The organism is Pseudoalteromonas sp. XMcav1-K, from assembly GCF_044005875.1.
GTDB classification, from domain to species: Bacteria; Pseudomonadota; Gammaproteobacteria; order Enterobacterales; family Alteromonadaceae; genus Pseudoalteromonas; species Pseudoalteromonas spongiae.
Genome location: NZ_JBIPJE010000045.1, coordinates 403,700 through 459,717, shown reverse-complemented (window position 1 = coordinate 459,717; position 56,018 = coordinate 403,700). Strand labels below are relative to the sequence as shown.

The following is a 56,018-nucleotide window of genomic DNA, read 5'->3' as shown; positions in this document are numbered from 1 at the left end:
TCTTTTGAGCGCACTTTTCTCATTGTTGCTCGATATTCGCTTAGATTACTAGGCCACACATCGAGCGCCGCGATAAAAGCACGCTCAAACAGAACAAAAATAGAACAGCAAAGATCAACAGACCCTAGTTAAACAACGCGCCTATAGACCGTTTATTGTATCAACGCTCAAAGGAATTAATATGAGCCAACGAGATAACTTTCTTTATCTAACTATCGCCTTAACTTTGCTACTGTTTGGTACAGCACTGTGTCACCAATTTTTCAGCAGTAAAATGCAACATATGATGCAATCATGCACCATGTTTACTTTGGTAATTTCGGTGTGGGGCGTTGATTCAAGTAATCAGTTGTTTAAATATAAGATGTTGTTTCCGTTTGTGATTATCGCATTTTCTTGGCTAACTTTGTTTATTGATAGTGTGATGGGCGATAATGTCACATTGGGCTTAATGCTTGTTTTCTTTACATTTACTGCAATAAAAACGGCAAAACAGGTGCTGTTTTCAGGTGTTGTAGACGGCAACAAAATTCTTGGCGCAATTTGCCTCTATTTTATGATGGGTATTATTTGGGCGATTATTTATAGCCTTATCCATATTAACTTTATGCCAGCGTTTAATAACGTACCCTCGACCATCAAGTGGTTCGCGTTATTTCCAGAGTTTATTTATTTCTCTTTTGTTACGTTAACCACGCTGGGTTTTGGTGATATTGCCCCTAATATTCCAATTTCTAGGGTGTTTGTGTATTTTGAAGCAGTGGTAGGGCAGTTATACCTTACAATATTAGTTGCCAGTTTAGTTGGTTCACGACTAAATATAATGCACCAAAATCACCTTTCGATGACAAAAAAACACGATAATGATGCTTAGTGTGCGTCGCTTACGCCCTGACATTGTATTACTTTGAGTGAACCTGCTTTTTCAGCGGCTAATTCGGGGTGTAACTCTATTAGCTTTTGGTAAATTTCCGGTAAGGTCAGCTTAATGCGGTACATTTCGTCTAGGTGGCGCGCTTTTAGTTTTGCACCGTTGTTAATAAGTGCATCGACAACACTAATCCATTGATCTGATGCACGGTTTTCTTTTAAAAAATGTAACATTTTCAGTAGCGGATCCGGATGGCGCTCGCTGTGTTGCTGCACATAACCACGATTTATTAATTCGACGGTTAGGCTTGGATTGATAAACATCAGGTTATACACCACACTTTCACCGCGTTGATTTGGCTTATCGATATTGCCCATGCGATCAAGCATACGCAGTGCATCTTCGCTGTTAAGGCGCTGAATTACGGCAACGGCATTGGCATCTTTCGGATAAAGCCCTTGCGTGACTAGCGCATCAATGATTGCGACACGTTGACTATGCATCGGCCTTGAATAAATTAATAAATACGCAAGTTCACGTTCGAACTCAGGCTTTTTAGCAAGGTATTCATGGATCAAAGTAAGATCCGCTCGTTTTACCTGCTCTGCATTATTTAGATTACTAAGGTCGATACCCGCCGCTAAAAACTGAGCTGATAATTCAGAAAATAACGCCAGCATGCCAATCTCTTTAGCTTGTTCTGACAGCAAGCGGTCGCAACTCGGGTGGTCGTAATCAAGGGTCGATGCATCCACATACGTAACATTTATTTGGCTGTCGATTTCGGCCACATCGTAAAGCTGACAAACATTTTGTTCACTGAGACTCAGTTTTTCTTTTTCGATAATATTTGCGATACGGGTTTTTAATTCATCACTTTCAACAACTGGTTTTGCGCTAACTGTCGCACCTTTGATTATCTCGGCGAATTGCTTATTGATACCGCCAATGCGCGCTAGCACAATAGACTTTGTTTCTTCGCTGTCTAATTGTTCAATCAGTAATAAACGAGATAGCACTTTATTGGCAACATCGGGCGGTAATCCGCTTAGCAAATAAGATAGTTGGTGTGACGTAATCAATTTGTTTGGAACAGGGTTAAGTGAGTAGTAACTATCGTAAAGTAACAGCAATTGATCAAAATCGGGCTTTGGGTTATCAATATTGATTGCTTGTAAAAATGCTTGTTGCAGTATATCGGCTGCGATATCAGGGTAACGCTCTGCTTGTTCGCGATAGCTTTCTATAAAGTCGTTTTTAATCGCGTGCTGACGCCATTTTAAAAAGTGTAAACGGTGTTTATTTTTCGCGTAATCATTAAAAGTTAATTCATTGAGGTATTGTTGGCTTTTACTCAGATTACTTTCGTTAAACGATGACACCAGCTTTAAGTCGCGCTTAAAACGCTGTGCGGCGTTTTTTGATACTGTCGTTTCAAGTGCATGAATTATGGTTTGTGGGTTTTGCCCTTGTAGTTTCCAAGCTACAGCAAGCGTACTTAAATAACCTTTTTTGTCACGCTCAAATTTGGCAATGTAGCGTGTTTGGTCCTTGCAATAACTATTTTTAGCTGAATCTTCCGCTATTACGGTTTTTGTGTGTGTCTGTGCTTTTTCGGGGGCGGCTTTTACCTGTTCCAGTATTATTTCATCGGTAATCTGTGTGTTAGGTAAAGCGTGATCAATTTCTGGTGTAGGCAGTGAATAAAAGTTGGCAAACCATATAAGTACGCCAAGTAGCACAATAATTAAGGTTATTACGCTGTACTTTTTTACCACATTCTCTTCCATAAATCGTTAATTTGCAGTCTGACGGGTGCTGTCTTTCTAAATACAACTGTTAGTAGTACCTAGATGACTGCAACTTTACCGACAGTATAAGGAATATTTTTATTATTTAAACTGTTATACCAATTCACTTAAGTAGCTAATCATCCTAGCGGGCTAAATATCATGCTAACTACGTTAGAATTTATCAATGTAGAACAACTACATAAGAAAAATTCCGCCTTGTTACCATTTCATTTATCCAGCGCTATCCCTGATCACATACTTAACAGAATTGGTATTATGAGCTGTTGAATGATCAAAATACGTTTAACAAAATTAGTATTTAGTAAATAAAAAGCCCACAACAGGTGTGGGCTTTGGTTGGTTAGACAAGTAATCAGATTTTTACAGTAGCGTCGTCATCAATGTCTGATTGAGAAATTTCCTTTTTCTCTTTGTCTCGTCTAAAAAGACCTTTTATATCTTCAAGTGCAACGTATTGGCATGGGATCAGCACTAGGGTGATAACCGTTGCGAATAACACACCAAATGCGAGTGATACTGCCATTGGCACCACAAGTTGTGCCTGTAAGCTGGTTTCACTCAAAATTGGAATAAGACCAATAAATGTCGTTGCTGAAGTCAGTAAGATAGCGCGGAAGCGTTTACAACCAGCGTCAACCACAGCATCTTTAATGGCAACACCTTGCTTACGAGCATTGTTAACAAAGTCCACCATAACCAGCGAGTCATTTACTACCACACCTGCTGCGGCAATAATACCGAACATCGACAGGGCACTCATGGTCATGCCAAGGACCATATGGCCGAACATTGCGCCAATAATGCCAAATGGAATAACCGACATAATTAACAGCGGCTGCGAGTAAGAGCGCAGTGGAATTGCCAGTAAGCTGTAAATTACCATTAATGAAATAATGAAGTTCTTAATTTGCTCCATCATTGAGTCCATTTCTTCTTGCACGCGACCCGTTAAGTTGGTGCTAATACCTGGGAACTTCTCAAGTAATGTTGGAATGTACTCTTCACGAATATCTTCTGCGACTTTAAATGGTTCAACCTGCTCTGCATCAATGCTGGCCCATACATTAATTGTACGGCGCGCATTTTCACGGCGAATACGGCTAACACCTTCAACCAATTTTACTTCAGCGACTTCTGATAGCAGTACCTCAGCACCTTGTGGCGTGATAATGCGTACATCGTGAATACGGCTGATTGCGTTGCGTTCTTGCTCCGGGTAGCGGATCATTACGCGTACCTCTTCGCCGTCACGTAAAATACGTTGTGCTTCTAAGCCGTAAAAACTAAAGCTTACTTGAGACGCAACATCCGCTAAGGTTAAGCCTAAGCTGTAGGCAACTGGTTTCAGTTCAAACTGCACTTCATCGGTCGCTGTTTGCATTGAATCATTTACATCGCCCACGCCTTTAATGGTATTTAGATGTGTTTTTAACTCTGCAGCAGCTAAGCGCAGCTCTTCCATATCTTTGCCTTCAAGGCGGAAACTAATATCGCCGTCGTCACGTTGGTTGCCACCAATGCTGTCGCGAATATTTAAGTTTTTAACCGCGGCAAAATCGGGCATTTTACTACGCCAGCGATCGGCAAGTTCAAAGGTATCCATCGGACGTAGTTCAGGATCAACTAGTTTTGCCATAATCTCAGCATTGGTACGGCCTTCTAAGCGTACTGAGATTGCTTCAATCATTTTTTGACCGTGCTCTTGTTCAATCAGCTTGTCTTCGTTCAAAATCAATTGCTCAATCTTCAGCGCCGTATCAAGTGTTGTGCGCTCGGCAGTTGCTTGTTCCATCTCAATGTTGATATTAGCGAAATCGTGCGGCACTTTAGGATTGGCAACAAATTTAACAAAGCCACCTGCAAATAGACCTCCACTAATAATCATTAAGCCAACGAAAGCGAAGATAACCGGGTAGCGGAACTCAATAAATTTAACAATCATTGGACGGTAGCTGTTATCAATAAAGCGTTTTAAACCACCATCTAACCCTTCACGCATACGGTGTAGTGGGTTTTTAGGGTTATGCGGCTTTAATCTCATTTTTGCTAAGTGAGCAGGCAAAATCAGCTTTGATTCAATCAGTGAAAAGATTAAGCATAAAATGATTACGCCACCAATGGATTTTGATACCGCAGCTTCAGGGCCGCTATCTAGCATCATTGGTAAGAATGCTGCAATGGTGGTGAGTACACCAAAGGTAGCAGGCACTGCCACGCGTTTTACGCCACGAATAACGTTATCGGTTGAGTGGCCGTGTTTTTCAATTTCACTGTGCGCTGATTCCCCGATGACAATGGCGTCATCCACCACGATGCCGAGTACCAGAATAAAGGCAAAAAGCGACATAATATTAATGGTGATATCAAGGCCGCCAAGTGGCATAACTAACAATGCACCTAAGAACGACACGGGTAATCCCATCATTACCCAAAACGCCAGTTTAATGCGAAGGAATAATGCTAAGCTCAGGATAACCAACAAGCCACCCCATGCCATATTTTCAATCATCATGTTTAAACGACCTTCAAGGTAATAGGTCATATCAACAAATGATTCTAACGTTACGCCTTCAGGCAGCTCTTTTGCTTTCTTTTCTAAGTAGGTGTTAATAGTTGCAGCAACTTTTGTGATGTCTTGATCTTCTGACGCACCAATAAAGAAAGTACGCGAGTTGTCGCCATTAAATTTAGAAAATTGAATGCCTTCTTGAAAGCCATCGTTAACTGTTGCAACGTCACCAAGTAAAATCTGGCTGCCATCGGCTAAGCTAACCAGCGGGAGTTTTTCAAACTCTTTGCCGCGATAGGCTTGGTTTTCAACACGCATTGAAATGTAGCCGTTTTCAGCACGAATTTGACCTGCCGACATATTAGCTGACGATGCACGCACAGCATTGGCAACATCTCTAAACGTTAGGCCGTATTCACGTAGTTTATCAGGGCTAATTTCTATGCCAATTTCATAGTTTAAGCCACTGTAGTACTCGGCAATATTAATGCCAGGTAATGCTAATAGTTCATCATGAATTTTGTAGCCTAAATCTTTTAGTTCGCGTTGCGAAAGCGGGCCATGTAGTGATAAAAACATCACTTCTTGACGGTACTTTTCTTTTGCAACAATAGGGCGTTCCATACCATCTGGGAAGGTTGAGATGGAGTCGATTTGCATCTTAACTTCATCGAGTACTTCTTTGGCATCGTAACTTTCGTCAATTCGGATCCACGATTGCGAGAAGCCGCGATTAGAGTAGGTGATAAGGCGCTCTATGCCTTGCATACCCTCTAATGCTTCTTCAATTTTCATGGTTATGCCTTCTTCTACCTCTTGGGCGGCAGCGCCAGGGTAGGCAACTTGAACTGACATCCAGTTAATTTCAAATTGCGGGAACATTTGTTTGCGAATGGTCATAGCGGTAAATAAACCACCGACCAAAATAATGATCATTAGCAGGTTTGCAGCAACAGGGTTGCGAGTAAACCATGCAATGATACCTTTATTTGTATCAATCATGGTTTAGTCCTCGTTTTTCATTGCTAGTTCTGCAACAGGCTTTGCAGGCTTGATATCGCTTGCGAGTGCTGCGTTGGCAAGTTTCATCCCTACTTTAGGGCGCTTAATATTAGACGCGATAATTTGCTCATTATCGCCCAAGTCGCCTTTAACAATTAGATCACGGCCTTCTTCACGTAGTACTTCAACGCTGCGATATGCCAGCACGCCGTCTTCTAACACCGCAACTTTACCATCTTTAACAAGGTGTGACTTAACGCGGCTTACGCCTTCAATTGATAAGCCTGAAATTGCTGCATTTACATAAGAACCATAACGCAGTGGTGTATTGTTAGATTCTAAACCATATGGGTCTTTAATTTCTGCGACTAAATAAGACATTCGGCTTTTGTTATCCACTTGGCCTTCGCTACGTACAATTTTTGCTTGCCAATGGTGCAGTTTGCCTTGGTAATTTGTAACAAGATCAACCTCAGCGTTTAAACCGCCTTGCATTAAGAATTGTAGTTCTTTATCCGCTACGGGCAGGCGCACTTCGGCAAAATCGGTGCTACTTAATTCTCCGATTGGGCTTCCTGAATTTACTACTGAGCCAAGGGCTACTGAGCGCGCGGTAATAATTGCGTCGTAAGGTGCTTTGATGTAAGTACGCTCAAGGTTGCGTTTTGCACGTTTAACACCGGCTTCTGCTGCACGGTAGCGCGCTACTTTTTCCGCAAGTTGTGGTTTACGCAAATAAAGTTCGGTTGGCACAAATTCGTTTTTGGCACTTTCTTTAATACGTTCCCATTCGGATTCGGCAACGCGCTTTTGTGCTCGTTCTAATTCAAGTGCTGCGCGCGCTTGCGCGAGACTTGCTTCAGCTTCTGTCAGCGCTGCTTCGTAATCGTTTGGATCGATACGGGCAATCACTTCGCCTTGCTTAACAAAGCCACCTTTAACAAAGGCATCTGAAATTTCAGTTACTTGGCCGGTTACTTGCGCAGTAAGTGAGGTTTGATACTTAGGGTTAACTAACCCGTAAGAATTAACGTTTAGTGTGATGGTTTCAACACTGTTATCTTCAACGACAACAACAGGAATTGAATCTTTTTCTTCTTTTTTTTCCGGTGGTTTTTTCATTGCACCTAAACCTGCTGCAACGCCAACTGACCCTAGCAAAACAGCTAGGGTGATCCCGGTGAGTTTTAATTTGCTCGCCATTGTAAATCCCTACATTTTTCTATTGATGACGACGTTACTATAGAGAAGAGAATGTTTACGAAGATGAGCTAGATGTAACAAACTATGTGTAATTTTTGATAATGATTTTTAATACGCTTATAAGTATATGAAATACCTAGTTTCTAAATGTTATCTAAAGATAGCCTAAAAACATGTTTTGTTACACTTTATCAGGCCGTTGGCACTTGAAGTGACGCTATCGCAAGCCTAGGCAGAATGTTTTATAATGCGAGCCGAGAAACAAAAGGGGTTTTAAACGTGGAGTGTCGATTAGGGTGTGGTGCGTGCTGCATTGCGCCAAGTATTTCATCATCAATACCGGGTATGCCAATGGGTAAACCTGCGGGTGTGCGTTGTGTGCAACTGGACGAAAATAACTTATGTCGATTATTTGGAGATAAAACCCGCCCTAAAGTCTGTTTAGACTTTAAGCCGACACATGATGTGTGTGGTGACACCAATGACGATGCAATGAAAATTATTAGCTATCTTGAAGGTGCAACCTAATTCGCTTTCACCAATTGGACATGCCCTTAATAACAAAAAAGCCATCATTGATGGCTTTTTTGTGTCCGCTTACCCTACATTAATTCAGGTGGGAAGTTTGATAGAATTTCAGCGATCAGCTCGTTGGCTGCTTTTGTACGTTGTTCTGGCGATTGATTTTTAGTTAACTTACCGCCTTTTGCACCACGCCAAACAAGGGCTTTTTCGTTGCGGTCAATAACATCTAACACCAGCGTACCCACTTCATATTCGCGAGTTGATGTATGGGTTTCCATTCCTACACCCCAGTAACCCCAGCGCGCGCTGTACGGGTAACCCATACCGGTATTGTATGAAATGGTGTCGGTACTAATTTTCTTTTCAACTGATGCGTGGTAGTTAATCAGTACGTCAGCTGAGTCGGTTGATGTTTGGGTAAAGCCTTTTGCTTTTAATTCTCGTGCAACTGCTGCACGCACACGTTGTTCCATTAGCGGGCTAATTTGGTAATTAGTGGTGTTTTTAGCAAGATCGGCGTTATCAACAAAGGCAAATGTTTTATAGTTTGCAAAATTTGCTGTGCGGTCATAGTCCCAATCAGGGGTTTTTGCACAGGCAGCTAACAGTAACACGCCACATGCGATTAGTAGGTTTTTCATAATCAAGCTCCTTGGCCAGCTAACGAAGTTGTGTTTTGTTTAAGAAAGATAACATAGATTTTAGGAACTGTAATCTCTATGCTAATGGTAAGACTACAGTTTTTATCTTAATAGACAATGAATAGGGATAAAATGAATAACAATTGGACAAAACAGGCATTTGCTAAAATTGCCGCCGATTATACCCGCTCTGCGGATACCCATTTAATTCCATTTAATTTAACGGCATTTCCTAATATTGAGTTTTATTTAAAAGATGAAAGCACGCACCCAACAGGATCACTAAAGCATCGTTTAGCACGTTCATTGTTTTTGTATGCGCTTAGCAATGGTTGGATCAATGAAAATACACCGATTATTGAATCTTCAAGCGGTTCAACGGCGGTTTCTGAGGCTTATTTTGCAAAATTACTCGGTTTACCTTTTATTGCAGTTATGGCAAAAACCACTGCGAAAGAGAAAATAAAACAAATCGAGTTTTATGGTGGAAAATGCCATTTAGTTGAAAATACCACACAGATTTATGCCGAATCACAACGTTTAGCTGATGAGCTTGGTGGCCATTATATGGATCAATTTACTTATGCGGAGCGGGCAACCGATTGGCGTGGTAACAACAATATTGCTGAGAGTATTTTTTCGCAAATGGCTAAAGAGCCAAACCCTATTCCACGCTGGATAGTGATGAGTCCAGGTACCGGCGGTACATCGGCAACAATTGGTCGTTACGTGCGCTATCAAGGTGTTGATACACAATTGTTGGTAGTAGACCCAGATAACTCGGTATTTTATGACTTTTATAAACATGGTGATAACACGCTGACAAATCAAACGGGTAGTCGTATTGAAGGCATTGGTCGCCCGCGAGTAGAGCCCTCATTTGTTCCCGGTGTGATTGACGATATGTTAAAAGTGCCTGATGGACAAAGTATTGCGGCGATGATGTGGCTAACCAAGTTACTCGGTCGAAAAGTTGGCCCTTCAACAGGCACTAATCTTGTTGGCATGTTACACCTAGCAAAACAAATGCATCAAGCAGGGCAGTCGGGCTCTATCGTAAGTTTGATTTGTGATAGTGGCGAGCGTTATTTAAACACCTATTACGATAACGATTGGCAACAAGGGCATATTCCGATAGATGCTAACTATCAAAATTGGCTCAGTACCTTGGTTTAGTGCATTTTTTTGCAATTATGTTTTTAACTGTTCAAAATAAGCCGCTTATTGCGTGCTGAGAATAATAATGAACGATTCAATTTATACCATTATCCCGCCAATTGTGGCGATATTAGTTGCCATTTGGCGCAAAAGTGCAATTCAAGCCCTAGTGGTCGGGTTAGTACTTACATACTTTATGTCATCAAATTTTGCGCCATTAACAAGTGTCAGCGCGATGACTACAGGCGTGATTGATGTCGCAACATCCACCTATAACCAACGCATTATTATATTTAGTTTATTGATTGGTGCGGTGCTTGCGCTGGTAAATGCCAGTGGTGGTGTGGCTGGCTTTATTAATGCGCTGAATAAAAAGCATTGGGTTGATAACGATAGAAAAGCCGCGATGGTTCCGACTTTGATCGGGTCGTCCATCTTTACCGATACTAATTTAAGTATGTTTACCGCGGGTCTTGCGTCACAAAGTATTTTTGATAAATACAAATTATCGCGTGCGCGTCTTGCTTTTATTCTCGATTCCACCTGTTCGCCAATTAGTATTTTATTGTTGATTAATGGCTGGGGCGCATACATTTTAGGCTTGCTTGATGGATATAATTTATCGGATGAAGTGGGCGTTTTGATCAGCACCATAGGTTATAACTTTTATCCGATTATCGTTATTTGTGTGGTGTATTACACGGCGTTAAGCGGACGCGTGTTTGGCCCTTTAAAAGCGGCCAGCAGCAAGGTCGAATCAAAATTTGAACAAAATGATACGATTGGCAAAGCGCGATACCTTGTTATTCCGATGCTTGGCATTATTTTTATTACCTTGGGTTTACTCTATTACACAGGTGACGGAGACTTACGCCGCGGCAGTGGTTCGTTCTCGGTGCTTTGGGCTGTGGTGACGAGTTACCTTTTACTTGTGTTTATGTTGTTACTTGATAAGGTGTTTTCAATTAAACATCTGTTATCGCACAGCCTGAAAGGTATTAAAAACTTAGTGCCAGCGGTTGCGGTGTTAGTGTTGTCGTTTGCCTTTGGCGATGCGGTAAAAGCCTTTGGCACAGGCACTTATGTTAGCGGCCTTATGAGCTCTGAAGTATCAATGCTTTGGATTGCACCGTTACTGTTTATTACTGCAGGTATTATGGCATTTGCTACGGGCACATCGTGGGGAACCTTTGCCATTTTATTTCCAATTGCCTTACCTATTGCATTACAAACAGGCATTGAACCGGCGTTTTTATTAGCAGCCGTTTTGGGCGGCGGGGTATTTGGCGATCACGCTTCACCTATTTCAGATTCGACTATAGTGGCGTCTATCGCCAGTGGGTGCGATCATATTGAGCACGTTAAAACCCAGTTACCGTATTGTTTGGTGATTGCTGCAATCAGTTTATTACTGTACGTTGTGGTAGGCAGTTTTATAATTTGATCTGGACTTGGTACAACAAATTATCAAGCGAGAAGGTTTAAACCAAAAAATCTATCTATGGCAAATTGGTAGTTAACGTATTAAGCCAAGTTCAGGTTATTTAGTATTTTTAGCGAAGACACGGAGGCCGTATGCAACACGAAAAAATAAATTATCTTGAGTTTCCAGCCAGCGACTTATCACAGGTAAAAGCGTTTTTTAATGCTGTTTTTGCCTTTGAATTTACCGACTACGGGCCAGAATATACCGCGTTTAATAATGCCGGTATTGATGGTGGCTTTTATTTAAGTGACAACGCTATGACGGTAGCTAAAGGCTCAGCATTAGTGGTGTTTTACAGTGCAAATTTGGCTGAAACCCAAGACAAAATTACCGCAGCTGGCGGCAAAATTGTAGTGGAAACATTTGAGTTTCCAGGCGGAAAACGTTTTCACTTTAGCGATCCTTGTGGCAACGAATTTGCTGTGTGGAGCGACAAATAGCACACTAACTCCATAAATAACGAGGCATACTTAAATCAAATAAAGTGTGCCTCGTTTTTGTATCTTATTTATGGATGCGCCGCAGCGCCACCAAACTCGTTCGCTAGATGGTTGATAATAGCTACTGGATCGGTGATGGTACGCTTGTTTTCTAGAATAAGCACTGGCAACCACTGATTTTCTTCGCCAAGTAATTCAACCACTTGCTGTCTTGGTTTAGCAAAATCAATGCGGCGAATATCTAGGCGTTCTTGCCAATGCGGATTAAACTGTAGTGCACCCTCTATCATCGCACAATGAGAGCATACCCACATTTTTCCAGGTCCATCTTCAAATGGCATAGTTAAAATAAATAAAATTGGTTTCAATGTTTACTCCATTAAATCTAAACGTTTATAACCATTCAAGGTTATCGTAAGGGCGTAGTTTGAGTGCTTGCAGGCGCGTTTTCAACGAGCCAACATGCACTTCTAATTGGTGACCATCGGGGTCTAAAAAGTAAAGCGAGTCGCCTTCACTTTTATTATTCTTCCAAAGGGGAATATTGTGCTCTGCTATTCGCGTTTTAAACTTATCAAAGTCCGCTTTAGCAATATCAAATGCAATGTGCGAATAGTCAGTTCGGGTTGAGGGTGTATCAACACTTAAGCAAAACCATAAATCGCCTACAGATAAGTATGCGCCGTGTTGCCATTTCACATGCCCTTTGAAACCGAGTACATCGATGTAAAATTCAAGGGAGCGAGCTAAATCGCTCACCGCAATAGTGATATGATTTAAGCCTAAAATCATTGTTGGCCAACCTATAATTGGTTATGTTATCAGCGATTTACTATATCAAAATGATTATTGGCTGGCGCTATTTTTTTCATCAACAAAGCTTGCATTAGATATTAAATCTTCATCTAAGTAGCCAGCTAACAAATTCATCATGGTTTTTGGGTTATCCCCTTTGGCAATATGCATCACACCATCACGCACTAAGCACATATGGTGCTTTATCTCTTCTGCGCGCTCGCCCAGTTTATTAGCGAAAGGGCCTGTGATGCCATTGGCAATCAGTGCGCCATAAAGGGTCGTTAATAACGCGACTGACATTTGCGGCCCGATGGTTTTTGGGTCGTCCATTGCAATTAGCATCGCAACTAAGCCAATTAATGTCCCTATCATGCCCATAGCAGGGGCAAGTTCGGTAAAACTGTTCATTACTTTAATGGCATCGTTGTTATTTTGGCGAGTATGCAAAATATCGCGATTCATTGTAAACTCAATGGCTTCAGGGTTATGACCATCGACAAGTAAGTTAATTGCTTTAGCCATAAACGGATCGTTTATCGGTTTCTCTTCTAACCCTAGAAAGCCACTTTTACGGGCAACTTCAGCTAATTCAACGAGTTCATCCATGGTGTTAAAGAGATCGGGTGTGGTTTTAGAAAACACCCATTTAATGTGTTTTATAGCAGCGATAAATTTAGATAAGCGATAACTTAGCATTACCGCACCTAAAGTTCCGCCAAGTACAATGCAAATGGATGATAGATTTGCGTATGCCTCTGGTGCTGCGCCGCTGGCAAAAATGCCAAAAATCAGTGCTAAAATGATGATTGAAAGGCCAAAGCCACTTGCTGAATCCATGGGTTTTCCTAAAAAGATTGAGAAGATTGAGAAGGTTGAAGTTCGACCGCGTTGCCTTGTGAAATTGCAATTTCAACGCGACGATTTTTAGCTCTATTTTGTTGCGATGTGTTGGGCAGCAAAGGCTTAGTATCGGCATAAGCCGCTATATGCAAGCGGTTACTGTTAAGATAACTTGAGCCGAGTAAGGTTTGCAGCACGGCATTTGCACGCTTTGATGATAATTCCCAATTATTGGCATGCAGTTCATTACTTACGTGTAAGTCATCACTGTGGCCCGAAACGGAAATTTGCCCCGGAATACGCGCAAGTTGCTCGGCTATCGTCGTTAAAACGGGTTTGAATCGCGGTTGCAAAAAGCTTGACCCAGACGGAAAACTACCGCGCTCGTTTAATCGAATAATCAGTTGCTGCCCGAGCATTTCAAGTTCAATTAGTTCGTTGTCAATTTCGCTTTTAAGTAAGTGCTCTAAGGTTTCTTTTAACTTTAGATTGATTTTAGCTACATCACTTTCAGCTTTTTGCGTTTGTAAGTCACGTTGTTCATTTTCAGTTGTAAGCTGTTGCACAGACTGTATTGGTGTGGGTTCTGGTTTTCCAGGCGAAAACTCGGTAGCGATAACCGACGTGCCTTTAGGTATATCCTGTAACATCACTTCTGATTGCACACCAAAGGCTTTTTTCATTGAGCCCGCAATGTGTTTAAACTTTTCGACATCCATCACTGAATAAGACAACAGCAATACAAAAAAGCACATCAGAAGCGACATTAAATCAGCAAACGTCGTCATCCAATTAGGCGCACCTTTGGCTTTTTCATCTACAAATTCGTGGTTTTCCATGACGATACTTCTTGCGTTATTTAACTGTTGGATTGCCAGACTTTGTTGTGTTCGACGTGTAAGCGTTTCGCAATAAAATAACAGCTTGGCAGCACTAAATAGAACACATTGAGCAACATACAAGCCAGTACAGGGCCGGTTTGCGTTGCCGCGTAATCGTGATTGCTAAGTAAATACATACCGTACAAGTAGGGCACACACACCATTAATAATGACGCGATGCAAAGTAGTTGCATTGATGCGGTTTTACTTAAATAACGAATAGCAAAGAGGGATGCTGTCGCCATCATCACAGCCGGAAAATCAATAAACAGTTTTATAAACGACCAAATGCCATCATCGACACTTTTCATCACATATTCAGGTGTGCCTGACCAAAATGCCCCTTCGAGCAAGGCGAGGTGGATATTGCCATTTAACAGTGAGTGCCAAAAACCGTCACTAAAGCCGTCAACGTTATCCATGCTACTTAACCACATTACCAAGAGGGCAATAATTGTAAAAATGCTAAGTCCGATACTAAAAATAATGCCTTTAATAACATTCGCGTTAGTAACTAGGCGATGAAACGCCGTTTGACCTGAAAGATAGGTTTGATGCCAAAACCAGCAATTTGCAACCGATGGGTTTTGCGTTTGCAGTAGAAAATACTCTTCGTACAAGTCGCCTAATAGGGTATTTTGATGGTGTTTTGGTGTAAAGCGCGCAATTAGCCAAGCAGCGAGCTTAGGTGGATTTACATTGTTTTTAGCCATGGTGTTCACCGTTTATACTTCAAAGGGCTGATTTGGCACGTGCTGCCAAAGGGTATCCATAGCATCTTTTGCCCGCTGTAACGCTTTTAATCCATCATTCGTTACTTTAAAAAAGCGCTTCGGGCGACCGCCGCGCTCAGGTGTTGCTTCTCCTAGTTTTGATGACACTAGGCCCTTTTTCTCTAGCCGTTCAAGGGTGGCGTAAAGTGCACCCAGAGCAACAGTGCGTTTAATTTGTTGGTCTAAAAGTTGACGAATAGCCGCGCCATAAGCGTTTTCTTTTAGTTGTAATAAGGCGAGTAAAACCATTTGCTCAAACTCACCTAAAAATTTATCACTTTTACCCACAAACCACCTATGGACACTATCAAGGCTTAATTTACTACAAAATAGTTTTTTAAACTGAAAGATGCAAATGGTTTTTACTATTTTGTAGTAAAAAATGGCAGGCAAGCTAAAAGCGTGGTTTTAAAAGTAACGTGAGTTTGGGTTAGAAGTTGAAAAATTACTTCAGAGTATCAAACGCTCAGCATAAAAAAACAGGTGCAATGCACCTGTTGAAGGGGAGGGTGTTTTAACCTCACAATAAAACGTAAGTGTTACGTTTTTAATTAACCAAGCTGCGCCATAATGGTAGATAATTTGTCAGCGAATTCACTGTTGGTAATTTGACCTTTCTCTACATCAAAGTTATCGAAAAAGCTTGGTAGTGAAAAACTGCCTTTAACGTCCATCGCAAAGAAACCTGCAGAGCCTGTTGCTGCGCCTAACACACTTTGTGCGCCGCCAGGGCCTGGCGATGATGCCATTAATACAACTGGCTTATCTTGGTACACTTTCATATTAATGCGTGATGTCCAATCGAATAGGTTTTTATACGCTGCTGTGTAAGAGCCGTTATGCTCAGCAAATGAAATTACAACGGCATCTGCTTCACCAATTTTTTTGTAAAAGGTTTGTGCTTGCTCTGGAATGCCACCTTGTTGTTCACGATCTTGGCTGTAAATTGGCATTTCAAAGTCGTTTAAATCTAAAATCTCAACGTCTGCATCTACTAATGATGATGCGTATTGTACTAGTTGCTTGTTAATTGATTGGCTATTGTTTGTTGCTGCGAATGCTAATAATTTCATAATGCTCTCCGACACGAATTCTAATTAAGTAGTTACCTTGACTTGTTGAATATAAGGTTATATTAATTCCTTTACGATATTAATACATATAAAATTAAAATACTGTTTCCATATGGCTAATAATATATTTGATGGTATTCCCATCTTTGTGCAAGTGGTAAAACTGGGTGGTTTTGGTGCAGCTGCTGAGGCGATGAATCATTCAAACTCTCATGTTAGTAAAGTAATCAGTAAGTTAGAAGAGCGTGTAGGCGTGCGCTTATTAAATCGAACCACACGCTCTATTTCACTTACGCCTGAGGGGCAAGTGTTTTTTAATCACTGCGAGCAGCTGGTGAATGATACTGAGCAGGCATTGCAATCGATCTCCCCAAGTGATGAAAAACCAAAAGGCAGTTTAAAAGTGAGCTGTCCGCTTGGCTTGAGTAAAGGGTTGTTACAGCCTGCATTGTCGGAATATTTGTCGCTTTATCCCAATGTCAGTTTAGAGTGGAATATCAGTGACGAAAAAGTCGATTTGATTAACGAAGGCTACGACCTAGCTATTCGCGCAACGCCCGCACTAGACGATTCCACGTTAATTTGTAAACGTTTAACCAGTTACCCAACTTATACGGTGATAAGTAAAAAATACATTGAGCGTTATGGTAAACCTCATCATCCGCGTGAGCTGTCTAATCATCACTGCATTTGTTATAGCAATTTAAAAAAGGCCGACAAATGGGACTTTATCGATAAAAATGGCAGTGAGTTTACGGTACCTGTTAAAGAACGTATTCGCAGTAATAACGGCCATATGGAATTGGCAATGGCGTTAGACGGCCATGGCATTGTGCGCTTGCCCGAATTTTTTTTAGCAGAGGCGTTGCAGAATGACGATATTGAAGTACTGTTTACCGATTTTCCAACGACGGAAGTTCATGTGTATGCGGTATATCCGAGTCGTAAGCATTTATCGCCGAAAGTTAGAAAGTTTGTTGAGCTACTACAAGAAAAGCTAACTTGAGAGACCGACAGCCGCTAATTTTTGTTCTTAAATAACAACCGCTTAAATAATTTGTTCCCTTTTTGAATGAGATGCGGTTTACTGGTTTTAGTGAGTGCGAATTGATAAAACAAGTTCACAAGCTTAAGTAAAGGAGAGTACGTTATGAAATGGCATTGGATGATAGCAGGCGCTGTTGGGCTTACACTTACAGGCTGTTTTTCAGAAAAACCAACACAAAGTGAGGCAGTTTCAAAACCGCTTGCAGTAACAGCAGCCGATAGAATTTACTTTGGTGGTGACATATTAACTATGGAAGGTGATACGCCTCAATACGCAGAAGCAATCGCAACCCTTGGCGAAAAAATCATTTTTGTCGGTGATAAAAAAAGTGCTATGGCGCATAAGTTTGGTATAACTGCACTGATCGATTTAAAAGGTAAGGCACTGTTACCGGGGTTTATTGACCCGCATAGCCATGTTTATGGTGTAGGGCTTCAAGCCGTGGTGGCCAATGTTTTACCGCCGCCTGATGGAAAAGCAAATACAGTAGACAGCATTATTGAGATATTAAAAGCGGCCGACCAAGAGCAAACGCAACGCTTATTTATCGAGAAAACAGGTTGGATTTTAGGCTTTGGCTATGACGATGCAGAACTTGATCGCTATCCTACTAAAGATGACCTGGACAAGGTAAGTACCGACAAGCCGGTGTTGATTGTGCATACTTCGGGCCATTTAAGTGTGGCAAATAGTAAGGCACTTGAATTAAGCGGAATTAACGCAGAGTCACCTAATCCAGAGGGCGGTGTTATTCGCCGTATTGAAGGTAGCAAAGAGCCAAACGGTGTGCTTGAAGAAAACGCGCACTTTGCAGTGTTATTTAGCCTCAATAAACTCATCGATCAAAGCTTGCAAGATACTATGTTAGAAGCTGCGCAAAAGATGTATGCTAAATTTGGTTACACCACCGCGCAAGAGGGCCGTGCAACCACTGATGGTTATCAAGCGCTTAAACGCGCATCAACCAAAGGGCAACTGCTAATAGATGTTGTTGCATATGCAGATATGGTAACGAGCAGTGACTTTATGACCTCGCTATACAACGCGCCAACGTACACAAATCATTTTCGCATAGGTGGTGTTAAATTAAATTTTGATGGTTCACCACAAGGCAAAACAGCGTGGTTAACACAGCCGTATTTTCATCCACCTCATGGGCAAAATAATGAGTATGTTGGCTACCCAACATTTAAAGATGATACAGCCTATAACTATGTTGAAACCGCTTTTAAAAATGATTGGCAAGTATTGACCCACGCCAATGGTGATGCGGCAATTGAACAATTTATTACTGCTGTAGAAAAAGCTAACAGCAAACTTGGCAAAAAAGACCGTCGCCCGGTATTAATTCATGGCCAAACAATACGACAAGATCAAGTAGCACGATTAAAAGATGCAGGTATTTTCCCTGCGCTATTCCCAATGCATACCTTTTATTGGGGTGACTGGCATCGCGACTCGGTGTTAGGTCTTCCGCGAGCTGATTTTATTTCGCCAACTAACGCTATACTCGATGCGGGAATGGTTTTTAGTAGCCACCACGATGCGCCTGTCGCATTGCCAAGCTCATTTAGAGTACTGGATGCCACAGTAAATCGCACTACGCGCACACATAAAGTGCTTGGACCCGAACAGCGTGTAGATGCCTACACAGGTTTAAAATCAATGACGCTTTGGCCTGCCTATCAGCACTTTGAAGAACACAGTAAAGGTAGTTTAAAAGAGGGCAAACAGGCTGACTTAATTATTTTGAACAAAAACCCGCTTAAAGTAGCACCTGAAACGTTAAAAGATTTACAGGTGATTGAAACCATTAGCCGCGGTGACACCGTTTATCGTCGTAGCGAGTAAAACTCGCTTTTTATAGGTTATATAATATGGTTGAATCTAAAATTATTCGGTCAATAGTCAACCGTACTTACAATGCTTAAGGCGGATTATGAGTACGATGACTCACTTATATGCATAGTGAAATAAGACTTATTGCAGTTGAAAGATAAAATACCGTAATACATTTTTTAAATAAAAAATTGACGTAAGGAAACATTCCCATGAAAAAAATATTAACAGTGTTGGCCGTTTCTGCTGTTTTTACATCATTTACCACAAGTGCAGACGTAAAAAAGCAAGATGAAAATACACAGTTTTGCTACGACGATAAACAACATAAATACTCGCAAGGTGCGGTGCTTAAAAGTGAAAGTGAGAAAGTATTACGCTGCGTGTATACCTACGATAAGCCGTCAGACACTAAAAAATTAGCGTGGGTGGAAATTGTAAAAGCAGACTCAAAATACTCATTGGCAATTAAGCAAGCCGATAAATAAATGCGTGCACCTTTTTAGCACTTATTAGTTTAATATTTATTGGGTGTTAAGAAAACGACAAGCGTTGATTCGAGTAATGCGTGTAAACACGTTAACAATCGAATCTAAGTTAATCTAGGCACAATAAAAAAGCACTTTGCGCTAAGCTAAGTGCTTTTTTAATTTAGAGAGTTTAGTGCCATAAATAACCTCTTATCTGTTTAAGCTATGTGTTAAATTATTTAAACACGAGGTAGCTTGCGCCAATTAATGTTCCTGTTACAAGTGCTAATGTCATGCCCGCAGTAATCAGGCTTGCAACAACAAATGTAGTTAAACCTGCCGTAAATAATAAATCAAACGCATTTGAAGTGTTCATATCGCTATTCCTATTGTGTGTTAAGTAAAGCATTTATCGCTTTGGTTATTTAATAAGTCGTAGCAGGGCTTAAAAAGGTTTAAAAAGTTTTAGAAAAGAAATGGGCGTTAACTTAAGTAAGCGATTTTTTTATTGATTTTACTGAACCAAAACGGGGCGTAATGCGTTGATAACTTTTTATAATTTGAAAGGTTGAGATTTAAACTCAAAATTATTAAAAAATTTTACCCCTTTTTATATGGCGCTGCGTTTTATAGGTAACTCAATTAAAAAAGGGAAAGCCTATGTTATTGCAACTTGATACTTTCGAGCCACAAACTCCGATACTAAAACTAGCACTTTGCTTTATTGCTGCGTTGGCTGTGACATTTAGTTTGTTCGCGTTTATGCAGTTTTTAATTAAATCGCCAAATCGCATTGTTGACGCGCCCAAGCCAATTATTGATATTGCTTTATACCAAGCGCGCGAAATTTCAGAGGTTAAGCAGAAAACTAAAATTCAACCACCACCCAAATTAACGCAGCCTCCAAAACGTGTTATGGAAGCGCCAGCAAATGTGTCGAGCAATGTTCCGTTAACATTTGCACCCAACTTAAATGTGTCTATTGGCAGTATGCCAAGCAGTGCGCCAAGCCTTATGTCGCAAAGTGGGCAGGCAAGCCCAATTGTGCGTGTGCCACCTAAGTATCCTGTAGGTGCAGCTCGCGATGGCATTGAGGGCTGGGTAGAGTTGACGTTTAGTATTGATAAAACCGGCCGTGTTATCGATGCGCAAGTGACTGCTGCTGAACCTAAACGTGTTTTTAATACAGCTGCACTAAAGGCGTTGAAACGCTGGAAGTATAAACCTTCTATTGATAACGGGGTGGCACATATTCAGACAAACCAGTCAGTGTTGCTTGAATTTAAATTAGCGCAAGAATAAAGTGCTGTTATGTTTAGGGGATTGTTTTTGCGAATGTAAATGACTTATTGTGTTGTTTTAAAAAACCTTACAAGCGTATTTTTCATAAATACGCTTAACCTCTAACACAGCGTCTACGCAAAAGTTTTATCAACGAGCAAAAGGAGTCGTTATAGATGTTGTTAACTTTGACTACTTGGCTTAGTGCAGACCTCAGCGCAGAGGAAATCATGGTGCGGTACCGTGATTCAGGGAAAAAGCGGTATTTAAATCAGTTGGTGAATGCTTATTATGACGATTTATATCACTTTCTGGTAAGTCAGTCAGATCAAGTGCTTGCGCAAGACATTAGTCAAAAAACATGGCTTAAAGTGATTGAAAAAAAAGCGTTATTTAAAACATCAGTTTCGTTTAAATCTTGGTTGTTTATGATTGCAAGGCGTTTACTGATTGATGAATTTCGCAGCCAAAATAAACTCACCCAGCTAGATGATGTGCAGCTAGTATGCGGCCAATCACAAGAAGTGAGCGGCGATGACATGTTGGCGGTACTTGATAGTGCGCTTAACGCACTCAACTTTTACCAACGAGAAGCGTTTATTCTGCAAAAAGAAGGGTTTTCGGTTGATGAAATTGCACATATTACAGGGTGCGAGTTTGAGACAATAAAATCACGACTACGCTACGCAAAACAAAATTTACGCAATATGCTGAAAGGGTACGCAGATGAGTAATAAAGCAGACGAACTAATTGATTCGCTCTATGAAAAGCGCAAACAACAACTACACTCAAGCGTAAAGCAGAGGCGTGAATTTAGCGATAACATTATTGCCCAGTCGACAATAAAACCAAAATCTAAACTTTTTTACCGTCTTCAATTTGCCATGAGCATTGCAGCGTTAACGATGCTCGGATTGGTTGTGTTTAACCAAGTGCAGCGTGAGGCTACGCCTCAATATAGCCAGATCAATGAAGCGAATTACTATCAAGTGGCTGTAGTAGAACGTCAATCAGAAACACTAAGTTGGTTCATTACGAATCAAAAAAATGCGTTAGAAAATGACCGTAATGCGCAAATAGCGAACTTAAATCGACACTTTAACAACGCATCAGATAATACAAATATAATGACCGTTAAGGTGCTTAATACGCAATTAGATTGGCATTTAGAGAGCTGTGATGGTTCGACTTTAATAAAAATAAAACGTGAGGTTGTTGCTGAATTAATGGCGTCTTCGAATTTATTTGATAGTACGCACACGGGTCAGTGGTTAGCGTTGGTATTAGATGAACAGGGTAGTCCTTATGCGCTGCGCAAAACAAGTAAAGCCAGTGTGTGTAGTTAAGGCGAAAATATGCGCTTTATTTATGTAATGGACCCAATGTGTGCTTGGTGTTACGGGTTTAAACCTGAACTGGAAGCGTTTTTTAAAACGCATTCAGATATCCATGTTGAATGGGTTATGGGCGGACTTGCCCCTGATAATAACCAGCCCATGAGCGAGCAAATGCGCACGACAATTGCCGCCTATTGGCAGCAAATTGAAGCGAAAACACAGGTCACATTTAATCATGATTATTGGCACTGCAATACGCCGTATCGCTCAACATATTTAGCGTGTCGTGCGGTGATTGTGGCGAATGATTTACTGGAAAATGGGGCTGAAAAAATGGTAAATGCAATTCAAACAGCGTATTACCAAAAGGCGCAAAACCCATCGTTAGAAAACACGTTAATTGAGTGTGCCGTAACAATTGGATTAAATAAAGATGAGTTTGTTCATGCTCTTAATTCTGAGCAAACGCAAAAAACGCTTACACAGCATCTTGATATTACAAAGCAATTACACGTCACGGGTTTTCCCGCATTGTTTTACCTTGATGAGAATAACCATGTTTACCCATTAGCCCTTGGCTTTTGCACATTTAGCGAATTAGCACAGCGATTTAATCGTATTTCAAAATGATTGGCGGTATTTAAGTGGTGTGTTTGGTGGCCGGATTTTCGAAAAGTGCAAAATGTGTAGTTATATATTTAATAAGCTAAATAATACGGGCTCTCAATAATGAGTTACCCGTATTTATAAGCAAACCCCAATGGGTGCTGCTTGCTCAAAGCTTTGGTTTAATTGTTAGAACTAAGCTGGCTTAACGTGCCATTTTTAACCACAAACAGCTTATCAAACTGATCTTCATTAATAGTGACATCGTGATCGGTTAATAACTTTACAAGCTGGGGTGTGGTGTTGCTATGCCCCACAATCACGGTATTGCCTTTTAATGTTTTAAGTTGCTTAACCAATGCCGTTAACTGACGCGGGTTATAATGGGTTACTACAATGTCTAATTCTTGACTGAGCGGTTTTACGGTTTCTAATGTGCGGTTGTAGTTGGTGCTAAAAATATGCTTAATTTTTTTATCTTTTAATATGTTAACAAGATGCTCTGCACGTGCCTTACCCGCTTGAGAAAGGTTCGGATTGATGCCATCGCGTTTTTCAGCGTGACGCAACAAAAATAGCGTGTCAGGCGTTGCGAACACAGTTTGAGAAAACAATAAACCAACAATAAAAGCTAATAAGCGCATGATAAAAAAGCCTTTTAAAACAGGTTGTGAAACAATTTCAGCCACTTTAACTGAGCTTCGTATAAAAGCAAAGGACGATTTAGTTAAAAATCGCCTCATCGGCAGGGCAGTACTTCTGTAAAAACGCATCATGGGTTGGCTGTGCTTCAGCGCATTTTTCAAGGGCATTTCTGCCAGCGGCAAGGCTTTTTGAAAGCATTTCGCTGTTAAGCGCATCTAAGGTTGGGTTGTAGCCAATAGGCACTACTCCCATACCATCGAACACCGCATACCAGCTGGTGGGGTGGAATAGTTCTTCGACACCTGGAATTAGGCCACCGCTTTGTTTAAAAAATTCGATGCGTGTGGCTAAACTTGCCGGAACTTGCTTTTGTTGCCAATCGCGCCAAAACGCTGAGTCGTCACGTTTAGTGGTGCAGTAGTGCAGCACTAAAAAGTCGCGAATTTCTTCGTAATCGCCAATAATGCGGCGGTTAAATTCGTTTTGTATTACTGGATTTGCTGTTTTGGTTGGAAACATACGTACAAACAGCGCTAGCGATTTAGAGACTAAATGAATTGCAGTAGATTCAAGCGGCTCTAAAAACCCCTGTGCAAGACCAAGTGATAGGCAGTTTTTATTCCATACTTTATCGCGCACACCGGTAACAAAGGGGATCACTCTTGGCTCGGTTAGTGGCTCGCCATCAACATTATCAAGTAAAGTTTTAATCGCTTCTTCATCGGTTATGTATTTATCGCAAAATACATAGCCATTGCCTGTGCGGTGTTGTAGCGGAATATGCCAGCTCCACCCCGCTTTTTGGCCGCGCGAAACGGTATAGGGTTTGGTATCACCCGTGAGTTTGGTTTGTACTGCAACCGCACGGTTACAAGGTAAATGCTCCGACCAATCTTGGTATTCGGTATTGAGTGCATTACCAATGAGTAAGCCTTTAAAGCCTGTACAATCAATAAAAAAGTCGCCATTAATTGTCTCGCCTGATTTTAATGTGACAGACGCTATATTGCCGTCTAGAGTTTTGCTGATTGATTCGACGTGGCCGACAGTGCGTTTTACACCAATATTTTCTGAAAATTTACGCAAATATTGCCCTGCCAGCACTGCATCTAGGTGCAGTGCAAAGCGGGCGCCTGCAAGTGGCGTATTCATCGCTTGGTGCGGTACAAAAAAGCGATTTTTTTCAGATAATACCGCTTCTGGCGAATAGGCCATTAATGGTGTGCTGTCGCCTTCGGCTTTTTGTTTTAGCCAACATTGGTAAAACTCGTGACCATCAATCTTTTGGCCAACTTCACCAAATGGGTGAAAATAGCTATGCGATTCTTGATACCAGTTTTCAAACTGAATACCCCATTTAAAACTGGCTTGAGTGGCTTTTATAAATTCAACTAAATCAATGCCGAGGCTTTCAAGGGTATCAATGAGCGGTGGAATCGTGGCTTCGCCAACACCAATAATATTGACTTCGTCTGATTCAATCAGCTCAACTTGGGTGTGACTGTCTTTAAAAATATTGCCAAGTGTTGCTGCTGCGAGCCAACCTGCAGTGCCGCCACCGACAATAACAAACTTTTCAATGGGATTGTGTGTTAACTGCATACCGCTTCCTGTTGCTTGATTGGTTGATAGCCACAGTGCTTTTCTAAAAATTCGCTGTGGGTAGGCGCATTGTTTACTTGGCTTGAAACCATTTCGCGCATTTTAGTTAAATGTTCGTTTAAGTAATTGAGCGGCATATTATCTGCGCTTGCTTGGTAGTTTTCGGGTAAAAAATTTAAACCGTGGTAAATAGCCAGCCAACTGTCGGGGCCAAACATTTCCCAAGGCAGGCGTTTTAACTCGCCGGTTTTGGCAAAGGTCAGCATTTTTTCTTCAAGTGAAGCCGGAATTGCCATATCGCGGTAATACTGCCACATAGGGCTGTCGCTGCGGCCGTTTAATTTGTAGTGCAAAATAATAAAGTCGCGCACACGCTCATATTCTTGTGCATTCACATCATTAAATTTAGCAACATCGTTTACTGAATATTGATTACTCGTGAAGGTTAGTAAGAGTTTTTCGATTGCTGTTTCAACCAGTGCAATGCTGGTGCTCTCTAATGGCTCTAAAAAGCCTGAGCTCAAGCCAATTGCGACACAGTTGTTGTGCCACGCTGTTTTACGCCTTCCTGGAGTAAAACTAAACTTACGCGCTGGCTGTAAAATGTCGCCATCGATAGACGCTAGCAAACTTTGCTTTGCTTCTTCATGGGAGAGGTATTTGCTGCTATAAACATAGCCATTACCAACACGGTGTTGAAGAGGAATACGCCATTGCCAGCCACCTTTTTTAGCGATAGCGAGGGTACGCGTGATGGGTTCAGCCGTTGCGCTTGTTTGTACTGCGATAGCGCTGTCATTTAATAGCCAGTGGCTCCAATTTTCATAATCAACAGCTTGATTTTCACCAATTAACAGCGCCTTAAAACCAGAACAATCAATAAATAAATCTGCGGCGATGCTTGAATCATCTTCAAAATGTAATTGGCTAATACTGCCATCAGGATGATTTTCAATGCTACAAATGGTGTTATCAATATGTGTAACACCTTTATTGGTTGAATAATCGAACATCAGTTTGGCAAACAAGCTGGCATCAAAATGCAGTGCCCAATCAAAAATTTCTAATTGGTTTTGTGGTTTAATTTTGGGTGGCACAAATTTGTTGTGTTTTGCCATTTGCACACCAAGTGAGTAATCGGTTATATCGCTGTGCGCACCAGCACGCTCGGCGCGTAACCAATAATGATGAAATGGGGTTGTGGGCGTGCTTTGCCCGTAAATGCCAAACGGGTGAATAAAGCGGGAATTTTCACCTGCCCAACCTTGAAATTCAATGCCAAGCTTGCAACTGCCTTTGGTAGCTTTTAATACCTCAATATCGCTAAGACCTAAGTTTTGATAAAAGCGACGTAGGGTTGGAATGGTGGCTTCACCCACACCTATGGTGCCAAGTTTGCTTGATTCTATCAGGGTGATTTTACAGTGTTTTAGCGGGGCGTGATTAGCAAGGGCTGCAGCTGTCATCCAGCCAGATGTGCCGCCGCCGACTATGACGATGGAATTTATTGTTTTTGTTGTTTCTGTCATGGTTCACACTCTAGGCTATTACTTTAATACCAATTTGATTAAGTAACTTGATTAAGTAAATAGGCAATTAGTTAATCAAATGGGTATTTGCATTGTATCGTGATGAAACCAAAAGAAAAGACTGCCGCCAAATGACGGCAGTCTTGGGCAGAAAGTGTTAATTCAACCTAAATCCTAATAATTCTAAGGATTAAAATGTTGCCCTAACACCAAGGGTCCAACGCGATTCATACTCGTTACGAAACGCTTTTTGTGAAGAGAACTGCAGATAAGTCTGTTGTACTTCCTCAGTAAGGTTAGAACCGTGAATAAAGATATCGAGGTTTTCAGTTGCATGGTATGTTGCACTGAAGTCAAGTTGCGAATAAGGGTCTTGTAATAAACGCTGTTTAGCTACAGAATTGTCAGAGCCTTCTATGATCATACGTTCACTACGTGAATTCCATGCTAAACGCGTTGAGAAATCATCTTGTTCGTACCATAGTACAAAGTTGTATGTATGCTCAGAGTTACCTGGGAACGGAAGCGCACCAAATGGGCTTGGATCATCAGTTTCGTAACCACTATCACTGTACGTATAGTTAACATCTACACCAAAGTTATTTAGAATTGCTAAGTCCATATAGTCGTTAAACGCTGCTTTAATGCCAACCTCAACACCTTGGACATGACCACCCGTACCTTGTATTTGTGTACTGAACGGCCATGGACCACGGCTGATACCATCATCATCTGGCTCATCGATCATTACTTCACCACCTGTAGTAAAGCTTTCAATATCGATTTTATAAAACGCTAAGAACATCATAGATGCTTCGCCGTTATACCACTCAGCTGAAAGTGAGAAGTTTTCTGAACGCCATGGGTTAAGTGCCGGGTTACCTGTTAGAGTACCATTTACTACGCGTAAACAGTCACATTCACCGTTAATGGCTTTACCCACTGTTTTACCACCGCCCCAGTTAGCAAGGCTAAGTGCTTGCATATTCTTAGAGTAGGCACCACGAACAATCACATCTTCTGTAATATCTGCAATAATATTTAGTGAAGGTAAGTAATCAGTGTAACTGCGCTCAGTTACCACATCACCGATATCCGGGCCTAAACCTGAGTGAGGTAAGTTTGAACCTGCCAGATTTTGCTTAACATAAAGGTCAGTTTCAACCACCTTCATACCAAAGTTACCGCGAATCATTTCCCACTCAAAGTTAGCTTGTGCAAAGTAGCTAAACTCACTTAATTTCACATCGTATGATGCACCCGCATTTTCAACACGTTGTACGTTTCCAAACGTATCTAAGTGGAACTGACGTGGGTCACGGAAGTTTGATGGATCAATTGCCCACATTGTCGGAATGCCTTTTGCGCTACCGAAGTCAGAAATTTGGCTAACTGTAGTATGTGTGTCAAGGCGAGTTGGGTTAAGTAATGTATAAGGTACCCAAGTACCTGCAGTTAAATCGCCAACATCTTCTGTTAGGTATTCACCTGCAGCAGGATTACCCTCACATGTAGATGTTGTGTGGTATTGGTCAACTGCTTTCCACTGTGCGATATCACAGCCATCACCAAATTCTGAAGTATATGTGAATTGGTCGTGATCTACTTTACGTTCCATAAAGCGCACACCAAAATCAACACTTGTTACGAAAGGCATATCGTCAAATTGATAATTCCATTTTGTGCTGAATGTATTGATTTCACCTTCATCATCAGTGTTACCTTCTGATGAGAATGCACCGATGTGGTATGAATCTAAGCTGCCCATATAATCAGCAATGCTCATTAAGCCTTGACCACCATTAACCATTTGGTCAAAACCACTAAATACTGGAGATTCGCCACGTGCATCATATCGGATGAGGAATGAATCATCTTCGATGCCGCCTGGTGCAAAGGCTGCGTAACAACCACCTTGGTCGCCCACAATCGTGTCACCTGCTCCACAGTACTCAGCTGGTGTGAACTGACCTGGGCCTGTTACACGTGTACCTTGGTCGATACTTAGTAAGTCACCTTCACCGTAGCCGTGGCGCATGCTTGCATCGGCTTTAGCACGTGTTACACGTACTTGACCTGAAAGTGGACCACCATTATTAAAGTTTAGTTCTAAGTTTAAGTTGGTAGATGTTTCGTAGTTATTGTTTACCTGAGTGAACGTCTGCATGCGCCATGGCTGAAGGTAAAAATCATTTACCGAACCCCACTCATTACCATGAATGTCGGTGAATTTATCGGTGTAGCCTGACTCTGTTGGGAATGCATAATCGTTAAATGAGTACCAACGGTTGTTATGCGAGAAGCCTTGACGCTCATTGAAACGCTCTTGGTCGGTGTAAAACGCTTCAAATACTAGTTCTACGCCTTCACTTAAATCAGCTTGGAAAGCGAACTGATAACCTTGGCGCTCACGCTTTTCTTGTTTGTTAAATGCCGCAAAACCTTGTGGCACAACATGACGAATGTCGTTACCTTGAGGGTTTTGACCCCATGTAAAGTTATTGTTTGCCGCGCCAATACCACCATTTTCAGAGGTATCGAAGTAACCATTGTAGTCAGTAGCAAGGGTTGCTTCTTGTGCTACAGCTGAGAATAACACACCCCATTTATCAGCATTGTAGCTGATAAGACCGTTTAGATTTGGATCCGTTTCTTCACTAATTGAGCCACGTGTCACATCTGCTGCAACGTTTGTTGTCCAGCCTTCGCTCATATCGAATGGACGACGTGTTTTAAGGTCAACTGCACCGGTGATACCAGAAGCTGTACGTTTCGTTTCACTTGTTTTATAAACATCAACACCAGAGAAAAGCTGAGAAGGTAAGTCTCCAAAGTCAGCGCCTGATGAATCAATGGTGGTTGCACTTAAAAATACTTCGCCGTTAAGTGTTGTATCAACTTGTGCCATACCACGGATTTGTACTGGGCCACTTTCACCGGCAGCACGCTCAACCTGTACACCGGTGATACGTTGTAGTGAGTCTGAAATTGTTACGTCGGGTAATTTACCGATATCTTCTGATGCAATGCCGTCAACTTGTGATAATGCAAAGCGCTTAGTATTAATCGCTTTAACGGTGCTGGCGCGAATACCTTTAACCTGAATAACTTCCATTTCGGCTTCGGCTGATGATTTTTCTTCAGCGATAACGTTTTGTGCGAAACCGGCAGAGAGTGCTACCGCAATAGTTGAAGACAGCACGCTTCGTTTAAATGTTCTGTTGGACACAGTTTTCCCCTATTAGTGTTTAGTTCTATCAGAAAATAATTCCGAGAAACCTTATTGTTGTGATTACTTGTTTAATTTACTGACAGCGTTGTCATGGGCCGTCAAAAAAATAATAAAAGGGTCGTAACTTCATCAGTAATGTATGCGTTTTACAGCTCAATTCACGCAGCACTAAACTCTTAACAACAGCCCAGTTTAGCTGATACTTGAAAGTTGACTCACCTAGTTCAAATGTGAATGTCTGTTACCTCTAATGTTAAAAAGTAACATATAAAAACCTTGAACTTGTTACTTTTTAACATTAACATAATTAAAAAAGCAACACTTTGATAACAAATTTGTTTGAAATGCATCTAGATTGAATAGAATTGTATTAGTTAGGTGTTTCGCTGTTAGCAATCTGGTAACAAGTTTTATGAATGAAGTAATTAAAGGTGCGGGAAATCCACAATCTCTAGCACACGGTGGCTGGCATATATTGCGTGAAGAAGTGAGTTTTCCGGTTGCAGTATTATCACGATCGGCCATTAATAATAACGCAAAGTGGATGAGCGATTTTTGTCAAAAGGCAGAAGTAAACTTAGCCCCCCACGGTAAAACCACGATGGCACCCGAGCTTTTTAAAATGCAGCTTGAGCACGGTGCCTGGGGCATTACCCTTGCAACGGTGGCGCAAGTACTTAACGCGGTAAATCACGGTGTTAAACGAATTATTTTGGCTAACCAAGTCGTTGGCAAATACCACTTTGAGCAAATAGCCCAGCTACTTGAAACCACCGATGTGGAATTTTACTGTTTTGTAGATTCGGTAGAAAACGCCAAACAAATAGGCCGCTTTTTTGATGCGCGAAAAGTATCAATTAACATTTTATTAGAAATTGGTGCGCAAGGCGGCCGCTGTGGTTGGCGTGATGTGAGTAATACCGATGCATTTCTAGCTGCATGTAAACAGCACCCAAGCTTAAAGCTTTCAGGAATTGGTTTTTATGAAGGGGTGATTGGCGGTAGTAATGCCCTTGAAAAAGTCACTAGTTTTGTTGATGAAATCTATCAACTTGCGAGCACACTTAAAAAGCAAAATGCGTTTGATTTAGATAAGCCCATTATTACTGGCGCGGGATCTGCTTGGTATGACATCGTAGCGAATACACTCGGCAAACATAATCACCAAGAGAACTTTAATTTAGTGATTCGCCCTGGTTGTTACCTTATTCATGACACTGGCATTTATCAAGATGCACAAAATGCGGTAATGGCACGTAGTCAATTGGCTTGTGATGTGACAGGTGATTTAGCATCAAGCTTAACGGTGTGGGCCTATGTTGTATCGCGTCCCGAAGCAGGACTTGCCATTGTTGGTTTAGGTAAGCGCGATGTAGCATTTGATGCAGGTTTACCAAAAGCAGAATTAATCTATCATGTTGATAACCAAACATTGCAACCGGCTGATGCCTTAATTGAAACCGTTAAAATTATGGATCAGCATGCCATGCTAACCTTGCCTGACAACTGCAATCTGAAAGTGGGTGATATGGTCTGTTTTTCGACGTCTCATCCGTGTTTAACGTTTGATAAATGGCGTCAGGTAGCAATCGCCGATGATGATTGGGTAATTCGCAAAACCATTTCCACCTTTTTTTAGTTAGGAAGCAGTAACACATGGATATTATTAACAAAATAAAAGAAGGGTTAGGGCACTTTAGCCCAGCAGAAGACAAGGTTGCTCATCTAATTTTGAGTGATCTTGAATTTGCAGCGACTGCTTCAATTAATGAGCTGGCAGACAAAGCCAGTGTGAGTCACGCGAGTATTACGCGCCTTGCCAAAAGTTTAGGCTGTGAAAATGTGCGCGATCTAAAGTTTCAGATCACTCAGTCAGCAGCGATTGGTGAGCGCTTTACTAGTTCTGAACCGATTGAAAAGAAAGATATCTTTCATGTTTACTCGTCAATTCAAGAAATTTTAGCACTTAATGTCGGTCTAATTAGCGAAGAAGCTGTTATGACCGCTGCAGAAGCAATCTGTGATACACGCCATTGCTTGATTTTTGGCGTGGGTGGCGGTAGCAGTATGCTGGCGATGGAATGTCAAAACCGCCTATTTCGCTTAGATGTGTTATGTAACGCTCACTCTGATCCTATGATGATGCGTATGACCGCATCAACCATCAACAAAAATGATGTGGTGCTGTGTTTATCGCTAAGTGGCGTATCGCCAGATGTGATTGCTGCGGCGCGTATTGCAAAAGAGTACGGTGCAAATATTATTGCCATTTGCCCGCTAGGTGAACTTGCTGATATTGCAGATGTGCATTTGCCGATTAAAACGCAAGAGAGTGATTACATCTTTAAACCAAGTGCTGCGCGTTATGCAATGATGGCCGCGATTGATATTTTATCAAGTGAGGTGGCAACTAAAAATCAGCGCCGCTCAAAAGAAAAGCTGCGTCGTTTAAAAATTCAATTAGATCAGCATCGTAATCAAAATAGCGACGCGCCACCGGCGGACACACGCTTTCCGCTAGGCGATTAAATATGAGTGATAATAACCACACTACCACTGTGATTCGTAATGCGACTGTTTACACGGGCGAGCTAAATGAATGCTTTGTTGGCGATGTTGCAATAAGTGACGACCGCATTACTGCGCTCGGTGATTGTTCTCATTTCTACTCAGATCAAGACATTGATGCAACAGGGTTAACATTAGCCCCTGGTTTTATTGACGTGCATACTCATGACGATTTAGAAGTGCTGCGTAATCCGCATATGCTGTGCAAAGTAAGTCAAGGTGTAACTTCGGTAATTGCAGGCAACTGTGGTATTAGCAGTGTACCTTGTGTTACAGATATTGAACCCGTTGATCCTATTAATTTATTGGGCCAAAAAGAAGATTTCAAATACACCAATTTAGCTGATTTTAGAAATGCTTTTGAAAGGGCAAAGCCAAGCGTTAATCTTGCTCAGTTAATTGGTCATACTAGCCTTCGCGCGCAAGTAATGAATGATTTATCAAAAGCTGCCTCAGAACAAGAAATTAACCAAATGCAGTCGTTACTGCGTACTCAAATGGAACAAGGCGCATTAGGGCTAAGTACTGGGCTTGCCTATCCGAATGCTAAAGCATCAAGTCGTGAAGAAGTGAATCGTCTTGCCAAATGTGTAACGCCGTTTGAGGGTGTGTATACCACACATTTACGCACTGAATTTCAAGGCATTATTGATGCTATGGACGAAGCGTTTGCAACCGCGAAACAAGCAAAGCTTCCGCTGATTATTTCCCACTTAAAATGCGCCGGCATTGATAATTGGGGACGTGCACAGGAAGTATTAGCGCATCTAGAAGATAAACGACAATCACAACTCGCTTGCTGCGATTGTTATCCGTATGCTGCGAGCTCAAGCACACTCGATTTAAATCAGGTCACTGACAGTACCGAGATTTACATTACGTGGTCTGAAACCCATCCTGAAATGGCTGAAAAAAGTTTGCGTGATATAGCAAATAACTGGCAATTATCATTAATGGACACTGCCAAAAAATTAATGCCTGCCGGTGCGGTTTATCACTGCATGTTAGAAGATGATGTAAAACAGTTTTTAAGCTATGACAACAGCATGATTGGCTCGGACGGTTTACCGTGCGAGCCACACCCGCATCCTAGATTATGGGGTACGTTCCCAAGAGTATTAGGGCATTACGCAAGAGAGCAGCAAACGCTGTCGTTGGCGTTGGCTATTCATAAAATGACAGCGCTGCCATCATCGCAATTTAAGCTCAACAATCGCGGCAAAATTGCTAAAGGTTATTTTGCGGATTTAGTGTTATTTGATGCAAACGCGATTATCGATAACGCCAGCTATCAAAACCCTCAAGCACAAGCTGACGGCATTAAGCGTGTATGGGTCAACGGCAAAGTAAGCTTTGTTGAGGGTCTTGATGATCTAAGCGTTACGCAATTTGAGCGAGCCGGACGATTTTTAGCGCGCATTTAATATTAGCGCCAACTAAATAAGAATTTTGAAATGTTGAGAAAAGGTTCTCAACGCAGCATTTAAAAGAGGAAATTATGACAATTAGACGTATTGGCGCAGAAGGCGGCACAGGTACAGGTGGCCAACATTTACCTTTTTCACGCGCAGTAGAAGCGGGTGGTTGGTTAAAAGTTTCAGGACAAACCCCCATGCGAGATGGCGAAGTTGTTGAAGGAGGCATTATTGAGCAATCGCGTCTTGCCATACAAAACTGCATCGACATTATGACTGAAGCAGGTTATGGCCTTGAAACAGTGACCCATGTGTCGGTGGTATTAACGGACTCTCGTTATTTTCAGTCATTTAATAAAGTGTTTGCAGAAGTATTTGGTGAGCACCCGCCTGCGCGCATTTGCATGGTGGCTGACCTGGTTGTTGACTGTAAAGTAGAAGTTGATGTGACCTGCTACAAAGGTCAATAAGGGAACTAAAACCTCAAAAGAATAATAAAAAATAGGGGCACTTATGACATCACAACAAATGACGTTTCTGGCTGCATTTTTTGCCTATTTGCTTGCCATGATTGCAATTAGTTGGTTTGTTTCACGCTGGCAAAAATCCGGTAGCGACTTTTTGTTAGCTGGGCGAAAAGTGCCTTTATTTCTCACACTCGGCACCACGGTTGCAACTATGGTCGGCACTGGTTCTTCGATGGGGGCTGTGGGTTTTGCCTATCAAAATGCATGGGCGGGTGCGCTCTATGGCATAGGTGGTGCAGTGGGAATACTGTTATTGGCGTGGGTATTCGCACCTGTGCGTAAACAACAATTTGCCACCATGAGTGAAGAGCTTGCGAGCTATGTGGGTAATAACGCGCTTGTAAAAAAAATACTCGCTGTGATTATTTATGCTGCAAGTATTGGCTGGTTAGGTGCGCATTTAATTGGCGGTGGCATGTATTTAGCCTGGCTTACGGGCATAGATGATACGACTGCAAAGCTAATCATCGGCATTGGCCTTGCCATTTATGTCACGCTAGGGGGCTATTCCGCAGTGGTGTGGACCGACGCCATTCAAGCGGTGATTCTATTTGTAGGCTTTTTATTAATGGCCTATTTTGCGATTGATTCTGTCGGTGGTTGGCAAGCGGTACAAAACAACCAAGTGGTTAACGGTAGTGGTTTTTTGTCTTATCAGAATATCGGCCTTATTCCCGCAATCTCAATGTCATTTGCAGTATTAGTAGGGGTAATGGCAACCCCCTCGTTTCGCCAGCGCATCTATTCAGGTGACAATGTAAGCAGTATTCGCAAATCGTTTGTGATGTCGGGTGTACTTTATCTAGGATTTTCATTAGTACCAGCAATTATCGGTATTTGTGCTTATTTGATTAAGGGTGATTTAGATAATCCTGCGTATGCTTTTCCGTATATTGCACTTAATACTCTGCCACTCTTACTGGGCGGGCTTATTTTATTAGCGGGCATATCGGCGACTCTTTCAAGCGCAAGCTCCGATGCCATAGCAGGGGTGAGCGTATTTGTCAGTGATATTTATGTTTGGCTTTTCAAACAATCACTGAGCAAGCAACCTCTCACTGATAAACAGCAACTTTTATTGTCACGTTTCGCCATGATTTTAACTGTGACCATCGCACTGTTATTTGCCCTTTTATCAAATAATATCATCACCTATATCACTAAAATGATCTCGCTCGCACTATGCGGTTTGTTTGTGATGGGGCTACTTGGTCGTTTTTGGCAAAAGCTTACATGGCAAGGCAGCATTGCAATTTTAGTGGCGAGTACATTAACGGCAGCGCTGATTGGTTTTAACCCCACGTGGCTCGCATTTTTTGGTAACCCTTCAATACCTGCGGTAATAAGTGGCGCGTTTTTTGGCATTGTTGTGGGCCTAGTGACACAAGTAAAAGCGCCATCAAAAATAGTGCAGAAAAATACAGTGGAGCTAATGTGATGTTGCAACCATTTAATTCCATTGTGTTTTTAGGCGAGTGTATGATTGAGCATCGTGCTGATGGCGATGTGTTTTTTGGTGGCGATAGCTTTAATACTGCCTATTACCTGAGTCAACTAATTGCTTCTCATAGCGAAAAACCTATTCAAATTTATTACGCAACGGCAATTGGCACGGATAACCAAAGTGAAATGCTAAAAGCGTTAATGACACAATCTGGAATGCAGCTTGATTTTGTTGATCGCCACCCAACAAAAACATTAGGGCAATACTGGGTTGATGTTTGTGATAGCGGCGAGCGCTCTTTTCGTTTCGATAGGCAAAATAGTTCGGCTAGGGATTATTTAGCTTTGTCACACAAACTACTTACTGCACTTGAAACAAAACAAGTGGATGCCATTTATCTATCGGGTATAAGCCTTGCCATTTTAGATGAAAAGCAACGAGCAGTGCTTATAAATGCACTACACCAATTTAAAGCGAAGGGTGGCATTATCTATTTTGATAATAACTATCGCCCAGCGCTTTGGCAGTCGATATCGCCCATTCATGATTACTTTTCGTTAATGGCACTTGCCGACATCGCATTTTTAACCAATGACGATGAATATGCTGTTTATGGCACGCAATCTGTGAGCGATATAATTGACTTACACTTCAAAGGGAAAAGTTCTAGGCAAACCCTTGTTATTCGACAAGGTGCAGAGCCCTGTGTGATTCAAGAAATTGGCAAAAACTCATTGCTTTATGTGGCAGCAGAGCAGCTAACCCAAAAACAAGTTGTCGATACATGCGCTGCGGGCGATTCGTTTGCCGCAGGTTTTTTAGCGGCAATGTTATTTGAGCGTGATACGCAAAGTGCCGCACATTTTGCGCATAAGGTAGCTGCTTCGGTAATTAAGCAGCGTGGTGCGCTTATCCCAACTCATTTTCTTCCCAAACTTTCGAACCAGGAGTGTTTAGGTGTCGATACATTTTATTAATAAAGCATGTGTACTTTTAAAGCTGTGTAGTTTATTGCTGTTTAGCTCATTACTTTTTGCCGAAACCAGCTTAATGCCAAAACCACAATCATTTGAGAGGCAAACCGGTGAACTGCACTTATCTAGTCAAATTGAATTTTCATTTGAAGGGTTTAGTGACAAGCGAAAACAATTTCAAGCAAAGCGTTTAGAATTGCACTTAACACGTTTAGCAAAGTACAAAATCACCTTAATAGACTTAGCAAATAACAAAAAGCAAACGCCAGATAACGCAACCCTTAAAGTCATTGTGCGCGACAAAGAAAGTGATTTATTGGTGCCACAGCTCAATAACGACGAAAGTTATCAATTAGTGATTAACCAAAATGGCATCACACTAAACGCCAATACCGTGTTTGGCGCGCAGCATGGTTTAACAACGCTCATACAAATAGCGGCAAACCATTTTGATAATCAACTGATGTTACCCCATGTAACGATTTCTGATGCGCCACGTTTTGCTTGGCGTGGGTTATTAATTGATAGTGCGAGACATTTCTTATCAACTGAGACAATTAAACGACAGCTAAACACCATGGCTTCTGCCAAATTAAATGTGTTGCACTGGCATTTAACAGACGATCAAGGCTGGCGCATTGAAAGTAAACGCTTTGCAAAGCTTACGCAAAAGGCATCAGATGGCCTCTATTACAGCCAAAGTGAGGTAAAGGAAGTTATTGAGTATGCCGCTCTTTTAGGTATTCGAGTGGTGCCTGAATTTGGTATGCCGGGTCATGCTAGTGCCATTGCCGTTGCATACCCTGAGCTTATGGCAGAGGTAAAGCCCTATGAAATGGAGCGTCATTGGGGCGTATTTAAGCCGTTACTTGATATTTCAAAACCTGAGGTATATCAGTTTGTAGATAGTTTAATCGAAGAAATGACAGCTATTTTCCCTGATCAGTATTTACATATTGGCGGTGATGAAGTCGAACCCGAGCAGTGGTTAAATAATAAGCATGTTCAAGCGCTAATGGCCAAGCACTCCCTTAAAAATGGCCATGATTTGCAGAATTATTTTAATACCCAAATTCAACCTATTATTGCTAAACACCAGCGAATAATGATGGGTTGGGATGAGATTTTTCATCAAGATTTACCAAAAGATATTGTGGTGCAATCATGGCGCGGTCATGACTCATTAAATGAAGTCGCTAATAGCGGCCATTTAGGTATTTTATCGACAGGGTTTTATATTGATCAGCCGCAATACAGCGACTATCACTATCGCAATGATCCACTACGCAAATTGCCACTAGTTGATTTATCAAAACCGCAGGTATTGGCAAAGTCGTTTGTGATTGACCGCTTAAAAGGCAGCGATGTTAAAGGTGAGCTGGTTGTTTTAGGTGAGCAAGTTTTAATTAAACTTAATAATAACCACCATCAGTTGGCATTAGTTAATAAAACACCTAATCAAACAACAAATGCATTTATAGCCAAAATGGACAGTTGGATGGGGCCACTGACCTTTGAATTTGATTTAAATGGGGAGAATAGCGCTGTGATGATTGGTAATAGCCGTTACCCCGTTAAATTATCAACGCTTAACACGCCATCTCCCGTATCGCTATCTCAACCATTAAAAAGCGCAAATGCAGCGAATATTTTAGGTGCTGAAGCGACTATTTGGAGCGAAATGGTGACCGATGACAATATTGATTTGCGCATTTGGCCGCGTTTGTATGTTATAAGTGAACGCTTGTGGTCAAATAAAGAATATACAGATGAAAACAGCATGTATTTGCGCTTGGCTTTTATCAATACATTTGCTGCAAATGTGATTGGTGCAGCGCATTTATCGCAGCAACAAAGTGGCTTTGAAAGCCAACTTTCTAAGTCGCTTAGTAAACAAGAAAAAGCTTCTACCTTAGCGCTTCTTAATACGATGGCAGCACTGCTTGAACCAGCTCATTACTATACGCGCCACCATATTAAATATTTAAACGATGAATATCATCAAGAGGCGTCACTTCATTTATTTGTTGATTATTTATATGTTGAAAGTGAGCAAGTACGCCAAATTAAACGCTGGGTGCTAGCCTATACCTCAGGCGATGTTAATTCGATAACGCAATTAGATAAGCAATTAATAAAGTGGCAAAAAGGCCTTGAAATGGGGCTTGAAACCCTCTCATCAAGTAAAAAATTAAGCGAGCTAAAACCAACGCTTATATCACTAACGCAATTTATTGGGCTTTCACAACAGGTGATAAGCAGTTGTAAAGGTGAAATAAAAGGAACCGGGTTAGATGAGCAGTTGCTTGATTTACAAAAACTCACAGACGAACTTGTGATTGCAGGTATTTATCCAATGCGAGATCTCTATCTTGCTTGCACCGAACAATAAGGAATAACAATGAAATTAAACATAGCAAGTGCACTAATTCTGGCATTATTTGCCGCCCATGCAAGCAGTGACACGTTATTCGAGACAAGTGACTGGGTGAAAGATAATGCGTTTACCAATGGCGTAGAGGGCCCTGCAGTTGACTCGCAAGGTGTGTTATACGCGGTGAATTACAAACACCAAGGCACTATCGGTAAAGTGCTTGGTAAAGATAAAGTCGAGACGCTCGTTACGCTTAAAAATGGCTCTATCGGTAATGGCATTCGCTTTGATAAAAAAGGCAACATGTATATTGCTGACTACGTTAATCACAATGTACTAACAATAGCTGCGAAAGACTTAGCGCAAGGCGGCGAACTCGCAGACAAAGTTAAGGTGTTTGCCCATAATGCAAAAATGAATCAACCAAATGATCTCGCCATTATGGATAACGGTATTTTATTTGCGAGCGACCCAAACTGGCAAACCAGCGCAGGTAATTTATGGCGTATAAACAAACAAGGTGAAACAAGCCTATTAGAGGCGAATATGGGCACCACCAATGGTGTTGAAGTTAGCCCAGATAATAACATCTTGTATGTAAACGAAAGTGTGCAGCGTAAAGTATGGCGTTATGATCTTGACGGACAAGGCAATGTTTCTAATAAACAACTGCTGATTGAATTTGACGATTTTGGCCTTGATGGAATGCGTACAGATAAGGCAGGTAACTTATATATTGCACGCTATGGTGCAGGTGTTATTGCGGTGGTTTCTCCAAAAGGTAAATTACTAAGAGAAATAAAACTAAAAGGGCAATTTCCAACTAATGTGGCGTTTGGTGGTAAAGACGGTAAAACCGTGTTTGTAACCATGCAAAAACGCGGCGCCATTGAAACCTTTAATGTGGATATTGCTGGTAGAGCCTTTAACTTGTAACTCGTGATGAATACGTGAAAATTATTGCAACTTTTTAGCGCATTCAAGCTCTACTGATAAGAATACAATCATTAGAGATAAAGATGTCGTTTAAAAAAGTTTGGCCTGCAATAGTGTGTTTTAGTTTCTCATTAATCGCGTATTTTGCTTATCAATTTACCGGAGTTACGGTTGATGAAAATGGGTTTCTAAGAGAGGCATTTTTTCTTATTCCCATTTCATTGAGCTTGTTTATGTTAGGCAGTGTATTGCTGGTGGTTTTTATTGCCTTAAAAATAAAAGCTGGTAGACGTTCACAACTTAGCTGATTGCTAACCACCTCCTTGTTGTTAAAATCGTTAAGCTATCGCCCAGCAAATACTGGGCGATTGTTGATCTAAATTTCGCTGTGATTGACTAGCGAATCAACCAATTGACTGAAAGTCTTGGCGCTTTTTGCTTGATTAAGTGAATAGCCAGTGATTTTTGCAATATCAATTAAATCAAAGTAGCCGCGCAATTCGTTTTGATTAGCACCGGTTACCAATAGATATTCGTAGCTAGCTTTTTCCATGGTTTTTAACACGTCGCCTACTTTTGCATTGGCGAGAGTTGTTTCTGATACAGTATCAATCTCTTCTAATCTCACCATAATGTCACCAATCGTAAGTTGTGCACGTGTTAAGCCTTTTTTACTTGCTATTTTAAGTACATAACTGCTTGCCAAGCGCGCCTTTGAAATCACGCCTTTAAGTTGGTTTTGTCCATCTACTACAAAGCTAGTGCGCATATGGGTTTTTTCCAAAATGCGGTTTGCATCATCTAAATTAGTATCGATATCAATATACTGCAAAGGCTCAAGGTGAAAGCCATGCATTACAAATGAAGCAGGGCTTGAAAGTGACACACTTGTGTCTACATGAACTTGTGCAAATAAGCTTGCGCCTTCAAGAAGCGGTTTTGTTGAAAATGAAGTGAATTGGTTCATAACGACCACCTTATTTATTAACTGTTAGAATTAAGATAAATATGAAAAGCTAACAGGTTGTAGGCGGTGCTCTTATTAGTTTAATCGCGATGCGTGATTGAATCGCAGGTTGTAATAGCTGGTTGGGTTGGTAAAAACTTAACGCTATGGTGTTTTTTGTGCTGACGTCTAACGCGACATCGTCAAAATCAAGTTGGTTTGGATTTAAGTCTTCAGAGTTATCAACGCAAATAACGGTTGCTTGGCTATCGCTTGCTATAGCTGTCGTGGTGCTTAAGCTAAGCGCCAAAACAACTACTGTAACGACAAACAACCAACGAAGCATAATTTACAACTTAAAAATTACTGTTACTTTAATAGTGGGTCTGTTTGGTTGATAATTCAACACTTATTTTATGCAAAGTTTATTTTATTTTTATATTGAGTTGTAACTTACTGAATTTAAGTCGTATTTACGGTTTTAGTTTTGCCGAATATATTGATATTCGGCAAAACACATAATTACGAGGTAACGTATTCATTTTTATGTTGCATTCGGCGTTTGGGTTTTCTGCGTTTAAGCCACAAATAGCATCCGGTAACCGAAAATATAAGCGGTGTTAAACCGATTAAACACCAAATTATACGGCTCGGTAACCCTGCAAAATAGCCAAAATGTAGCTTGCGAAAGCTATCTACTGCAACTAAAAAGAATGGTGCTTCACGAATATCGTAATTAGGCAGTTGTTTACCTGTCTCTTTATCAAAGCTTACCGTTGACGCGTATTCACTCGTTACAAAACTGGTATTTGCAACGTCGCCAAAAAACGTTATCGGTAAGTCGGGTTCAAAAGGAAACATTAAATAAGTTGCCCTAAAGCCGCCCATTTGTGTTTTTGCGGTTACCATTAAGTTATCGAGTGAGAGCTGGTGGTTGTACAGTGAGCCTTTAACTAAATGTGGTGGCTCATCAGCATGCTCAAATTCATGATGAATAATTTCAGATATATTCCAGTATACGCCTGTAAAACCTAAAATAAGTAGCACTGGCGCAGACCAAATTCCCACTAGTTTATGTAGATCGCTAAAAAAAGCGATGCGTTTAACCTTTAAGCGCAAGGTAAAAAATTTCTTCCAAAACTTGCGGTAAATAATGAGGCCTGAAATGCCCATAAACATTAAAATAAGCGAAATAGTGCCTGTAAACCAAAGGCCTGTTTCGCCAATTAAAAATTTGTAATGTAGGTCTAACAGCCAATCGGTAAGGTAATAGTCGACCGCTTGTGGCGTTGTTCGAACAATGCCTTGGTATTGATCTAAATAAATTTTAGACCACTCATCTGTACCGTGCTTGAGTACATATACCCGATCAGCGGTTTGCCCATCATCAAATATTTCCCAGCTGCCAATTTCATAGTTAGGCAAATTGTGTTTGATGGTTGTGTGCAAGTTATCGTAGCTAAGGCGTGTTCCAGGTGAAGCATTCACACTTGCCAGTTCGGGCATAATTAAGTGATCAATTTCTTCTTTAAAAACTAAAATACTGCCCGTAAGCGAAATTATAATCAGCGGCAGGGCAATGACTAACCCGCAGTAGCGATGCCAAAGATGGAGTTTCTTTTTCATAATTCGGTGACGTCCGTTTATAAAAACAACAAAAGGCCGCATAGCGCGACCTTTACATTTTGAATTTTGTTATAGTGACCAGTTAAGTGACAGTGCGTAGTTACGCGGTGCACCATAAAAACCTTGTGCCCAGTAAAGTGAATTAACATACTTTTTATCAAATACGTTGTTTACGTTAGCTGTAATACTTACTTGCGAATTAATTTCGTAGCTTGCCATCATATTCACAAGTGCGTAGGCGTTTTGTTTTGTAACAATAAGTGGAGTATCGTTTTGTACACGGCTAATATCGTCTTGCCAACGCATATTCATACCAAATGATAAGCCATCAACAAAAGTCGCATCGTATTTAGCAGCTAGTTTAAAAACTTGTTTTGGCGTATAGTCTTTTACTAATTGCGCGTCTTTATTGCCTGAATTAAAGGTATCCGAAACGTCAATATCAGTGTAGGTGTAGCCTAAGTTTGCACTCACACCAAAGCCAACTTCACCACTTAATTCAAGTTCAAAACCTTGCGATTGAATACCAGGTGCAGCTCTATACACTGTATTATCAGGAGTTGAATTAATAGTATCAGCAACAGCTATGTTTTCTTGCTCAGCATCAAAAATCGCCACATTTAACATCATTAAATCGTTAAATAACTCGGTTTTAATACCAATTTCTTTTGTATCGCCGTTAATAGGGTCAAGCGTTTGGCCGTTAATATCTTGTTCAGCTTGCGGAGCAAAGGTTTCGCTGTACGATGCGTAAACATTAATATCGTCGTTGATTTGATACACCGTACCTAAGTGAGATGTCGTGTCGCTCACATCACGAGATTTGTTTTTACCGTATGATAAACCGTTAGTTTCCCAAGCGGTGTGACGAATACCTGCAAGTAGTTTTAAATCATCTGTAATCGAGAAACGCGCAGATACATATTCTGAAACTTGTTCACTCTCTACACGAGAACCATTTAAGCCGTCTTTTAATACTGGTACTGGTGCTACGCCATCCCATTCATTTAGATTTGGCATCGCTGGAAAGCCATTTCCGGTAGTGTAATCGTATAGCGAGCTATCTTGATACGCCATATCAGCAACACTTGCACCAGCCGCAATTAAATGCTCTTGTCCGAATAATTCAAAGCTTCCTTTGGCATACACATCAAATAGGTTAAGGCGGTCGGTAAGTTGATAATCGCTGGCATAACCAGTTAAACCTAAACCCGTTTGCGCATCTGGCGTACCATAAACATAAAATAGATTTGAATCTTGCTCGGTTTGAGTATGCGCATAACGTGCGATCACACTCCAGTTATCACCTACAAGTTGTTCTAATTCTACAAATGCTTGTTTTGACGTGTTATTCCAATACGCCCAGTCAGCTGCGGTAGAAGTAGAGGTATCGTAATCTGTAGGGTTCCCCTCGGAATCAAATAATGCAAGCGCACCCCAAAGTGGACTATCAGCATCATTTTGCTGGTAGGTAAGGCTTGTTGTTAATGTGGTGCTATCAGTTAGGTTTAATTCGGCAATACCATAAAATACGTCACGTTCAACGCTGTAGCGGTCAAGGTATGAATCACGTTTTTGTTTAACAACTACAGCACGTCCTGCTGCGTATTCATTTAAGCGGCCTGACACATCTGCATCCAAACGCATATTTGACCAAGAACCCGCAGTAATTGACACATTGGCGCGCAGATCATCGGTTGGACGTTTGCGAATAAAGTTAACCGTAGCTGATGGGTTGCCGGCACCTGTCATCATGCCGTTTGCACCCATAACCACTTCAATTCGTTGATAAATGGCTGTATCGAGAGTGCCTTGCAATGCGCCACTTTCTTGCGGTAAGCCTAACCCATCTACTTGAAAGTTAGTGATATCAAAACCGCGTGCCTTGTAGTAAGTACGATCGGTTTCAATTTTTTCTACCGAAACGCCCGGAGTTGTTTCAAGTACTTGATTCACATCATCAAGTGAAAAGTCGTTCATAAGGGCACGAGTAATTACGCGTACCGATTGTGGCGTTTCCTTAATCGAAATACCAAGCTTTGAAGCGGTTTCTGCTTCTACGGCAAGGTAGTTTGAGTGGTTCTTTCCTAACACCTCAATTTTTTCGATGCTTTTATCCGTTTGATCGTTAGCAAAAAGTGGGGTAGCGAATACTGAAGATGTGGCGACAAATAAAGTACTTAGTTTAAAAGCACGCGATTTCATAACAGGGACCTAAATTCACAAGTGACTAAAAATTGTTGCGTATCGTAATTCAAATGATAATCGATCTCAATATTATTATTGTGTTATTTTCAATTAAGCTGTTAATTGCATTAGATTCTAAAAACTGAATGGAGTTTATGGTTCGGTTTGAGTATCGCTTTACTAATTTAACGATAATGAGAAAACATAATAAAACGTATAAATTAAATGTGACCTAGTTAAATCAAAGTTTGTTTGATCACTATAAGTACAGGGCAGGCATATTATTTTTAAAGGTTATTTCATTAACGAGTGAAATGGATAACTATTTTTTGATACCTTAATGTATCAAAAAGATACCTTAAGGTTACAAAATGATTGATTTGGTGATACCTAGGGGTTACACTTTTGGCGGATAGAATTTAAATATCAAAGTTAAAGAAAGTATTTGAGCTGAGTACAAAGTTACATAAAGGACATCTTTCATTGGTTGATAAATTGAAAGTATTTAGAAAAGGCTAATTTGTCTTAGCCATTTTGTCATCTTATTGAAGCGATGTTTAATCGGCCATTATCAATTTAATGTTAATTTTGACAGCTTAATACAAACATAAATACATCAAAGACATATTCCAAAAGATCGATATAGTGGCTTTGGTAAAGTGATATTAGTTTATGAGAGTGCCGTCAGTGGGTGGTTTGTAAAGACCAAATATTTGCAGTGCAATACTAAGGAATGATAATTATGACTGCTATTTTAAAACAAGAACGAAATTTACTAATTACGGCGAAAATACTTTTTGCTGTTGGGTTATTTTTTACAGTCGACGCTATTTATACCAGCTTTGGATTCACCTTTAGTGCATTTTGGGGAACTTTGGGTGCCATATTATTCTTATTGATATTGTATTGGAGTGCTAAGAGCCTTAAACACATGACGGAAAGATATGATGATGAATATTTAAAACATGTTTATCAAACATCATATCGTTATGCTGCAACAGGCGCCGTAATCGCTTTATTTGTTTTTATGCTTTTTGATGATTGGCTTGCGCATTACTTTACCCTTAAATATGCGGCAAAACTGTGTATTGGATGTATGTTTGGTGCACAAGGAGGCTACATTTTATGGCGAAATTTCAAAGATAATCAAGATATTGAAAATTCACACGAATATGGCGAAAGTTAGTGATGAGTGAGGTTAAAAATCGTATTGCTGTGTTACGTGCTGAACATAAAATATCACAGCAAGCATTAGCTGATGCTATTAGTGTGTCTAGAAAAACGATTAGTACGATTGAAACCGGCCGATTTACACCTTCGGTAACAATTGCTTTGAAGCTGGCGGTCTTTTTTAATGTCACTGTAGAAGAGATATTTAGTTTGAATTAACTGAGAACCTTTAATTCTAATTGATGATTCATCCTGTTTTTGTGGTTCACAAAAATGCTAGACTTTACAGAGTACTTCTAGACAACTAGATGCTAAATTGTGTAAGAAACTCAATTATGATTCCAGATTCGATAATTATGTTTTTTATTATTTTTAAAGAAAAATAGAACTCCGACTTTTTAACGTGTTTTGAATCCATGATAGCAAGAACATAAAAAAGCCAGCTGATGCTGGCTTTCTGTTATTTGTTTGCTTTAAATTTCACATTGTTTGGCTTTCGTTTCGGGCGTTTAGCTTGTCCGTTGTTATCACTTCTGCCTTTGCTATTTTGCTTAGGTTTTTCGCCATTTTTAGGCTTAGCATTGTGTGAACTGCTTTTCTTTTTTGGCTTACTTGCTGCTTTTGCTTCAGCTTTTACTTTGTCGTTGGTACTCGCGTTTTCTTTTGGCTTTTTCGGTTTCTTCGGCTTTTTAGGCTTAATTGGACGCGTATCTAGCTTTGAATCTGGCACTGGGCTTTGTGGTTCAAATCCTGCTTCAATTTTACGCGGAATAACTTCTTGGATAAGTCGTTCAATACCAAATAAATCGGCAGCTACGTCTTGGGTTACAAATGAAATTGCTTCGCCTGATGCACCTGCACGGCCAGTACGACCAATACGATGAACATAATCTTCATATACATTTGGTAGATCAAAGTTAACCACATAAGGTAGCTCTTGAATATCGAGGCCACGCGCAACAATATCGGTAGCAACCAGTACATTTACATCACCTAATTTAAAGCCGTTAAGTGCGTTCATACGCGCACTTTGGCTTTTATTACCGTGAATTGCAGCGGCATTAATCTTGGCTTTTTCAAGATCACGAACTAAACGGTTTGCACCATGCTTAGTACGCGTAAATACCAATACTTGTTGCCAGTTATTGGTTTTAATTAGGTGTTTAAGCAAGCCAGTGCGTTTGCTTTTATCAACCGGGTACGCCCATTGGGTTACTGTTTTAGCTGTTGTATTGGCAGGAGCAACTGAGATTTCGATTGGGTCGTTAATTAGGCCTTTAGCAAGTGCGCGAATATCGTCAGAAAAAGTTGCTGAAAACAGCAAGTTTTGGCGCTTTGAAGGCAGCGCTTTAATAACGCGTTTAATATCATGAATAAAACCCATGTCGAGCATGCGGTCGGCTTCATCGAGCACAAAGAGTTCAAGCTGGTCAAATTTTACGGCATTTTGCTGAAAGAGATCGAGTAATCGCCCTGGTGTGGCAACTAAAATGTCGCAGCCTTTTCGCAGTTTCAGCATTTGAGGGTTAATTTTAACACCACCGTAAACAACATGGCATGAAAGAGGGAGGTGTTTGCTGTAAGTTGCAACACTTTGCCAAACTTGCGCTGCCAATTCTCGCGTTGGTGTGAGTACTAATGCACGCACTTGATTGCTGCGAACTTTTTCTCCTTTGCTTAGCATTTCTAGCATTGGCAGAGTAAAACCTGCGGTTTTACCTGTACCTGTTTGCGCCGCAGCCATTACGTCACGCCCTGCTAATATTGCTGGAATTGACTTTTCTTGAATTGGCGTAGGGCTTTCATAACCTTGCTCTTCAATTGCTTGGTTTATTTCAGGGCACAGGTTTAAGTCTGAGAAATGCATTTTTAGTAACTCTTATAACGGCGGCCGAGCAGGGTACAGCATCCCCGCTCGGAACGCAATTTTCACGTGATTTCAGTAATGACAGCTTTTTTCTTGATAACAAATACAGAACGGCTTTATTGAACAAAATTAATTGCTTATCACTATTCTAAAATTGAAATATTAGCTATTGTTTAATTATTGGAAATTTTGCAGGTAAACAGATGTTAATTTTTGTAAGAGGGATGCTGATAGTTTCCCTGTTTATTATGAGCCACGCTTTTGCACAAAAGCGCGTTTTTAATATCTACCATGACTCTGACTATTCAAATCATGCCGAATCCGCCAATGCGATGAAAATGGGCTTTTTAACTGCGCTGTCGCAATACGAAAACGAGTTTAACAACATAGAATTTAACTTTATTGAAAAAGATCATCGCGGCAACAGTAATCGCAGTTTACTGCATATGAAGCAGTTTTTGGCAGACCCAAATGCTCTGTTTATGTTGGGCGGCTTACATTCGCCACCTTATATTAAGTACAAACAGTTTATTAGTAAAAATGAAGTGTTGCTGTTAGTACCATGGGCCGCAGGTGGGCCAATTACTCGCCATGCAGAGCCTACAAATTGGGTTTTTCGTGTGTCGGTTGATGACACTAAAGCTGGGTATCGCATCGTAAGCTTTGCGCGTGACCAATTAGGATGTGAGCAGCCACACATGCTGCTTGAGCAAACGCCTTGGGGCAAGTCTAACCACACTACCATGCGAAAGGCGCTAGGCAGCGAAAATGATAGTGCTGTAACCTGGTTTAGTTGGAATACAAAACTTAATCAAGCGAAAATAATGCTGCGAGATATTAGCTCGACGCGCGCAGAGTGTATTTTGTTTGTTGGTAATGCAGTAGAGGGCAAACAATTTGTTGATGCCATGGCGGCGCTACCGGCTGACCAACGCGTGCCAATAGTGAGCCATTGGGGGATCACTGGCGGCGACTTTTTTAGCTATGTAAAACAACATCTAGCCACTGACGTTAAACTAAACTTTATTCAAACGTGTTTCGCTATCGAACCACAAGACCAATCACCACTTGCAAAACAGGCCGCTGTTACAGCCACTAAGTTGTTTTCAAATACATTTACTGGGTTAGAAAACTTATCGGCGCCAGCTGGATTTATTCATAGCTTTGATTTAGCAAAAATATTTTTAACTGCGTTTGCTAATGTTAAACCTGAGGGCGATATTAGCGATATTCGTTTATCTCTGCGCGATGAATTGGAGCGTATCAAAACTCCTGTTGTAGGCTTGGTCAAAACATATCAACCACCGTTTTCCCAATGGAGTTCTACTCAGCCTGATGCCCATGAAGCGTTAGGACTTGAAAACTTATGTATGGCTGAATACAAAGCGAATGGTGGTATTCGTGTGTTTAATAATATAGAGCGCTAAATGGCGAATAATAAATTAACTACAAAGCTATCAGCTAATAGTGCGTTTTTATCTTTTGTGGTGCTAAGCCTGTTACTGTCGGTATTAGTGAGCGCAGTATTTGTCGGTTTCACCACTGATAAAAATATGCGGCAATATGAGATTAATAACGCCAAGACCGAAGCTAAATTAAGCGCAAGTTACATTCAACAGTTTGCAGAAACACGATTACAGCTACTGCGTGACTTGGCTAAGCAACCGATATTAGTGAATGGTGTTATGGGCTCAGATGTGTCTGCTGCATCTTTGTCAGATTATTTAGATGATTATCATTTAGTCGGTAAAAAGCATCCAATTTGGCTTGTGAATATCGCCAGTGAACTTGTTTATAGTAATAGCGAAGTAGAGCCACCAGATTTAAACGCCCCTTGGCTTGCACAACTGTTGAGTGAAAACGTTGCACACGTAGTGACTTTAAATACGTTGCAAGGTGGTGATCATTTCTTAATTGCGGTACCTATAAAGTATAACGGTTTTACCGAAGGGGTAATGATTGTTGAATTCCGCTATTCCCTCGCTGAACTTTTTCAAGATGTAATAAACAGTGAGAATTATGGCGTTACGCTTAATGGTAAATGGTTAGACTTCTCAAGTTTAAAGAATAATACCGAATACTTATCGGTTGCTACGCTGGCACTTGGAAACACCGGACTTACGCTCAATTATCATTTAAATATGCAACTTATTGAGCAACGTGTGATGGCGGTGATTATTAAAATTGCATCGTCAATTTTGCTAAGCCTTTTAGTGGCTTGGATAGTACTTTATCTTGTTGGCCATAAATTATTGCTCGATCCTTATCGGCGTTTAGCCGCTTCTGAGCGCGCAATTAAACTCAGTGAAGAACGTTATAAAGTGGCCGTTGCGGGAAGTAACGATGGTTTGTGGGACTGGGATATAAAAGCCGGAACGGTTTATTATGCGCCGCGCTATAAAGAGCTATTAGGCTACTCGGCAGACGATGAAGCGTTTCCCAATACCTTTGCGAGTTTTGAAAATGCCCTGCACCCCGATGATAAAGAACGCGTTAATACAGCAATCGAACAACATTTAAAAGACAGGCAGCTTTACGATATTGAATACCGTTTGCGTACAAAAAGTGGGGAGTACCGGTTTTATCGTGCAAGAGGTACCGCAATTTGGGATGAAAATGGCAATGCCACGCGTATGGCGGGGTCGCTTACCGACGTAACAGAACGCATTGAAATAAATAAAGCGCTGGAATTAGCAAAACACCAAGCAGAAAATGCCAATAAAGCGAAAAGTGAATTTTTGGCGTCAATGAGTCACGAAATCCGAACACCAATGAATGGGGTGTTGGGTATGCTTAATTTACTGCTAACAAGTGAGCTATCAAAAGAGCAATTGCACCGAGTAAACGTGGCAATTAGCAGTGCAAATGCATTATTAAATTTGCTAAATGATATTTTGGATTTTTCAAAAATTGATGCAGGTAAACTCGAACTTGAGTCAATTGAGTTTGATTTACGTACTTTGCTTGGCGAATTTGCAGAGGCCGCAGCGATTCAAGCCCATCAAAAAAGCCTTGAATTGATACTTGATATTACTAAGGTCAATGCACAAACCGTAATGGGCGACCCGAACCGCCTTCGTCAAATATTATACAATTTAGTAGGTAATGCGATTAAGTTTACCGCACACGGTGAAGTCGTGATAAAAGCGGCGTTAGAACTAACGGGCTCTGATAAATATATTTTAAATTGTGAGGTTAATGACACTGGCATAGGTATTTCTGCGCAGCAGCAATCCAAACTTTTTAAAACATTCTCTCAGGTAGATGCCTCTACAACACGTAAATACGGTGGCACCGGGTTAGGTTTGGCAATCGTTAAGCAGTTGTGTGAACTGATGGGTGGCAGTATTGAGGTGAATAGTCTCGAGGGCAAGGGAAGCAGCTTCAAATTTAGTTTAGTGCTTGGTTGTAGCAGTGGGACTAAAGCCAGTATTCCATCGATTGATATTAGTAAATTACATATTTTGATTGTTGACGACAATAAAACAAATTTAGATGTTTTACGTAGCCAGTTTGAGTTTTGGGGAGCACGTGTAACAGAAGCACTTTCAGCAGATGAAGCGATGTTGGCGTGTAAATCCTACTTTGAAACTCACCAACGTTGCTTTGATATTGCGTTTTTGGATATGCAAATGCCGAATGTTGATGGTGCGCAATTAGGTAAAGCGATTAAACAGCATCCAGATTTTCATGCAACAAAATTGGTGATGATGACCTCAATGAACCATCAAGGCGATGCATCTTATTTCGCAGAGCTTGGTTTTGCGGGCTATTTTCCGAAACCCGCGACCACCTCAGACTTACTCGATGCGTTATCAATAGTGGTTGAAGGTGGCGATGCACTTGAACAAGCAACACCTTTAGTAACCCGCCATTATATTCAAACGCTACAAACTCACGCGACAAATGAGCAGGTTAAATGGGCGAAAAATATTAAACTATTGCTTGCCGAAGATAACCAAGTAAATCAAATTGTTGCCAAAAGCACCTTGGCTAAATTAGGTTTAACGGACATAAAAATTGCCTCAAATGGGCAAGAAGCATTAACTATATTAAACGAAAGCGAAGACAGCTTTACTGCAATTTTGATGGATTGCCAAATGCCAGAACTCGACGGCTATGATGCCACCAAGGCGATTCGAAATGGTAAGGCAGGAAAACACAACACACGCATTCCAATTATCGCAATGACAGCAAATGCAATGGTTGGCGATCGCGAAAAGTGTATTGCAGCCGGCATGGATGATTACATTACTAAACCAATTGTTGAAGCCAATCTTAAAACTAAACTGCGCGCGTGGCTGCCAGAGGAAAAACAAAGCTGAATCTTGAACGCCTAACAGATTCAAGCTAGATAGTTGATATGGCTTTACTTGAATAGCTAAGTGATTTGAGGCATTTTCATTAACCAAGTTGTACGCTAATCATGAATTATTTAGAAAAAGGTTTCTATGAATAAAGGAAATACGCCATATAAAGTACTAGTGGTATGCATGGGTAATATTTGTCGCTCGCCCACTGGGGAGGCTGTGTTAAAGGCAAAAGCGACTTTACATGGTGTTGATATTGAAATCGATTCTGCAGGGACCATTGCTTATCATGCTGGAGAGCGCTCGGATCCGCGTTCACGTGCTGCCGGTGAAGCAAGAGGTTATGATTTTTCATCAATTCGCGCGAGACAAGTGACGGCTAATGATTTTGAATACTTCGATGAAATTTTGTGTGCCGACAAACAGAATTTATCCGACTTGAAGGCTGTTTGCCCGCCTCAATATCACGGCAAGTTAAAGCTATTTTTAAGTTATGGCGATATGGGAGTTAATGAAATACCCGACCCTTACTATGGTGGTGAGCAAGGGTTCGAACGGGTATTAGATCTAATAGAAAATGCCAGTGAACATTTCGTTTTGCAGCATTAACAACTTGGTTTTGTTGCAGGTTACGATAAGATAAATCGTGCGTCATGCCGCTTTGATTCATCGACACGTATGTGTTCATCATGACGAGCAACAATACTGTGTGGCGCTGCTAAGCCTAAGCCCACACCACCAAAATCGCGTTTTCTACTAAAGTCTAAGCGGGCAAAAGGTGGGAAAATGCGTGTAATATCGTCATTTAAGAACACTGAATGGGCATCTTCAGTTGAAAGTTTCCATATCGCTTTTGCTTTGCTCGATGTGATGGATAAGTTGCTCGTGTAGCTTCGCTAAGTAACATATTCCGAGCATTGTCCAGCCAATGAGCAACGTGCGCTGGTGCTCAATCACAGAGAATATAACCTGTATTTCTAACGGTTTTTATTAGCTGCTCATCAGGTGCCACGACGGCGAGTTTTTTTCTTATTCGGCTTATTCTTAGGTCAATTGAACGGTCGATACCGTCATATTCGATACGGAATATTTTACGGTGCAAATCCTCACGCGAAATTACTTTCCCTCTATGATTTGCCAAAATCTCAAGTAAATCAAACTCTGCAGTGGTGAGCTCCACCGTTGTGCCATTAATAAACACGATCCGTTTACGTATATCTATCACAAAGCCTGTACTACTGACGGTCGTGTCTTTGCGGATTGTTGCTTTTCGTAATTGTGCTCGAATATGTGCGAGTAATAAGCGCGGCTGTACCGGTTTACACAGGTAATCGTCTGCGCCTAACTCAAGCCCTGTCACTTCGTCTATATCGTCACCGAGCGCTGTTAGCATCATTATAACACCGTGAAATGTAGGTCGAATTTGGCGACATAACGTAAGTCCATCTATTTCAGGCATCATTAAATCAAGAATGATAAGGTCAGGTTTAAATGCATCAATTGCGTGTTGTGTATGTAATGCATTATTTAGCACATTAACATCGTAGCCATTACGCGTTAAAAATTGACTTATTAAACTTGCCAGTGAGGCGTCGTCATCAATCAATAGAATTTTTTGCAAAGACAAACTCCCAATTGACGTAAAATGAGTTATACAATTTTGCGTTCGTTAACGTATCGTGCAAAGCTAATGTTAGCTCAATCAGTGTACCCATGCTGCGACTTTCACCGGATATGCAATAACTCACTAATGATGGCGAATATTGAGCTCAAAGTAATCAGCTGAGATATCCCAACTTGTTACTTTGATAATGACTGCGTTGTTGCTGGCATGAAAGCAATGCAGTGGTTTCATAATCGCCAATGAAGATTTAAAGGCGAAGAACCAATATTTAATACTTATTATAAAAAAGAGAAGCAACCAGCTTCTCTTTTAAACAACAAGGAAGATTAACGAACAACTACCGCTAATTCTACGTCTTTAAATGTTTCGTACGCGTGCAATTTCAATGTCCAAACCCCTGACTCTGGGAACTGTATGAGAATATGTTCATCATTCCCTTCCATTGCAGAGTAGAATTTCTCACCTTGTTTATCTTCACCATGAAGTACTAAATCTACGTCGCCTTCACCACCGCGAGTGTCGATCCAAAGTAGTTTAGCATCTTCTGGTACTTCAATCTCAAAGGCAACAAACTGGTCTGACTCAGCATTCAAATCAGTAAGTAATTGGCCTACTGATTCGCCCGGGCTTTCAGGCTCTCCTGGCTCTTGCTCGCCTTCACCAATACCTGTGTGGTTGTCTGGGTTGGTTATAACATCATCAAACCATGCATTAAAACTAGTTACACGAGCGTAGACACCGTATTTATTTGGTAATGCACAACCGTCGCCCCAGCTTACAACACCCACTTGCAATGGGCCGTTACTACCTGCGATTACAAGTGGACCACCACTATCGCCTTGGCACGAATCTTTTCCACCGGTTGCAAAACCAGCGCAAATTTCTGTCGCTGCGATTTTACCGTTATATGCAGCTTCACTATTACACACTTCGTTGCTGACAAGCGGTACTTTTACTTTAAGTAGTTGAGTTGATACATCACCTCCGCTTGCAGTTGCCCCCCAGCCAGACACGATCGCTTCTGTGCCTGATTGAATTTGGTCTGCGTCAGCATCTGTTGCAAGTGTTAAATATTCTATATCGGTAACAGGTGATGCAAGTTTGATCAGGGCAACGTCTGTCGATTTACCGGCAAGGTATTCTGGGTGAATGTAAATATTCTCAATATTCACGCTTAGCCCTTGGTCGCTTACTTGGTCAATAAAGTTATAGCGAATTGACATATTACCAAGTTCAGACTTTTTGACTGATTCTACACAGTGAGCTGCGGTAAGCACCCAGTCCTTGTTGATAATCGATGCGCCACAAAAGTGTTGCTGATTAAATTGCATTGATGCCATCCAAGGGCGCTCTCCGAGAGGTGTCGGCTCGCCACCGACAATGCGAACGGAATCCATTGTTTGTTTTAGTTTAAACGGAAGTTCCTGAGCAACAAGAACATTTGTCATGCCAGTTAAGGCGATTACTGAAAGTAGTGTTTTCATTTTCTTAACTCCTGTTAATGGGTTGTTATTAATTTACTGCCCTTGTACCTAAATGTTTATTGCTTTTACGTGTCGATTTGTAGTGTTATGTATTGAAGTGTTTGATAGTCGTATTTGTAATGTTAATTAGATAACTTAGATGAGTGTTGATGATAGGTTGGCGCGGGTTTTGTGCTTGTTGAATATTAAAAAAATGTGCTTGCTCGTATATCGAATTTTTTGATAATTCAAATAAAATCAAGGTGGGTAGTAATATCTTGAATTACTGAGTTAATTTTATTGTTCAATTGGCTTGTAATCTACTTAACTATGGTGCACTCAACATCCCTGTTAAAACACCCAAGCGTACTACCAATCATGTTTAAATATGTGAGTTTATTAGTTATATTTTGTCGGCGATATTGTTTTGCTGATCATGTATGTTTTTGCATCAATAGTGTGTGGTTTAATAACAATTTAATTATTTTACTTATGGTTGAATCCAAATAATGGGTTGGACATTTAACCAAATTAAAGGGTAATTACACAATTTCGACCTGCGTTTTTTGCACGATAAACCGCGACATCAGCCTTTTTAATCGTATCTTCAATAGAATGTTCTAACGCCATTTCTGCAACACCAAAACTAGCGGTAAGTTTTATAATGCGTTGTTCGTGCTGAATTACCATATTTTCAATAGTTACTCTCAGCCTTTCAGCGAGTTGGCTTGCTTGTTGCTCGCCAGTGTAGGGCAAAATAATAATAAATTCCTCCCCGCCGTATCGACATAAACAATCTTCCAAACGCAATTGCTTTTGACACGTTCGAGCAAATTGTGAAAGTACGATGTCGCCGGCTTTGTGGCCAAATTCGTCGTTAATATGCTTAAAATGATCTAGGTCGATCATGATAAGTGAAAGCGGCGTTTGCATGCGGTATTGCGAGTTTTTAGCACTTTGCACGCGTTCATTAAAATAGCGTC

General features: G+C 41.0%; 51 protein-coding genes (1 of these 51 cut by a window edge). 26 read left to right on the top strand and 25 right to left on the bottom strand.

The window, feature by feature from the left end; translation table 11 throughout:
- The first annotated feature begins 181 nt into the window (after positions 1-181).
- Entirely contained in the window at positions 182-874 is a 693-nt protein-coding gene (locus ACHSBP_RS14975; protein ID WP_100915469.1) for a potassium channel family protein, read from the top strand.
- On the opposite strand, the gene ACHSBP_RS14970 is transcribed toward ACHSBP_RS14975, so the two are convergent.
- From ACHSBP_RS14970 to ACHSBP_RS14960, 3 genes are all read right to left on the bottom strand, one after another.
- A complete protein-coding gene (locus ACHSBP_RS14970) occupies positions 871-2,649 on the bottom strand; it encodes a hypothetical protein (RefSeq protein WP_395389407.1) in 1,779 nt (592 codons plus the stop codon). The genes ACHSBP_RS14975 and ACHSBP_RS14970 overlap by 4 nt on opposite strands.
- A 388-nt stretch (positions 2,650-3,037) precedes the next feature.
- Positions 3,038-6,196 carry an efflux RND transporter permease subunit gene (locus tag ACHSBP_RS14965; RefSeq protein WP_395389405.1) on the bottom strand — a complete coding sequence of 1,053 codons (3,159 nt, stop codon included), beginning with the start codon at positions 6,194-6,196 and terminating at the stop codon, positions 3,038-3,040.
- Between the two features lie 3 nt (positions 6,197-6,199).
- Complete coding sequence (locus ACHSBP_RS14960; protein ID WP_395389402.1) at positions 6,200-7,399, bottom strand: efflux RND transporter periplasmic adaptor subunit; 1,200 nt, start codon at positions 7,397-7,399, stop codon at positions 6,200-6,202.
- A 237-nt stretch (positions 7,400-7,636) separates the two neighbouring features.
- Between ACHSBP_RS14960 and ACHSBP_RS14955 the strand changes: the two genes are divergently transcribed.
- Positions 7,637-7,927 carry a YkgJ family cysteine cluster protein gene (locus ACHSBP_RS14955; protein WP_105172687.1) on the top strand — a complete coding sequence of 97 codons (291 nt, stop codon included), beginning with the start codon at positions 7,637-7,639 and terminating at the stop codon, positions 7,925-7,927.
- Positions 7,928-8,001: 74 nt separating this feature from the next.
- Here the strand turns inward: ACHSBP_RS14955 and ACHSBP_RS14950 are convergent, their stop codons facing one another.
- Positions 8,002-8,565, bottom strand: coding sequence for a DUF4136 domain-containing protein (locus ACHSBP_RS14950; protein ID WP_010558856.1), 564 nt, complete (start codon positions 8,563-8,565; stop codon positions 8,002-8,004).
- Positions 8,566-8,697: 132 nt separating this feature from the next.
- On the opposite strand from ACHSBP_RS14950, the gene ACHSBP_RS14945 reads away from it, so the two are divergent.
- The 3 genes from ACHSBP_RS14945 (at position 8,698) to ACHSBP_RS14935 (ending at position 11,649) form a co-directional block, all read left to right on the top strand.
- A complete protein-coding gene (locus ACHSBP_RS14945; protein WP_395389398.1) occupies positions 8,698-9,741 on the top strand; it encodes a PLP-dependent cysteine synthase family protein in 1,044 nt (347 codons plus the stop codon).
- A 67-nt stretch (positions 9,742-9,808) separates the two neighbouring features.
- Positions 9,809-11,167 carry a Na+/H+ antiporter NhaC family protein gene (locus ACHSBP_RS14940; protein ID WP_010558858.1) on the top strand — a complete coding sequence of 453 codons (1,359 nt, stop codon included), beginning with the start codon at positions 9,809-9,811 and terminating at the stop codon, positions 11,165-11,167.
- 131 nt (positions 11,168-11,298) lie between these two features.
- On the top strand, positions 11,299-11,649 hold the full coding sequence (locus ACHSBP_RS14935) for a VOC family protein (RefSeq protein ID WP_105172690.1): 351 nt from the start codon (positions 11,299-11,301) through the stop codon (positions 11,647-11,649).
- Positions 11,650-11,717: 68 nt separating this feature from the next.
- Here the strand turns inward: ACHSBP_RS14935 and ACHSBP_RS14930 are convergent, their stop codons facing one another.
- The 7 genes from ACHSBP_RS14930 to ACHSBP_RS14900 all read right to left on the bottom strand — a co-directional run bounded on the left by ACHSBP_RS14930 (position 11,718) and on the right by ACHSBP_RS14900 (position 16,014).
- On the bottom strand, positions 11,718-12,017 hold the full coding sequence (locus tag ACHSBP_RS14930; protein WP_395389395.1) for a DUF3088 family protein: 300 nt from the start codon (positions 12,015-12,017) through the stop codon (positions 11,718-11,720).
- A 25-nt stretch (positions 12,018-12,042) separates the two neighbouring features.
- Positions 12,043-12,441 carry a fosfomycin resistance glutathione transferase gene (gene fos / locus ACHSBP_RS14925; RefSeq protein ID WP_395389393.1) on the bottom strand — a complete coding sequence of 133 codons (399 nt, stop codon included), beginning with the start codon at positions 12,439-12,441 and terminating at the stop codon, positions 12,043-12,045.
- A 54-nt stretch (positions 12,442-12,495) separates the two neighbouring features.
- Positions 12,496-13,284 (bottom strand): motility protein A, encoded by a 789-nt coding sequence (locus ACHSBP_RS14920; RefSeq protein ID WP_395389390.1) that lies wholly within the window; start codon positions 13,282-13,284, stop codon positions 12,496-12,498.
- 8 nt (positions 13,285-13,292) lie between these two features.
- Positions 13,293-14,126 (bottom strand): flagellar motor protein MotB, encoded by an 834-nt coding sequence (locus tag ACHSBP_RS14915; RefSeq protein ID WP_395389388.1) that lies wholly within the window; start codon positions 14,124-14,126, stop codon positions 13,293-13,295.
- A 20-nt stretch (positions 14,127-14,146) separates the two neighbouring features.
- Positions 14,147-14,881, bottom strand: coding sequence for a hypothetical protein (locus ACHSBP_RS14910; protein ID WP_395389385.1), 735 nt, complete (start codon positions 14,879-14,881; stop codon positions 14,147-14,149).
- 12 nt (positions 14,882-14,893) lie between these two features.
- The gene (locus ACHSBP_RS14905) at positions 14,894-15,229 is read right to left on the bottom strand and encodes a PadR family transcriptional regulator (RefSeq protein ID WP_010558865.1); all 336 of its coding nucleotides are present in this window, start codon (positions 15,227-15,229) and stop codon (positions 14,894-14,896) included.
- Positions 15,230-15,492: 263 nt separating this feature from the next.
- Entirely contained in the window at positions 15,493-16,014 is a 522-nt protein-coding gene (locus ACHSBP_RS14900; RefSeq protein ID WP_010558866.1) for an NADPH-dependent FMN reductase, read from the bottom strand.
- Positions 16,015-16,126: 112 nt separating this feature from the next.
- On the opposite strand from ACHSBP_RS14900, the gene ACHSBP_RS14895 reads away from it, so the two are divergent.
- The 3 genes from ACHSBP_RS14895 (at position 16,127) to ACHSBP_RS14885 (ending at position 19,389) form a co-directional block, all read left to right on the top strand.
- Complete coding sequence (locus ACHSBP_RS14895; RefSeq protein WP_105172696.1) at positions 16,127-17,020, top strand: LysR family transcriptional regulator; 894 nt, start codon at positions 16,127-16,129, stop codon at positions 17,018-17,020.
- 144 nt (positions 17,021-17,164) lie between these two features.
- A complete protein-coding gene (locus tag ACHSBP_RS14890) occupies positions 17,165-18,913 on the top strand; it encodes an amidohydrolase (RefSeq protein ID WP_395389381.1) in 1,749 nt (582 codons plus the stop codon).
- Positions 18,914-19,113: 200 nt separating this feature from the next.
- A complete protein-coding gene (locus tag ACHSBP_RS14885; protein ID WP_395389379.1) occupies positions 19,114-19,389 on the top strand; it encodes a DUF1496 domain-containing protein in 276 nt (91 codons plus the stop codon).
- 217 nt (positions 19,390-19,606) lie between these two features.
- On the opposite strand, the gene ACHSBP_RS14880 is transcribed toward ACHSBP_RS14885, so the two are convergent.
- Positions 19,607-19,747 (bottom strand): hypothetical protein, encoded by a 141-nt coding sequence (locus ACHSBP_RS14880; RefSeq protein ID WP_158523471.1) that lies wholly within the window; start codon positions 19,745-19,747, stop codon positions 19,607-19,609.
- 284 nt (positions 19,748-20,031) lie between these two features.
- On the opposite strand from ACHSBP_RS14880, the gene ACHSBP_RS14875 reads away from it, so the two are divergent.
- The 4 genes from ACHSBP_RS14875 to ACHSBP_RS14860 all read left to right on the top strand — a co-directional run bounded on the left by ACHSBP_RS14875 (position 20,032) and on the right by ACHSBP_RS14860 (position 22,620).
- Complete coding sequence (locus tag ACHSBP_RS14875) at positions 20,032-20,673, top strand: energy transducer TonB (RefSeq protein WP_395389376.1); 642 nt, start codon at positions 20,032-20,034, stop codon at positions 20,671-20,673.
- Between the two features lie 155 nt (positions 20,674-20,828).
- Complete coding sequence (locus tag ACHSBP_RS14870) at positions 20,829-21,386, top strand: sigma-70 family RNA polymerase sigma factor (protein ID WP_395389373.1); 558 nt, start codon at positions 20,829-20,831, stop codon at positions 21,384-21,386.
- A complete protein-coding gene (locus tag ACHSBP_RS14865) occupies positions 21,379-21,999 on the top strand; it encodes a hypothetical protein (RefSeq protein WP_395389370.1) in 621 nt (206 codons plus the stop codon). The genes ACHSBP_RS14870 and ACHSBP_RS14865 overlap by 8 nt, the downstream gene beginning before the upstream one ends.
- Positions 22,000-22,008: 9 nt before the next feature.
- Positions 22,009-22,620, top strand: coding sequence for a DsbA family protein (locus ACHSBP_RS14860; RefSeq protein ID WP_395389367.1), 612 nt, complete (start codon positions 22,009-22,011; stop codon positions 22,618-22,620).
- A gap of 158 nt (positions 22,621-22,778) precedes the next feature.
- On the opposite strand, the gene ACHSBP_RS14855 is transcribed toward ACHSBP_RS14860, so the two are convergent.
- From ACHSBP_RS14855 to ACHSBP_RS14840, 4 genes are all read right to left on the bottom strand, one after another.
- Positions 22,779-23,240, bottom strand: coding sequence for a SixA phosphatase family protein (locus ACHSBP_RS14855; protein WP_395389364.1), 462 nt, complete (start codon positions 23,238-23,240; stop codon positions 22,779-22,781).
- Positions 23,241-23,319: 79 nt separating this feature from the next.
- Positions 23,320-24,843, bottom strand: coding sequence for a tryptophan halogenase family protein (locus ACHSBP_RS14850; protein WP_395389362.1), 1,524 nt, complete (start codon positions 24,841-24,843; stop codon positions 23,320-23,322).
- On the bottom strand, positions 24,834-26,372 hold the full coding sequence (locus ACHSBP_RS14845) for a tryptophan halogenase family protein (protein WP_395389359.1): 1,539 nt from the start codon (positions 26,370-26,372) through the stop codon (positions 24,834-24,836). Before ACHSBP_RS14845 ends, ACHSBP_RS14850 begins: the two co-directional genes overlap by 10 nt.
- Before the next feature lie 190 nt (positions 26,373-26,562).
- Positions 26,563-29,601 carry a TonB-dependent receptor gene (locus ACHSBP_RS14840; RefSeq protein WP_395389356.1) on the bottom strand — a complete coding sequence of 1,013 codons (3,039 nt, stop codon included), beginning with the start codon at positions 29,599-29,601 and terminating at the stop codon, positions 26,563-26,565.
- 415 nt (positions 29,602-30,016) lie between these two features.
- Here ACHSBP_RS14840 and ACHSBP_RS14835 point away from each other — a divergent pair, with 415 nt between their 5' ends.
- The 9 genes from ACHSBP_RS14835 (at position 30,017) to ACHSBP_RS14795 (ending at position 40,150) form a co-directional block, all read left to right on the top strand.
- Positions 30,017-31,243: an amino acid deaminase gene (locus ACHSBP_RS14835; RefSeq protein WP_395389354.1), complete on the top strand. Its 1,227-nt coding sequence runs from the start codon at positions 30,017-30,019 to the stop codon at positions 31,241-31,243.
- Between the two features lie 17 nt (positions 31,244-31,260).
- Complete coding sequence (locus ACHSBP_RS14830; protein WP_138633530.1) at positions 31,261-32,133, top strand: MurR/RpiR family transcriptional regulator; 873 nt, start codon at positions 31,261-31,263, stop codon at positions 32,131-32,133.
- Positions 32,134-32,135: 2 nt separating this feature from the next.
- Positions 32,136-33,596 carry an amidohydrolase family protein gene (locus ACHSBP_RS14825; RefSeq protein WP_395389352.1) on the top strand — a complete coding sequence of 487 codons (1,461 nt, stop codon included), beginning with the start codon at positions 32,136-32,138 and terminating at the stop codon, positions 33,594-33,596.
- 74 nt (positions 33,597-33,670) lie between these two features.
- Positions 33,671-34,057, top strand: coding sequence for a RidA family protein (locus tag ACHSBP_RS14820; RefSeq protein WP_054980188.1), 387 nt, complete (start codon positions 33,671-33,673; stop codon positions 34,055-34,057).
- A gap of 43 nt (positions 34,058-34,100) precedes the next feature.
- Positions 34,101-35,552, top strand: coding sequence for a sodium:solute symporter family protein (locus ACHSBP_RS14815; RefSeq protein WP_395389350.1), 1,452 nt, complete (start codon positions 34,101-34,103; stop codon positions 35,550-35,552).
- 41 nt (positions 35,553-35,593) lie between these two features.
- Positions 35,594-36,535, top strand: coding sequence for a sugar kinase (locus ACHSBP_RS14810; protein WP_395389348.1), 942 nt, complete (start codon positions 35,594-35,596; stop codon positions 36,533-36,535).
- Positions 36,516-38,924, top strand: coding sequence for a beta-N-acetylhexosaminidase (locus ACHSBP_RS14805; RefSeq protein WP_395389346.1), 2,409 nt, complete (start codon positions 36,516-36,518; stop codon positions 38,922-38,924). The genes ACHSBP_RS14810 and ACHSBP_RS14805 overlap by 20 nt, the downstream gene beginning before the upstream one ends.
- Before the next feature lie 9 nt (positions 38,925-38,933).
- Positions 38,934-39,842: an SMP-30/gluconolactonase/LRE family protein gene (locus ACHSBP_RS14800; protein ID WP_010558885.1), complete on the top strand. Its 909-nt coding sequence runs from the start codon at positions 38,934-38,936 to the stop codon at positions 39,840-39,842.
- Positions 39,843-39,925: 83 nt separating this feature from the next.
- The gene (locus tag ACHSBP_RS14795; protein WP_010558886.1) at positions 39,926-40,150 is read left to right on the top strand and encodes a DUF3955 domain-containing protein; all 225 of its coding nucleotides are present in this window, start codon (positions 39,926-39,928) and stop codon (positions 40,148-40,150) included.
- Positions 40,151-40,218: 68 nt separating this feature from the next.
- Here the strand turns inward: ACHSBP_RS14795 and ACHSBP_RS14790 are convergent, their stop codons facing one another.
- From ACHSBP_RS14790 to ACHSBP_RS14775, 4 genes are all read right to left on the bottom strand, one after another.
- Positions 40,219-40,809: a CBS domain-containing protein gene (locus ACHSBP_RS14790; protein WP_138633548.1), complete on the bottom strand. Its 591-nt coding sequence runs from the start codon at positions 40,807-40,809 to the stop codon at positions 40,219-40,221.
- Between the two features lie 49 nt (positions 40,810-40,858).
- Positions 40,859-41,134 (bottom strand): hypothetical protein, encoded by a 276-nt coding sequence (locus ACHSBP_RS14785; protein ID WP_395389343.1) that lies wholly within the window; start codon positions 41,132-41,134, stop codon positions 40,859-40,861.
- A gap of 176 nt (positions 41,135-41,310) precedes the next feature.
- The gene (locus ACHSBP_RS14780) at positions 41,311-42,414 is read right to left on the bottom strand and encodes a PepSY-associated TM helix domain-containing protein (protein WP_395389341.1); all 1,104 of its coding nucleotides are present in this window, start codon (positions 42,412-42,414) and stop codon (positions 41,311-41,313) included.
- A 69-nt stretch (positions 42,415-42,483) separates the two neighbouring features.
- Positions 42,484-44,619 (bottom strand): TonB-dependent siderophore receptor, encoded by a 2,136-nt coding sequence (locus ACHSBP_RS14775; RefSeq protein ID WP_010558890.1) that lies wholly within the window; start codon positions 44,617-44,619, stop codon positions 42,484-42,486.
- Positions 44,620-45,343: 724 nt separating this feature from the next.
- Here ACHSBP_RS14775 and ACHSBP_RS14770 point away from each other — a divergent pair.
- Positions 45,344-45,787: a hypothetical protein gene (locus ACHSBP_RS14770; protein ID WP_010558891.1), complete on the top strand. Its 444-nt coding sequence runs from the start codon at positions 45,344-45,346 to the stop codon at positions 45,785-45,787.
- A gap of 2 nt (positions 45,788-45,789) precedes the next feature.
- Positions 45,790-45,990, top strand: a complete 201-nt coding sequence (locus tag ACHSBP_RS14765) for a helix-turn-helix transcriptional regulator (RefSeq protein WP_010558892.1) — start codon at positions 45,790-45,792, stop codon at positions 45,988-45,990.
- Positions 45,991-46,231: 241 nt separating this feature from the next.
- Here ACHSBP_RS14765 and ACHSBP_RS14760 read toward each other — a convergent pair whose 3' ends face one another.
- Positions 46,232-47,638, bottom strand: coding sequence for a DEAD/DEAH box helicase (locus tag ACHSBP_RS14760; protein ID WP_395389338.1), 1,407 nt, complete (start codon positions 47,636-47,638; stop codon positions 46,232-46,234).
- Positions 47,639-47,841: 203 nt separating this feature from the next.
- On the opposite strand from ACHSBP_RS14760, the gene ACHSBP_RS14755 reads away from it, so the two are divergent.
- The 3 genes from ACHSBP_RS14755 (at position 47,842) to ACHSBP_RS14745 (ending at position 52,557) form a co-directional block, all read left to right on the top strand.
- Complete coding sequence (locus tag ACHSBP_RS14755) at positions 47,842-49,065, top strand: ABC transporter substrate-binding protein (RefSeq protein WP_010558894.1); 1,224 nt, start codon at positions 47,842-47,844, stop codon at positions 49,063-49,065.
- Entirely contained in the window at positions 49,066-51,963 is a 2,898-nt protein-coding gene (locus tag ACHSBP_RS14750) for a response regulator (protein WP_395389335.1), read from the top strand. It begins immediately after the preceding gene.
- 126 nt (positions 51,964-52,089) lie between these two features.
- Positions 52,090-52,557, top strand: coding sequence for a low molecular weight protein-tyrosine-phosphatase (locus ACHSBP_RS14745; protein ID WP_010558896.1), 468 nt, complete (start codon positions 52,090-52,092; stop codon positions 52,555-52,557).
- A gap of 20 nt (positions 52,558-52,577) precedes the next feature.
- Here the strand turns inward: ACHSBP_RS14745 and ACHSBP_RS14740 are convergent, their stop codons facing one another.
- The 4 genes from ACHSBP_RS14740 to ACHSBP_RS14725 all read right to left on the bottom strand — a co-directional run.
- Positions 52,578-52,796 carry an ATP-binding protein gene (locus ACHSBP_RS14740; protein WP_338050367.1) on the bottom strand — a complete coding sequence of 73 codons (219 nt, stop codon included), beginning with the start codon at positions 52,794-52,796 and terminating at the stop codon, positions 52,578-52,580.
- 101 nt (positions 52,797-52,897) lie between these two features.
- Entirely contained in the window at positions 52,898-53,569 is a 672-nt protein-coding gene (locus tag ACHSBP_RS14735) for a response regulator transcription factor (RefSeq protein ID WP_010558898.1), read from the bottom strand.
- A 329-nt stretch (positions 53,570-53,898) separates the two neighbouring features.
- Positions 53,899-55,056 (bottom strand): trypsin-like serine protease, encoded by a 1,158-nt coding sequence (locus tag ACHSBP_RS14730; protein WP_010558899.1) that lies wholly within the window; start codon positions 55,054-55,056, stop codon positions 53,899-53,901.
- Between the two features lie 510 nt (positions 55,057-55,566).
- On the bottom strand, positions 55,567-56,018 hold the 3' end of the coding sequence (locus ACHSBP_RS14725) for a sensor domain-containing diguanylate cyclase (protein WP_021033083.1). Its footprint extends 556 nt past the window's final position; only the last 452 of its 1,008 coding nucleotides appear in the window; its start codon lies off the right edge, out of view; the stop codon is at positions 55,567-55,569.

Coding starts and splice junctions, on each gene's coding strand:
- ACHSBP_RS14975 (WP_100915469.1), top strand. CDS start 182: ATGAGCCAACGAGATAACTTTCTTTATCTAACTATCGCCTTAACTTTG.
- ACHSBP_RS14965 (WP_395389405.1), bottom strand. CDS start 6,196: ATGATTGATACAAATAAAGGTATCATTGCATGGTTTACTCGCAACCCT.
- ACHSBP_RS14960 (WP_395389402.1), bottom strand. CDS start 7,399: ATGGCGAGCAAATTAAAACTCACCGGGATCACCCTAGCTGTTTTGCTA.
- ACHSBP_RS14955 (WP_105172687.1), top strand. CDS start 7,637: ATGTTTTATAATGCGAGCCGAGAAACAAAAGGGGTTTTAAACGTGGAG.
- ACHSBP_RS14950 (WP_010558856.1), bottom strand. CDS start 8,565: ATGAAAAACCTACTAATCGCATGTGGCGTGTTACTGTTAGCTGCCTGT.
- ACHSBP_RS14945 (WP_395389398.1), top strand. CDS start 8,698: ATGAATAACAATTGGACAAAACAGGCATTTGCTAAAATTGCCGCCGAT.
- ACHSBP_RS14940 (WP_010558858.1), top strand. CDS start 9,809: ATGAACGATTCAATTTATACCATTATCCCGCCAATTGTGGCGATATTA.
- ACHSBP_RS14935 (WP_105172690.1), top strand. CDS start 11,299: ATGCAACACGAAAAAATAAATTATCTTGAGTTTCCAGCCAGCGACTTA.
- fos (WP_395389393.1), bottom strand. CDS start 12,441: ATGATTTTAGGCTTAAATCATATCACTATTGCGGTGAGCGATTTAGCT.
- ACHSBP_RS14920 (WP_395389390.1), bottom strand. CDS start 13,284: ATGGATTCAGCAAGTGGCTTTGGCCTTTCAATCATCATTTTAGCACTG.
- ACHSBP_RS14915 (WP_395389388.1), bottom strand. CDS start 14,126: ATGGAAAACCACGAATTTGTAGATGAAAAAGCCAAAGGTGCGCCTAAT.
- ACHSBP_RS14910 (WP_395389385.1), bottom strand. CDS start 14,881: ATGGCTAAAAACAATGTAAATCCACCTAAGCTCGCTGCTTGGCTAATT.
- ACHSBP_RS14900 (WP_010558866.1), bottom strand. CDS start 16,014: ATGAAATTATTAGCATTCGCAGCAACAAACAATAGCCAATCAATTAAC.
- ACHSBP_RS14895 (WP_105172696.1), top strand. CDS start 16,127: ATGGCTAATAATATATTTGATGGTATTCCCATCTTTGTGCAAGTGGTA.
- ACHSBP_RS14890 (WP_395389381.1), top strand. CDS start 17,165: ATGAAATGGCATTGGATGATAGCAGGCGCTGTTGGGCTTACACTTACA.
- ACHSBP_RS14885 (WP_395389379.1), top strand. CDS start 19,114: ATGAAAAAAATATTAACAGTGTTGGCCGTTTCTGCTGTTTTTACATCA.
- ACHSBP_RS14880 (WP_158523471.1), bottom strand. CDS start 19,747: ATGAACACTTCAAATGCGTTTGATTTATTATTTACGGCAGGTTTAACT.
- ACHSBP_RS14875 (WP_395389376.1), top strand. CDS start 20,032: ATGTTATTGCAACTTGATACTTTCGAGCCACAAACTCCGATACTAAAA.
- ACHSBP_RS14870 (WP_395389373.1), top strand. CDS start 20,829: ATGTTGTTAACTTTGACTACTTGGCTTAGTGCAGACCTCAGCGCAGAG.
- ACHSBP_RS14865 (WP_395389370.1), top strand. CDS start 21,379: ATGAGTAATAAAGCAGACGAACTAATTGATTCGCTCTATGAAAAGCGC.
- ACHSBP_RS14860 (WP_395389367.1), top strand. CDS start 22,009: ATGCGCTTTATTTATGTAATGGACCCAATGTGTGCTTGGTGTTACGGG.
- ACHSBP_RS14855 (WP_395389364.1), bottom strand. CDS start 23,240: ATGCGCTTATTAGCTTTTATTGTTGGTTTATTGTTTTCTCAAACTGTG.
- ACHSBP_RS14850 (WP_395389362.1), bottom strand. CDS start 24,843: ATGCAGTTAACACACAATCCCATTGAAAAGTTTGTTATTGTCGGTGGC.
- ACHSBP_RS14845 (WP_395389359.1), bottom strand. CDS start 26,372: ATGACAGAAACAACAAAAACAATAAATTCCATCGTCATAGTCGGCGGC.
- ACHSBP_RS14835 (WP_395389354.1), top strand. CDS start 30,017: ATGAATGAAGTAATTAAAGGTGCGGGAAATCCACAATCTCTAGCACAC.
- ACHSBP_RS14830 (WP_138633530.1), top strand. CDS start 31,261: ATGGATATTATTAACAAAATAAAAGAAGGGTTAGGGCACTTTAGCCCA.
- ACHSBP_RS14825 (WP_395389352.1), top strand. CDS start 32,136: ATGAGTGATAATAACCACACTACCACTGTGATTCGTAATGCGACTGTT.
- ACHSBP_RS14820 (WP_054980188.1), top strand. CDS start 33,671: ATGACAATTAGACGTATTGGCGCAGAAGGCGGCACAGGTACAGGTGGC.
- ACHSBP_RS14815 (WP_395389350.1), top strand. CDS start 34,101: ATGACATCACAACAAATGACGTTTCTGGCTGCATTTTTTGCCTATTTG.
- ACHSBP_RS14810 (WP_395389348.1), top strand. CDS start 35,594: ATGATTGAGCATCGTGCTGATGGCGATGTGTTTTTTGGTGGCGATAGC.
- ACHSBP_RS14800 (WP_010558885.1), top strand. CDS start 38,934: ATGAAATTAAACATAGCAAGTGCACTAATTCTGGCATTATTTGCCGCC.
- ACHSBP_RS14795 (WP_010558886.1), top strand. CDS start 39,926: ATGTCGTTTAAAAAAGTTTGGCCTGCAATAGTGTGTTTTAGTTTCTCA.
- ACHSBP_RS14790 (WP_138633548.1), bottom strand. CDS start 40,809: ATGAACCAATTCACTTCATTTTCAACAAAACCGCTTCTTGAAGGCGCA.
- ACHSBP_RS14785 (WP_395389343.1), bottom strand. CDS start 41,134: ATGCTTCGTTGGTTGTTTGTCGTTACAGTAGTTGTTTTGGCGCTTAGC.
- ACHSBP_RS14780 (WP_395389341.1), bottom strand. CDS start 42,414: ATGAAAAAGAAACTCCATCTTTGGCATCGCTACTGCGGGTTAGTCATT.
- ACHSBP_RS14775 (WP_010558890.1), bottom strand. CDS start 44,619: ATGAAATCGCGTGCTTTTAAACTAAGTACTTTATTTGTCGCCACATCT.
- ACHSBP_RS14770 (WP_010558891.1), top strand. CDS start 45,344: ATGACTGCTATTTTAAAACAAGAACGAAATTTACTAATTACGGCGAAA.
- ACHSBP_RS14765 (WP_010558892.1), top strand. CDS start 45,790: ATGAGTGAGGTTAAAAATCGTATTGCTGTGTTACGTGCTGAACATAAA.
- ACHSBP_RS14760 (WP_395389338.1), bottom strand. CDS start 47,638: ATGCATTTCTCAGACTTAAACCTGTGCCCTGAAATAAACCAAGCAATT.
- ACHSBP_RS14755 (WP_010558894.1), top strand. CDS start 47,842: ATGTTAATTTTTGTAAGAGGGATGCTGATAGTTTCCCTGTTTATTATG.
- ACHSBP_RS14750 (WP_395389335.1), top strand. CDS start 49,066: ATGGCGAATAATAAATTAACTACAAAGCTATCAGCTAATAGTGCGTTT.
- ACHSBP_RS14745 (WP_010558896.1), top strand. CDS start 52,090: ATGAATAAAGGAAATACGCCATATAAAGTACTAGTGGTATGCATGGGT.
- ACHSBP_RS14730 (WP_010558899.1), bottom strand. CDS start 55,056: ATGAAAACACTACTTTCAGTAATCGCCTTAACTGGCATGACAAATGTT.